The 55,026-nt window shown below is 71.3% G+C and carries 55 protein-coding genes and 5 pseudogenes (2 of these 60 only partly in view); 25 read left to right on the forward strand and 35 right to left on the reverse strand.

Translation table 11 applies throughout. The annotated features are described in order from the left end of the window. From KVT44_RS19805 to KVT44_RS19815, 3 genes are all read left to right on the forward strand, one after another. On the forward strand, positions 1-1,618 hold the 3' portion of the coding sequence (locus KVT44_RS19805; protein ID WP_217567969.1) for a trypsin-like peptidase domain-containing protein. Its footprint begins 602 nt before the window's first position; the window shows 1,618 of its 2,220 coding nt (coding positions 603-2,220); its start codon lies off the left edge, out of view; its stop codon occupies positions 1,616-1,618. Continuing rightward, positions 1,615-2,571: a MoxR family ATPase gene (locus tag KVT44_RS19810; RefSeq protein WP_217567970.1), complete on the forward strand. Its 957-nt coding sequence runs from the start codon at positions 1,615-1,617 to the stop codon at positions 2,569-2,571. Before KVT44_RS19805 ends, KVT44_RS19810 begins: the two co-directional genes overlap by 4 nt. Positions 2,572-2,671: 100 nt before the next feature. Then, a complete protein-coding gene (locus tag KVT44_RS19815) occupies positions 2,672-6,043 on the forward strand; it encodes an SAV_2336 N-terminal domain-related protein (protein ID WP_190168039.1) in 3,372 nt (1,123 codons plus the stop codon). Positions 6,044-6,145: 102 nt separating this feature from the next. Here the strand turns inward: KVT44_RS19815 and KVT44_RS19820 are convergent, their stop codons facing one another. From KVT44_RS19820 to KVT44_RS19835, 4 genes and pseudogenes are all read right to left on the reverse strand, one after another. After that, positions 6,146-6,547, reverse strand: coding sequence for a MerR family transcriptional regulator (locus KVT44_RS19820; RefSeq protein WP_217567971.1), 402 nt, complete (start codon positions 6,545-6,547; stop codon positions 6,146-6,148). A 48-nt stretch (positions 6,548-6,595) separates the two neighbouring features. Continuing rightward, positions 6,596-7,633, reverse strand: a complete 1,038-nt coding sequence (locus tag KVT44_RS19825) for an NADP-dependent oxidoreductase (RefSeq protein WP_217567972.1) — start codon at positions 7,631-7,633, stop codon at positions 6,596-6,598. Positions 7,634-7,947: 314 nt separating this feature from the next. After that, positions 7,948-8,094: pseudogene (locus KVT44_RS19830) on the reverse strand (DUF4291 family protein); the annotation flags it as partial. Between the two features lie 476 nt (positions 8,095-8,570). Continuing rightward, entirely contained in the window at positions 8,571-9,083 is a 513-nt protein-coding gene (locus tag KVT44_RS19835; protein ID WP_217567973.1) for a hypothetical protein, read from the reverse strand. 25 nt (positions 9,084-9,108) lie between these two features. On the opposite strand from KVT44_RS19835, the gene KVT44_RS19840 reads away from it, so the two are divergent. Both KVT44_RS19840 and KVT44_RS58130 read left to right on the forward strand, forming a co-directional pair. After that, complete coding sequence (locus tag KVT44_RS19840) at positions 9,109-10,917, forward strand: S8 family serine peptidase (RefSeq protein WP_308314049.1); 1,809 nt, start codon at positions 9,109-9,111, stop codon at positions 10,915-10,917. Positions 10,918-11,109: 192 nt separating this feature from the next. After that, entirely contained in the window at positions 11,110-11,274 is a 165-nt protein-coding gene (locus KVT44_RS58130) for a DUF5958 family protein (protein WP_254649603.1), read from the forward strand. A gap of 188 nt (positions 11,275-11,462) precedes the next feature. On the opposite strand, the pseudogene KVT44_RS19845 reads toward KVT44_RS58130, so the two are convergent. After that, positions 11,463-11,887, reverse strand: a pseudogene (locus KVT44_RS19845) (DUF4291 domain-containing protein); the annotation flags it as partial. Positions 11,888-11,903: 16 nt separating this feature from the next. Here KVT44_RS19845 and KVT44_RS19850 point away from each other — a divergent pair. Together KVT44_RS19850 and KVT44_RS19855 are read left to right on the forward strand one after the other, a co-directional pair. Further along, a complete protein-coding gene (locus KVT44_RS19850) occupies positions 11,904-12,680 on the forward strand; it encodes a DinB family protein (RefSeq protein ID WP_217567974.1) in 777 nt (258 codons plus the stop codon). 4 nt (positions 12,681-12,684) lie between these two features. Further along, entirely contained in the window at positions 12,685-12,972 is a 288-nt protein-coding gene (locus KVT44_RS19855) for a DUF1905 domain-containing protein (protein WP_190168033.1), read from the forward strand. A 384-nt stretch (positions 12,973-13,356) separates the two neighbouring features. On the opposite strand, the gene KVT44_RS19860 is transcribed toward KVT44_RS19855, so the two are convergent. Beyond that, positions 13,357-14,490: a hypothetical protein gene (locus KVT44_RS19860; RefSeq protein ID WP_217567975.1), complete on the reverse strand. Its 1,134-nt coding sequence runs from the start codon at positions 14,488-14,490 to the stop codon at positions 13,357-13,359. A 128-nt stretch (positions 14,491-14,618) separates the two neighbouring features. Then, positions 14,619-14,774: pseudogene (locus KVT44_RS19865) on the reverse strand (DUF4291 family protein); the annotation flags it as partial. Positions 14,775-15,219: 445 nt separating this feature from the next. On the opposite strand from KVT44_RS19865, the gene KVT44_RS19870 reads away from it, so the two are divergent. Then, on the forward strand, positions 15,220-15,951 hold the full coding sequence (locus tag KVT44_RS19870; RefSeq protein ID WP_190168031.1) for a Sir2 family NAD-dependent protein deacetylase: 732 nt from the start codon (positions 15,220-15,222) through the stop codon (positions 15,949-15,951). Here KVT44_RS19870 and KVT44_RS19875 read toward each other — a convergent pair. From KVT44_RS19875 to KVT44_RS19905, 7 genes are read right to left on the reverse strand one after another with little or no spacing between them, the layout of a single operon-like run. Further along, positions 15,948-16,430 (reverse strand): methylated-DNA--[protein]-cysteine S-methyltransferase, encoded by a 483-nt coding sequence (locus tag KVT44_RS19875; protein ID WP_217567977.1) that lies wholly within the window; start codon positions 16,428-16,430, stop codon positions 15,948-15,950. The two genes, KVT44_RS19870 and KVT44_RS19875, sit on opposite strands and share 4 nt — an antisense overlap. A 50-nt stretch (positions 16,431-16,480) precedes the next feature. Further along, complete coding sequence (locus tag KVT44_RS19880) at positions 16,481-17,962, reverse strand: AlkA N-terminal domain-containing protein (protein WP_302832070.1); 1,482 nt, start codon at positions 17,960-17,962, stop codon at positions 16,481-16,483. 55 nt (positions 17,963-18,017) lie between these two features. Further along, complete coding sequence (locus KVT44_RS19885; RefSeq protein ID WP_217568057.1) at positions 18,018-18,272, reverse strand: hypothetical protein; 255 nt, start codon at positions 18,270-18,272, stop codon at positions 18,018-18,020. Then, positions 18,239-18,757, reverse strand: a complete 519-nt coding sequence (locus KVT44_RS19890) for an NAD(P)-binding domain-containing protein (RefSeq protein ID WP_217567978.1) — start codon at positions 18,755-18,757, stop codon at positions 18,239-18,241. The genes KVT44_RS19885 and KVT44_RS19890 overlap by 34 nt, the downstream gene beginning before the upstream one ends. Continuing rightward, positions 18,754-18,975, reverse strand: a complete 222-nt coding sequence (locus KVT44_RS60035) for a carboxymuconolactone decarboxylase family protein (protein WP_217567979.1) — start codon at positions 18,973-18,975, stop codon at positions 18,754-18,756. Before KVT44_RS60035 ends, KVT44_RS19890 begins: the two co-directional genes overlap by 4 nt. A 15-nt stretch (positions 18,976-18,990) precedes the next feature. Beyond that, positions 18,991-19,932 (reverse strand): M48 family metalloprotease, encoded by a 942-nt coding sequence (locus KVT44_RS19900; RefSeq protein WP_217567980.1) that lies wholly within the window; start codon positions 19,930-19,932, stop codon positions 18,991-18,993. Then, complete coding sequence (locus tag KVT44_RS19905; protein ID WP_075029680.1) at positions 19,932-20,318, reverse strand: BlaI/MecI/CopY family transcriptional regulator; 387 nt, start codon at positions 20,316-20,318, stop codon at positions 19,932-19,934. The genes KVT44_RS19900 and KVT44_RS19905 overlap by 1 nt, the downstream gene beginning before the upstream one ends. A 116-nt stretch (positions 20,319-20,434) precedes the next feature. On the opposite strand from KVT44_RS19905, the gene KVT44_RS19910 reads away from it, so the two are divergent. The 4 genes from KVT44_RS19910 (at position 20,435) to KVT44_RS19925 (ending at position 23,844) form a co-directional block, all read left to right on the forward strand. Further along, complete coding sequence (locus KVT44_RS19910; RefSeq protein ID WP_164331836.1) at positions 20,435-21,136, forward strand: DedA family protein; 702 nt, start codon at positions 20,435-20,437, stop codon at positions 21,134-21,136. Next, on the forward strand, positions 21,133-21,741 hold the full coding sequence (locus tag KVT44_RS19915; RefSeq protein WP_217567981.1) for a phosphatase PAP2 family protein: 609 nt from the start codon (positions 21,133-21,135) through the stop codon (positions 21,739-21,741). The genes KVT44_RS19910 and KVT44_RS19915 overlap by 4 nt, the downstream gene beginning before the upstream one ends. Positions 21,742-21,820: 79 nt before the next feature. Beyond that, entirely contained in the window at positions 21,821-22,483 is a 663-nt protein-coding gene (locus tag KVT44_RS19920) for a response regulator transcription factor (RefSeq protein ID WP_190168026.1), read from the forward strand. Next, positions 22,480-23,844 carry a sensor histidine kinase KdpD gene (locus KVT44_RS19925; RefSeq protein WP_217567982.1) on the forward strand — a complete coding sequence of 455 codons (1,365 nt, stop codon included), beginning with the start codon at positions 22,480-22,482 and terminating at the stop codon, positions 23,842-23,844. The genes KVT44_RS19920 and KVT44_RS19925 overlap by 4 nt, the downstream gene beginning before the upstream one ends. 37 nt (positions 23,845-23,881) lie before the next feature. Here the strand turns inward: KVT44_RS19925 and KVT44_RS19930 are convergent, their stop codons facing one another. Then, positions 23,882-24,709 (reverse strand): hypothetical protein, encoded by an 828-nt coding sequence (locus KVT44_RS19930; protein WP_217567983.1) that lies wholly within the window; start codon positions 24,707-24,709, stop codon positions 23,882-23,884. Positions 24,710-24,748: 39 nt separating this feature from the next. Next, complete coding sequence (locus KVT44_RS19935; RefSeq protein WP_217567984.1) at positions 24,749-25,207, reverse strand: ATP-binding protein; 459 nt, start codon at positions 25,205-25,207, stop codon at positions 24,749-24,751. Positions 25,208-25,363: 156 nt separating this feature from the next. Between KVT44_RS19935 and KVT44_RS19940 the strand changes: the two are divergent. Then, positions 25,364-25,504, forward strand: a pseudogene (locus KVT44_RS19940) (DNA-binding response regulator); the annotation flags it as partial. A 70-nt stretch (positions 25,505-25,574) separates the two neighbouring features. Here the strand turns inward: KVT44_RS19940 and KVT44_RS19945 are convergent. Together KVT44_RS19945 and KVT44_RS19950 are read right to left on the reverse strand one after the other, a co-directional pair. Then, positions 25,575-26,522, reverse strand: a complete 948-nt coding sequence (locus tag KVT44_RS19945) for a lysylphosphatidylglycerol synthase domain-containing protein (RefSeq protein WP_099919844.1) — start codon at positions 26,520-26,522, stop codon at positions 25,575-25,577. After that, entirely contained in the window at positions 26,519-28,024 is a 1,506-nt protein-coding gene (locus tag KVT44_RS19950; protein WP_217568049.1) for a hypothetical protein, read from the reverse strand. Before KVT44_RS19950 ends, KVT44_RS19945 begins: the two co-directional genes overlap by 4 nt. Before the next feature lie 198 nt (positions 28,025-28,222). Here KVT44_RS19950 and KVT44_RS19955 point away from each other — a divergent pair, with 198 nt between their 5' ends. Together KVT44_RS19955 and KVT44_RS19960 are read left to right on the forward strand one after the other, a co-directional pair. After that, positions 28,223-28,606, forward strand: coding sequence for a BlaI/MecI/CopY family transcriptional regulator (locus KVT44_RS19955; protein ID WP_075029673.1), 384 nt, complete (start codon positions 28,223-28,225; stop codon positions 28,604-28,606). Next, entirely contained in the window at positions 28,603-29,499 is an 897-nt protein-coding gene (locus KVT44_RS19960) for a M56 family metallopeptidase (RefSeq protein WP_217567985.1), read from the forward strand. The genes KVT44_RS19955 and KVT44_RS19960 overlap by 4 nt, the downstream gene beginning before the upstream one ends. 45 nt (positions 29,500-29,544) lie before the next feature. Here KVT44_RS19960 and KVT44_RS19965 read toward each other — a convergent pair whose 3' ends face one another. After that, entirely contained in the window at positions 29,545-30,396 is an 852-nt protein-coding gene (locus KVT44_RS19965) for a hypothetical protein (protein WP_229888688.1), read from the reverse strand. A gap of 208 nt (positions 30,397-30,604) precedes the next feature. Further along, positions 30,605-31,516 (reverse strand): polyprenyl synthetase family protein, encoded by a 912-nt coding sequence (locus tag KVT44_RS19970; protein WP_308314050.1) that lies wholly within the window; start codon positions 31,514-31,516, stop codon positions 30,605-30,607. 1,048 nt (positions 31,517-32,564) lie between these two features. Between KVT44_RS19970 and KVT44_RS19975 the strand changes: the two genes are divergently transcribed. Then, positions 32,565-33,185, forward strand: a complete 621-nt coding sequence (locus KVT44_RS19975) for a TetR/AcrR family transcriptional regulator (protein ID WP_217567986.1) — start codon at positions 32,565-32,567, stop codon at positions 33,183-33,185. A gap of 46 nt (positions 33,186-33,231) precedes the next feature. On the opposite strand, the gene KVT44_RS19980 is transcribed toward KVT44_RS19975, so the two are convergent. The 4 genes from KVT44_RS19980 to KVT44_RS19995 all read right to left on the reverse strand — a co-directional run bounded on the left by KVT44_RS19980 (position 33,232) and on the right by KVT44_RS19995 (position 36,663). Further along, positions 33,232-34,248, reverse strand: a complete 1,017-nt coding sequence (locus KVT44_RS19980; protein ID WP_217568051.1) for an alpha/beta fold hydrolase — start codon at positions 34,246-34,248, stop codon at positions 33,232-33,234. Between the two features lie 130 nt (positions 34,249-34,378). Further along, positions 34,379-34,993 carry a GPP34 family phosphoprotein gene (locus tag KVT44_RS19985; protein WP_190168021.1) on the reverse strand — a complete coding sequence of 205 codons (615 nt, stop codon included), beginning with the start codon at positions 34,991-34,993 and terminating at the stop codon, positions 34,379-34,381. Between the two features lie 19 nt (positions 34,994-35,012). Continuing rightward, complete coding sequence (locus tag KVT44_RS19990; protein ID WP_217568052.1) at positions 35,013-36,227, reverse strand: YbfB/YjiJ family MFS transporter; 1,215 nt, start codon at positions 36,225-36,227, stop codon at positions 35,013-35,015. Between the two features lie 133 nt (positions 36,228-36,360). Then, entirely contained in the window at positions 36,361-36,663 is a 303-nt protein-coding gene (locus KVT44_RS19995) for a muconolactone Delta-isomerase family protein (RefSeq protein WP_054230335.1), read from the reverse strand. A 216-nt stretch (positions 36,664-36,879) separates the two neighbouring features. Here KVT44_RS19995 and KVT44_RS20000 point away from each other — a divergent pair, with 216 nt between their 5' ends. The 3 genes from KVT44_RS20000 to KVT44_RS20010 all read left to right on the forward strand — a co-directional run bounded on the left by KVT44_RS20000 (position 36,880) and on the right by KVT44_RS20010 (position 39,138). Then, positions 36,880-37,800 carry a LysR family transcriptional regulator gene (locus tag KVT44_RS20000; protein WP_099919850.1) on the forward strand — a complete coding sequence of 307 codons (921 nt, stop codon included), beginning with the start codon at positions 36,880-36,882 and terminating at the stop codon, positions 37,798-37,800. Between the two features lie 220 nt (positions 37,801-38,020). Further along, a complete protein-coding gene (locus KVT44_RS20005) occupies positions 38,021-38,734 on the forward strand; it encodes an SDR family NAD(P)-dependent oxidoreductase (protein WP_075029666.1) in 714 nt (237 codons plus the stop codon). A gap of 26 nt (positions 38,735-38,760) precedes the next feature. Then, complete coding sequence (locus tag KVT44_RS20010; RefSeq protein ID WP_190168019.1) at positions 38,761-39,138, forward strand: hypothetical protein; 378 nt, start codon at positions 38,761-38,763, stop codon at positions 39,136-39,138. A 10-nt stretch (positions 39,139-39,148) separates the two neighbouring features. Here the strand turns inward: KVT44_RS20010 and KVT44_RS20015 are convergent, their stop codons facing one another. The 7 genes from KVT44_RS20015 to KVT44_RS20045 form a co-directional block, all read right to left on the reverse strand. Beyond that, entirely contained in the window at positions 39,149-39,667 is a 519-nt protein-coding gene (locus KVT44_RS20015; RefSeq protein WP_217567987.1) for an adenylate kinase, read from the reverse strand. 45 nt (positions 39,668-39,712) lie between these two features. Next, positions 39,713-40,222 carry an O-acetyl-ADP-ribose deacetylase gene (locus KVT44_RS20020; RefSeq protein ID WP_099925284.1) on the reverse strand — a complete coding sequence of 170 codons (510 nt, stop codon included), beginning with the start codon at positions 40,220-40,222 and terminating at the stop codon, positions 39,713-39,715. 76 nt (positions 40,223-40,298) lie between these two features. Continuing rightward, a complete protein-coding gene (locus tag KVT44_RS20025; protein ID WP_217568053.1) occupies positions 40,299-41,771 on the reverse strand; it encodes a beta-1,6-galactanase in 1,473 nt (490 codons plus the stop codon). A 157-nt stretch (positions 41,772-41,928) separates the two neighbouring features. Beyond that, positions 41,929-43,338, reverse strand: coding sequence for an NAD(P)/FAD-dependent oxidoreductase (locus KVT44_RS20030; RefSeq protein ID WP_217567988.1), 1,410 nt, complete (start codon positions 43,336-43,338; stop codon positions 41,929-41,931). Positions 43,339-44,008: 670 nt separating this feature from the next. Then, entirely contained in the window at positions 44,009-44,854 is an 846-nt protein-coding gene (locus KVT44_RS20035) for an inositol monophosphatase family protein (protein ID WP_217567989.1), read from the reverse strand. Positions 44,855-44,940: 86 nt separating this feature from the next. Continuing rightward, positions 44,941-46,764, reverse strand: coding sequence for a gamma-glutamyltransferase family protein (locus tag KVT44_RS20040; RefSeq protein WP_217567990.1), 1,824 nt, complete (start codon positions 46,762-46,764; stop codon positions 44,941-44,943). Between the two features lie 304 nt (positions 46,765-47,068). Next, a complete protein-coding gene (locus KVT44_RS20045; protein WP_143687748.1) occupies positions 47,069-47,482 on the reverse strand; it encodes a hypothetical protein in 414 nt (137 codons plus the stop codon). A 558-nt stretch (positions 47,483-48,040) separates the two neighbouring features. Between KVT44_RS20045 and KVT44_RS20050 the strand changes: the two genes are divergently transcribed. The 3 genes and pseudogenes from KVT44_RS20050 to KVT44_RS61065 form a co-directional block, all read left to right on the forward strand. Beyond that, positions 48,041-49,183, forward strand: coding sequence for a NucA/NucB deoxyribonuclease domain-containing protein (locus KVT44_RS20050; RefSeq protein ID WP_217567991.1), 1,143 nt, complete (start codon positions 48,041-48,043; stop codon positions 49,181-49,183). 82 nt (positions 49,184-49,265) lie between these two features. Then, positions 49,266-49,718, forward strand: a complete 453-nt coding sequence (locus tag KVT44_RS60040; protein WP_302832071.1) for a hypothetical protein — start codon at positions 49,266-49,268, stop codon at positions 49,716-49,718. Positions 49,719-49,738: 20 nt separating this feature from the next. Beyond that, positions 49,739-49,909, forward strand: a pseudogene (locus KVT44_RS61065) (VOC family protein); the annotation flags it as partial. Here the strand turns inward: KVT44_RS61065 and KVT44_RS20060 are convergent. From KVT44_RS20060 to KVT44_RS20070, 3 genes are read right to left on the reverse strand one after another with little or no spacing between them, the layout of a single operon-like run. Further along, entirely contained in the window at positions 49,867-50,535 is a 669-nt protein-coding gene (locus KVT44_RS20060) for a response regulator transcription factor (RefSeq protein ID WP_067362402.1), read from the reverse strand. The pseudogene KVT44_RS61065 and the gene KVT44_RS20060 overlap by 43 nt on opposite strands. Beyond that, positions 50,532-51,644, reverse strand: a complete 1,113-nt coding sequence (locus KVT44_RS20065) for a sensor histidine kinase (RefSeq protein ID WP_217567992.1) — start codon at positions 51,642-51,644, stop codon at positions 50,532-50,534. The genes KVT44_RS20060 and KVT44_RS20065 overlap by 4 nt, the downstream gene beginning before the upstream one ends. Positions 51,645-51,679: 35 nt before the next feature. Further along, on the reverse strand, positions 51,680-51,862 hold the full coding sequence (locus KVT44_RS20070; RefSeq protein ID WP_217567993.1) for a hypothetical protein: 183 nt from the start codon (positions 51,860-51,862) through the stop codon (positions 51,680-51,682). Here KVT44_RS20070 and KVT44_RS20075 point away from each other — a divergent pair. The 3 genes from KVT44_RS20075 to KVT44_RS20085 all read left to right on the forward strand — a co-directional run bounded on the left by KVT44_RS20075 (position 51,861) and on the right by KVT44_RS20085 (position 54,474). Further along, positions 51,861-52,862 carry a carboxymuconolactone decarboxylase family protein gene (locus KVT44_RS20075; protein WP_217567994.1) on the forward strand — a complete coding sequence of 334 codons (1,002 nt, stop codon included), beginning with the start codon at positions 51,861-51,863 and terminating at the stop codon, positions 52,860-52,862. The genes KVT44_RS20070 and KVT44_RS20075 overlap by 2 nt on opposite strands. After that, positions 52,859-53,692 (forward strand): class I SAM-dependent methyltransferase, encoded by an 834-nt coding sequence (locus KVT44_RS20080; RefSeq protein ID WP_217567995.1) that lies wholly within the window; start codon positions 52,859-52,861, stop codon positions 53,690-53,692. Before KVT44_RS20075 ends, KVT44_RS20080 begins: the two co-directional genes overlap by 4 nt. 122 nt (positions 53,693-53,814) lie before the next feature. Next, a complete protein-coding gene (locus KVT44_RS20085) occupies positions 53,815-54,474 on the forward strand; it encodes a hypothetical protein (protein ID WP_099925286.1) in 660 nt (219 codons plus the stop codon). A gap of 104 nt (positions 54,475-54,578) precedes the next feature. Here the strand turns inward: KVT44_RS20085 and KVT44_RS20090 are convergent, their stop codons facing one another. Continuing rightward, positions 54,579-55,026, reverse strand: the 3' end of a protein-coding gene (locus tag KVT44_RS20090) for an NCS1 family nucleobase:cation symporter-1 (protein ID WP_190168007.1). 1,079 nt of this gene lie beyond the right edge of the window; only the last 448 of its 1,527 coding nucleotides appear in the window; its start codon lies beyond the right edge, outside the window — the gene reads right to left on this strand; it ends in the stop codon at positions 54,579-54,581.

Below are 55,026 nucleotides of genomic sequence, written 5' to 3' on the forward strand. Positions count from 1 at the left end.
CGACGGGGTGTTCTCGGCCCAGCACACGCTGCGGCGCAGCTGGGGGCTCGGCTGGCAGTCGGTCCTGCGGGAGCTGGCCCGGGTCGGGGCGGCACCCGAGCAGGTGAACGGCAGCCGGGAGCGGTCGGCCGCGACCCTCGCCGAGGCCGAGTCGGTGCGCGACATGATGGTCGGCCCGCTGCACAGCCTGCTGGGCGACCCGCGGGCGCGCGCCGACCACGCCACCGTGCTCGCCGCCCAGCTCGCGCTGCGGGCCCCGGGCGACGGGAGCGCGCCGACCGTGGAGGAGCTCGCCCATCTGCTCAGCGGCACGGAGCGGGCGCTGCCCACGCTCGCCGAGTCGCTCGCGCCCAAGGTGGCGGACGATCCGCGCGGCCGGGCCGAGCTCGACCGGCTGCTCGCCCTGGGCCGGCTGACGGAGGCCGCGCGGCTGCTGTCGGTGGCCGAACACCGGGCGCTGGTGGTCAAGTTGGAGCATCTCACCGAGCACGATCCGGGCCTGCTGCCGCGGGCCGCGACCGCCGCGCTGCCCTACGTGGACCTGCCGCGCTCGCTGCAGGCGGCCCACCTGGCACCGTCGGCCGTGCCCGCGGTCGTCCACGAACTGGAGGGCTGGTACGGGGACGGGTCGCCCGTGCCCGACGAGTCGCCCCGGCTGCCCGCGCTGCTGCGCGTCGTCGAGTACGTGGCGGCGGAGACGACCGGCGAGCTGGCCCGGCAGGCGCTACGGGAGTGGAGCGCCCGGGTCGCCGCCCGCCTGGGCATTCACTCCTCGGCGCTGCAGGAGCGGCGCGGTGACGCGGACCGCTGGTCCCGGCGGTCCGCGCCGGCCGGTGTACGGGTCCTGGTGGAGCTGGACCGGTACGCCAAGGACCCGGCGGACCACTACCGCTGCTCGGTGTGGCGGCTGCGCCCCGACGGCACCCCGGCGCGCGCCGCCTCGGAGTCCGACCGGCCGCGCACCGGACGGGAGATCGCCCGGCTGATCCGGGAGGTGGCCGGGGGCGCGGAGGGCGCCGGGGACGGGGTCGCGCTGGTCGCCGTGTCGGTACCGCCGGACGCGCTGGAGCTCTCACTCGACGAGTGGGACGGAGCGGGCGCCGAGGAGTACATCTCCGCGCGGCTCGGTGAGGACTTCCACCTCGTGCTGCGCTGCCCGAAGATCCGGCGGCGCTCGCGCACCGGACCCGCCGATCTCAAGCGGCGCTGGAACGCCCGTCACCAGAGCGACACCCTCCTCGCGGACCACAGGATCGGCGGCCGGGCGGGACTCATCGGGCTGCTGAAGACAACCCATCGGGACACCGCGCGCGTCCTTGTGCACGGAAGCACCGAGCACCGCGGCGAGTTGCTGCCCGTGTGCCTGGTGATGGGGGTGCCGGTCGTGCTCTGGGACCGGGCCGCCCCCGGTCCGGAAGACTGCGCCCCGCTCGACGCCCTGGCACCGCACGGTCCCGTGGACGGACTCCCGGAGCGCGTACGGCACTTCAGGGTCCGCGCCTACGCGGACCGGGCGGTGCCCACGCGTCCCGCCCTGGTGTGGGAGGACATCGAGCTGCCGCTGCCCGACGAACTCCAGCTCGCCGACCCCTCGGAAGGAACGGAGCGGACAGGATGACCCAGCAGACGCAGGACGGGTGGCGGCTGTTCCGCGGTGACCGCGTGGCCCGTGAGGTGGAGTTCCCCGAGGCGCCGCCCTGGCGGCAGTTCGGCGACGGGCCGGGGGGCCGCCCGCGGCACCGTCCCTATCTGATCGGGCGCACGGAGGCGGACGTGGTCAGCGCCGCCCTCCATCTGCGCCGCCCGCTGCTCGTCACCGGGCACCCCGGCACCGGCAAGTCCTCGCTGGCGCACGCCATCGCGCACGAGCTGTCTCTCGGACCGGTGCTCCAGTGGCCCGTCAACAGCCGTTCCGTCCTCAAGGACGCCCTGTACGGCTACGACGCGATCGGCAGGCTGCGCGAGACGCATCTGCGCCAGGAGCGCGGGGACCCCGAGCCCGACATCGGCACCTATGTGCGGCTCGGGCCGCTCGGTACCGCCCTGGTGCCGCGCGACCGGCCGCGGCTGCTGCTCGTGGACGAGCTCGACAAGGGTGACGTCGACCTCCCGAACGATCTGCTGACCGTGTTCGAGGAGGGCGAGTTCGAGATACCCGAGCTGTCCCGGCTGCCGGAGACCCAGTCCGAGGTGCCGGCACTGACCCATGGCTCGGGCGGCGAGCGGGTCACCGTGACGCGCGGGGTGGTGCGCTGCCGGGAGTTCCCGGTCGTGGTGATCACCAGCAACGGCGAACGGGACTTCCCGCCGGCCTTCATGCGCCGCTGCGTACGGCTCGATCTGCCGGACCCGGACGAGGCCCGGCTGCGGGACATCGTCGCCGCGCACCTCGGTGAGGACGCGCTGTCCGACGTGGACGACCTGCTGCACGCCTTCCTCAACCGCCGGGCACCGGGCGAACTCGCCACCGACCAGCTGCTCAACGCCGTGTTCCTGCGCAAGGGCGGAGTCGATCTGGACGCCGAAGGGCTGCTGGACGCCGTACTCCACCGCCTGGGCGGGATGGTCTAGCGTGCGCGGGGGCGACGGGGGCGACGGGAGGAACCCGCGTGACGCCGGTGGCGGGTCGGGCGGCTCGCACGTCACGGGTGCCCCGCCGATCCTGCCCCCGTTGAGCAAACTCGGCCGGCTGGCCGGTCACGAGCTGTCGATCCATGAACTGCTCGACACCCTGTGGCTGGCGACGCGGCTTCCGCCGGGAGCCGCGGCGCCGCTCGCGAGCGCGCTGGCCGCGGACGCCGTGCCGCCGCCGGGCGCCGGCGCGGGAGACACCGAGCGCTCCACGGCCGGCCCCGCCCCGGCCGAGCTCGACTCTCCCGCGCCCGCCACACCGACCCAACCACCGCCTCCCGCCCAGCTGTTGGGTGCGCTGCACGCGGCGGCAGCGGCGCGCAGCGCACCCGAGTTCGCGGACCTCGCCGCGCCGGGGCTGCGTGGCGCGCCCGGCGAGGGCGCGCTGCCCGTACGGGTCCCCGAGGAGAAGGCGCTCGGGTCGGACGAGCTGCGCCTCAGCCGTGCGCTCCGGCTGCTGAAACAGCCCCAGCCCGGGCCGCTGAAGCGGGAGTTCGACGAAGAGGCGACGGCGGCGGCCATGGCCGAGACGGGGCTGCCCGATGTGGTGACCCGCCCCGCCCGGCAGCGCTGGCTCGACCTCACCCTCCTCATCGACGACGGCATCTCGATGCTGCTGTGGCGGCGGCTGGCGATGGAACTGCGCGCCCTGCTGGAACGCCTCGGCGCCTTCCGCGACATCCGTGTGCACGGCCTGGACACCCGGTCGGCGGGGGCGCCGCTGCTGCGCTCCCGCCCCTTCGACCCGCACGCCCCGCTGCTCTCCCCCGCGTCGGTCGCCGACCCCTCGGGCGGCACGCTGGTGCTGGTCATCAGCGACGGCGTCGGCGCCTGCTGGCGGGACGGGCGACTGCACGCGGCGCTGGAACGCTGGGCGCACCAGGGGCCGACGGCGATCATGCACGCGCTGCCCTCCCACATGTGGGACGGGTCGGGCATCCGCTCGGAGCCGTGGCTGGTGACGACCCGGCGGCGCGGCGCGGCGAACGACACCTGGGAGGTCGCCGACCCGCTGCTGCCGCCGGGACTCGGTGACGAATTCCCCGGGGTCCCCGTCCCCGTACTGGAGCCGTATCCCCCGGCGGTCGCCGCGTGGGCGCGGCTGGTGGCCTCGCCGGGCGGCAGCGCGGAGCTCCCCCTGCTGGCGCCGCTGCAGGCGAAGGCGCCACGGGCCGGGGCCGACACCCGGGGCGGTGGCGCGGCGGACGCCGTGCTCAGGTTCCGGGACGCCGCGTCCCCGGGGGCCTACCGGCTGGCCGCTCATCTCGCGGCGGTGTCCCCGCTCACGGTGCCCGTGATGCGGCTGGTGCAGGCGGCCGTGCCGTGGCGGGCCGACACCGCGCATCTGGCCGAGGTGTTCCTGGGCGGTCTGATGCGCCAGGTGGAGCCGGTCGACGAGCGGCTGCCGGCCCAGCACCGCCGGTTCGGTTTCGCCGGGGAGGCCCAGGAGATCCTGCTCGACACCGCGTCCCCGATCGATCTGCTGCGCACCACCCGGGCGGTCACCGCGCGGCTGCGCACTCTGGTGGGCCGCTCCCCCGACTTCCCCGCCTGGCTCGCCCATCCCTCCGGTACGGGTGAACTCCTGCCCGGGACCCGGCCGTTCGCCTGGCTGGAGGACCGTCTCCTCACCCACCTGGGTGCCAAACCGATGGCGGCGACGCCGCCGCGCACCACCGAGTACGAGGAGGTGCGGCTGCCGTCGGGCCTGGAGGCGGCCCCGTCGTGGCTGCCGCTGCGGCTGCAGGACCTGCACACCCTGGGCCCGTACTCGCTGCTGCAACGCGACGGCACGGGCGGCAAGCCCACCGCGTACATCGGGGAGGACGAGGACGGGCAGCGGGTGCTGCTGCGGGTGTCGCACTCCTTCGACTCTCCCGTGGCGCGGGAGTTGCTCGACGTGGAACGCCGGGCGCTGCGCCGTATGGACGGGATGTACGCGCCCGCCGTGGTGCGCAGTGACCTGGAGGGCCCCACGCCGTGGCTGGCGCTGCGTCTGGACACGCTGAGCGGTGGTCCGCCCGCGCCCACGCTGCGTGCCGTGCTCGACGCGGCCGGGGCGCTGCCCGGGACCCCGCTGTTCACCTGGCTGGGCTGGAACCTGGCGCGGGCGCTGACGCGCTGCCACCACAAGGGCATCGTGCACGGCGCGCTGACCCCGGGCACCGTGCTGGTCACCGAGTCGACGCTGCACCTCATCGGCTGGACGTCGGCGCGCATCGACGGCGCGTGGAGCGCGTCGACACCGTCCACGCCGGCCAACTCCCCCTACCGGGCGCCCGAGGTGACGTACTGGGGCGAGTCCCGGATCACGGCGGGCGACGTGTACGCCCTCGGTTCCATCCTGTTGCAGGCCGCGACCGGCCGGCCGTGGCGCTGGTACGAGAACGACGCGCTGCGCAGAAGCCCGCAGCTCGCGCAACTCGACGAGACCATCGCGGAGTTGCTGCTGCGCTGTGTCGAACCCGAACCCGCGGGGCGGCCTACCGCCAGGGAGGTGGCGGACGCCTTCGGGGCGCTGCTGCCGGGCGGGGTGGAGTGGGAGGACGTGGAGGGCGGCACGGGCGGGGACGACGACAGCCCCGCCGTCGAGCCGGAGACGGCGAGCGACGAGGAGGACGACCACGAGCAGTGGATGCGCACCATCCGCACCCCCTTGCCCGAGCCCCTGCGGATCGCGCTCGTGGGCGTGAAGGACGGGGTCGGCTGCACCACGACCACGATGGTGCTGGGGGCCGTACTGGCCGACCAGCGGCAGGAGCGGGTGCTCGCCATCGACGCCGACCGGCACACGGGCAGCCAGGTCCGGATCGGCGGGCGGGTCTTCCGCAACACCCTGGCCAGCCTGTCGGACCTGGCCGAGTCGCTGCACGAGGTGCGGCACTTCGAGGATCTCCAGCTGTTCCTGTCCCCGCACCGCTCGGGGCTCCAGGTTCTCGCCAACGACTCCGTCTCGCGCATCGCGTCGGTCGGCCAGTTCACGGACTACGACTTCCACCGGGTGACCCGCACCACCCGGGAGTACTTCGACCTCACCCTGGTCGACTCGGACAAGTTCATGCCCACGGTGCTCAGGGCGGCCGACCGCGTGGTCATCGTCTCGCGGGCCGACCCCGCCGGTCTGACCCAGGCGCAGCAGGCCATGGACCGTCTTGTCACCCTCGACCTGCCGGACCTGGTCCGCGAGGCCGTCGTCGTCCTCAACCACAGCCGCCCCGCGGCCGGCTGGACGCTCGACGCCGCCAGTATCCGCGGCCTGAGCTCCCGCTGCCGCGGCGTCGTCATGGTCCCCCGCGACGGCCACCTCACCATGGGCAGCACGGTCGAACTCTCCTGGCTGACCCCCGAGGCCTACAAGGCTTACCTACGCCTCGCCGCCCTCCTGTTGGGCCCCCGCCCGATCTTCCCCTGACCCCGGCCGGCACCCGGTTGAAGGCGTTGTGACGGGCGTTGGTGCGTTCGATGTGCCGACGCGGATTGCCTGTCCGGCCGAAAAGGCCGCGGCACTTCACGATCAAGCGGCCTGCTCGTCCGCGGTGCCGCCGGGTGCCGCCGAGTGCGCCAGCCATGGCATCCGGTGGACGAGGCTGTCGCGCAGCTCGGTGAGGATCGCGATGCGCTCCTCCAGCTGAGCCACCCGCTGTACGCCGACGCCGTAGCCGTCGGCGCACAGCGGTGAGTAGGAGAGCACCTCGGGTAGGTCGGCGTCGAGGTAGGCCAGGAGGGACTTCACATCCTCCACGGTGAGCCCGCAGGACAGCAGCTCACGGATGTTCCGGACCCTGCGTACCGCACCAGGCTCATACAGGCGATAGCCCGCCGCCGTACGGTCGGACTCCAGCAGGCCCTGCTCCTCGTAGTAACGCAGGGCACGGGTCGTGGTCCCGGCCTGCGCGGCCAGTTCACCGATCAGCATTGCAGCCACCTCCGAGTCCGACCATAAAGCTTCACCCGTACGTCAAGGTCAACTCCCGAGCCGGACCACCGTCTTCCCGGTGTACGCGCCGTTCACCAGATCGAGGAGAGCCTGCGGTGCGTTGGCCAGCCCATCGATCACCGTCTCGTCATGGACGATCGCGCCCTCGCGCAGCCACGTACGGAATTGCGCGCCGAACTCCGGCGCACGCTCAAGGTGATCGCCCACGGTGAAGCCGCGGATGGTGAGCCGCTTGCCGAGGACACTGAGCAGGTCGCCGGGACTGGCTTCGCTCTGCCGGCCGAGGGCTCCGCACACGGCGACGCGGCCATGCGGGTTCATGATCTCGATCGCGGCGCGCAGCTGTTCGCCACCCACGTTGTCGAAGTAGACGTCGATGCCTTCGGGTGCGGCCTCGCGCAGCCGGTCGACGATCGGTCCGTCGTGATAGTCGAAGGCCGCATCGAACCCGAGACTCCCGGTCAGATGGGCGACCTTGTCCCGTGATCCGGCGCTGCCGATCACCCGGGCCGCTCCCTTGAGCCGGGCGATCTGGCCGGCCATGCTCCCGGTCGCCCCCGCCGCACTGGAGACGAAAACGGTGTCGCCGGGCCGTAGTTCCGCCGCGTCCAGGAGCCCGACGTAGGCGACCAGTCCGAAGCTCAGGTAAGTGGAGGGCGTCGGGTAGGCGTCCGGGGCGACGCGGCGGAACAGCCCGGCCTGCGCCACGGCATACTCGCGCCAGCCGAGCCGGTGCATCACCAGGTCGCCCTCGTCAAGTGATGGATCCGCGGAGGCGATCACTTCGCCGATGGCATCGCCGTGCATCACCTCACCGACCTCATAGCGGGGCATCGGCAGGCTGGACTCGCCCGCGATCAGCATGAGCATGCCGGGATCGAGCGACATGAACAGGTTGCGTACCAGCACCTGTCCCGATGCGGGTTGGGGAACAGCGACCTCGGTGATCTCGAAGTCCCCGGGAGCGGGCAGGCCCTCAGGCCGTGCGAACAGCCGGGCTTCCAGCCCGGTACGGGAGATGCCGGAGCGGCTGGAGAACGTTGTGCTCTTCGAAGATGTGTCCATGCCGACGACGCTAGGGATTGACCCATGCGTCAAGGTCAAGCCGTCCGGCCGGTGGTGGCCTCGAGACGTACCTGGAGGCCGAGCGGGGTGTTGGCCCGCACGGAGTGCACACGACTCGATGACCTCGGGGCCCGGCCCCGTGTTGCTTCCCGCCCGGCGACACCGCCTAGCCGCGCGACCTCTGAATTCCCTGGGGCACCGCGCCGACGACCCACACACCCGTGACGCTCAACCCTGCCTCCCGCCGCTGCTCCAACCCCAGCAACCTGATCATGCACGACTCCGTGCGCCTCGATTTCGTTGGACTGTGAACGCGGCTTGGTGACCCACGTTGTGCGGTCCCGCTTCCACGCAGCGGGAAAGCGGTCCTGGCGAACCGCGGGCATGCCGATTTCCGGGGAGTACGCCTGGTAGACGGTGATCGTGGATGCCGTGGCACCGCGCGAACGACTCGCCTTCACGAGGCACCTCGCGCCGTGACCGCGGACCGAGGAAGAGCAGGCCGGCGGCCGAGAGGACGATCGCTGCCGCAGGTGCGGCCGCTTTGCTGATCGATGTGGCGATCGGTAGTACGCCGACCAGAGGGCGTAACGCCGTGTGAGTTGCCAGTGCCACGGCCGCCCTCTTCGGGCGAGGGGCTTGCGTCATCAGGCGAGGGGGCTTGCGTCATCGCCAACTTGTCCGTTGCCTCCGGCGCTGGGGCGATGCCGGTCGGGCACGACGCCCCCGGTACGTCTCGGTCGGCGGCGCGCGATCCGGGTCGGCGGTCGATCGGGATGCCTCCCCGGGAGGCAGTCGTCGGATTGCGGTGGGGCCGCACTCCCCTTAATTTCAGGTCGTCGGGTATGCCGACAAAGCGGCATAAAATCTTTATGTCTGCTTTCCTGTGGTGACATCGAACGGAGCATTCATGTCGGTGATGACCGGTACTCAACCCCTACAGCAGTTCGGCCAGCAGATGGGCGGCTCGCAGCAGATCGCCCAGGTGGTCCAGCAAGCGATCCAGCAGGCGTGTCAGCAGGCGAGCCAGCAGGTCGCGCAGCAACTGCAGCAGACGTTCCAGCAGATCCAGCAGGTCCAGCAGCAGCTCCAGCAGCAGGGATTGGCCCAGCAGGCGCACCCGTACCTGGCTCTCGCGCTGCACCGCTCGCTGCACACAGGCATTCAGCACGCTGTGGAACAGTCCGTGCAGCAGGCGCTGCCGACCGCGATCGTGGCGCTGCTCCAGCAGAGCCAGCAGGGCCACCAAGGCCACCAGGGCCAGCAAGGCCAGCAGGGCCAGCAGGGCCAGCAGCAGTGGGGTGGCGGGTTCGGCCAGCAGTCGTTCGGTCAGCCGTTCCAGCAGTACCAGCAGCCTGGCTTCGGCTTCGGTCAGATGGGCCAGCCGTACGGCATCGGCTGACCCTTGGGCGGCGTGATGCGGTGTGCCCGGAGCAGTCTCCGGGCACACCGCATCACCGTGGAAGCGCGAGATCGTGGAAGCGCGAGCCGCCCCGCCGCCGGATCAGGAGCACAACGACGACGTAGACGTGGTGAAGGTGGACGCGATGGTCAAGGAAAGGCCCGGAAACGGCAGCGAGAGCGGGGCCGAGGGTGCGGGGGTGGGCGGGCCCGGACCCGAGGCTAGGCAAGCGGGGCCAAGCAAGAAGGGCGCGCAGTCACCGCTCCCGGTGCAGCCGCGCCGGGAGCGGTACATGGTGACACCGCTGCCGCAGCATCTGCTCCCGCCGGGAGTGCCCGAACTCGGCATGGACGCAATGTGTGACCGACTGGACCGGATGCCCGAGGTCAAAGTGGTGCGCAGACTCCGGCCGTCGGAGAAGACGCAATCGGGCGAACTGCCCCCCTCCTGCCCGGAAATCGCGGTCGTCGAGGCAGCCGAGGCTCAAGTACCGGCGATGCGGTCGCTGCACGTGCACATCGAGCCGGACCTGCCGCTCTCCGGAACCGGCCCCGCCGCCGGGCCGACCACGGGGGTCCTGCCGCTCCGTGATCCGGGGCTGGTCGCCCCGCTGGAAGAACCGGTGGCGATCTCGCTGCGCATCTGTGGCCCGGAGGGCGAACCGCTGGCCGGCGCCGCGGTGTTCCTGATCGGGGCGTCATGGCCGGGCCAGGGCCTCACCGGGGCCGACGGGACGACCACCGTCCTGATGGCCACGGAGACCCCGCAGTCCATTCAGTCCCTGTACGTCCGGCCCGCGGGCGGTTACGCGGACCGCTGGATCCATCGCCCGGACCTGTCGGTGACCCGAGAGAACCTGGTCACCCTCACCCCGCTGGCCAAGGTTTACCCAGGGCTGGAAGAAAGACAGCAGTACGGCTGGGGTCAGCAGGCCATGCGGTTGGACCGGCTGCCTCCCACATTCCGTGCCTTCGGGATCAAGATCGCGGTCATCGGTTCGGGTGTCGCCGCCGAGCACCCCGATCTCAAACAACGGGTGCGCTCCGGGGCCGATCTCGTACGCGGCACGGAAGAGGGCTGGGCCCACGACACGGTGGGCACCGGTACCCACGCAGCGGGCATCATCGCCGGGGCGGACACCGGCACGGGCGTCATCGGCATCGCGGTCGACGCGGAGATCGATGTCTGTCAGGTCGTGCCCGACGGCTGCTTCAGCGACGTGATCGCCGCTCTGGACCACTGCATCGAACACGAGGTCGACATCGCCCATATCGCGGTGGCGACCCCGTACTCGTCGGCGCTGGTCTCACGCAAACTTGCCGATGCCAACGCGGCGGGTATCGCCTGCGTCGCCCCGGCGGGCGACACGGCTGGACCGGTCGCCTTCCCGGGGTCGTTGCCCACCGTGTTCACCGTGGGCGCCCTGGGAGTCTTCGGGTCCTATCCACCGGACACATCCCAAGCCACCCATTCGGGCCCGCAGCTGACACCGGAAGGGCTGTTCGCCGCGCCGTTCAGCTGCTACGGCCCCGGGGTCGACGCGGCTGCCCCCGGCGTGGCAGTTCTGTCGTGCGCGCCGCTCGGCGGATACACGGCTCTCGACGGCACCGGCACGGCGTCGGCCCACGTCGCCGGTCTTGCCGCCCTCGTTCTCGCCCACCACGAGGACTTCCACGGCCAACTGCTGCCACGCGGACCTGGCCGGGTGCAGCACCTGTTCGACATCATCGCCGGCAGCTGCCGGCCGCTGGCTGCCCCTGGCACGGTGGAGGCGGCCCGCGTCGGACGCGGCCTCCCCGACGCCCTCGTCGCCCTCGGCCTGGCCGTCCAAGTGCAACTCGCTCCGGCCTTGTCCCCGTACGCCTCGTCCATGGCCGGTTAGGCCCACGCCCACAACAGCAAGCGCACGCAACGGCGCCCGCCTTGAGGGGACGGGCGCCGATGCACTTGCCACGCGTCCCAGCAGACCCGCAGTACCGGGCCGGAATCCTGCTGATGTCGAGGCACTGCCGACCACTGGGTCGGGGGGCGCGAGATTCAGTCCTCAGCGGACGCGACGCGATGGCGGCTGAACATGGCCGATCTGCCGTCCTACGACCGTGCCAGGGCGTTTCGTCTGCTGGTCGCACTGTTCGCCATCGCGGACACCCGTCGGCGCGAGCGCTACTGCGTCGGCGGGTGCAGCCATGAGTGGCACCAGCCGGCCGCTAGCGAGGATGCCGGGCCGGCCCCTACATGAGCATCCTTCGGTGGGAGCCACACCGACGGGATTCGCGGCCGTCCTCAGCGCTCGACGAAGCAGGGCTCCCACCATGTGCTGATCGGCTCGCTGGAGGCAGAGTAGATCTCCAGGAGCGAGAGGTACCCGTCCTTCGTGAAGACCATCACTCCGGCATCCTCCGGTTCGGCGTACCAGGCGTCCTCTGTGCTGCGGATCTCTCGGGCGAGCGGAGTCACGTCGCTGATGGCCACCGTCCACTCGTCCGCGTAACGCCCAACGGCCTCGCCGGAGAGGCCGAGTTGGAGTGAGCGGTACGTCGGGGGCGCAGGTGCAGATCACGCTCGGGGTCCCACTGGACACGGGTCGGTGCGCGCTTGAGTTGACCTTGCCAGGTGCTGCGGTCGGGGTGCAGCCCGCGCACGTAGCTCGACAGGCAGGCGTGGCGCAGTGCCCACTCGAAGCCGTCGCGGGTGATCTCGATGGCCAGGACAGTCTCCTGCCCGGCCTTCGTCGCCCAGCCGCAGCGGTACATCATCCACAGAAAGGACGGCTTGATCCACGTCAAGCCTCGTGCACAGCCCTTACAGCCCTTACAGCCCTTGGAGTCCTCCTCCGGTGGGCAACACCTCAGCCCTATTCTGAGCTCCATGAGCGATCGTGACTTCACCGGCTTCCGCGGCACGGAGTTCGAGCGCGCGGACATGACGGGGGCGCGGTTCACCACGGTGAGCCTGAACGGGGCGACGTTCCGGGCATGTGAGTTCAACCGAGTCGTGATGCGCGGTGTCGAGATGGTCGACGTCACCATCGACGGCGAGATCCACAACCTCGTCGTCAACGGGGTCGACGTCGCGCCGTTGGTGGAGGCCGAGCTGGACCGCCGCTACCCCGACCGCCTCAGGTTCCGGCCTGCCACCCCCGAGGGGTTCCGGAAGGGCTGGGATCTCAACGAGCGGCTATGGGAGTCCACCGTCGCGCGGGCGCGCCGGCTGCCTCCGGAGAGGCTGCACGAGTCGGTCGACGGCGAGTGGTCGTTCATCCAGACCCTGCGACACCTGGCGTTCGCGACCGAGTCGTGGGTCGGCCGCTGCGTCCTGGGCGATCCCAGCCCTTGGCACCCACTGTCCCTGCCGTGGGACCAGATGGGTCCCCGGCCGGGAGTGCCGTGCGACCGTGACGCGCGACCGTCTCTCGACGAGGCGCTCGACCTGAGGCTGGAAGCGATGGCGATGATGCGGCAGGTGGTTGAGAGCCTGACCGACGAGCAGTTGGACAGCCGGACCGAGCCGCTCGTGGGTCCCGGCTGGCCGGACGAGGGCGAGACCTTCCCCGTCCGCGAATGCCTGCTGGTCGTCTTTGACGAGGAGTGGTGGCACCGCATGTACGCCGAGCGTGACTTGGCCGTTCTCGAGGAACGGGGCTGACGCCGTGAAGCTCGTTTTCACCGGCCGGATGATCGAATGGCGCGGGCCGTCACCGTACTACTTCGTCCCCGTGCCGGACGAGGAGTCCGCCGACATCCGCGAGGTGGCCGCGCTGGCAACGTACGGCTGGGGCGTGATCCCGGTCGAGGCCCGGGTCGGAGAGGTCGCCTTCAGAACGTCGCTCTTCCCCAGGGGCGGCGGCTACCTACTGCCGCTCAAGAACGCCGTGCGTAAGCCTCAGAGCCTCTCGACAGGCGACGACGTGACCGTGGAGTTGACCGTCTGTCTGTAGCTCCGGGCAGTCGGTGCGGCGTATGCCAGGTCCGTTCTTCAGCCACGCGAAAGAGGTTGTGAAGGCGGCTTGATGACCTACGTCAAGCCTCGCTCACAAACCCTCGCCAAGCGGAGGCAGACGCGGGCTGACCCGCTCTGGAAGCGGCGCTCACGACAGGATTGGTCCAGCCCGGTGAGGTCTCGGCGCTGCTTCCTCGGCTCTGGTCCGTGCTGCGTGTCCACGGAGACAAATGACTGCCTGTCGCGACAGCAAGAGTCTGCCCGGCGGGCGGGAACCCGAATGCTCGAAGCTCCGGAGTGGTGGGAGTGGAAGTTGCGCCACCCCGGCCCCGTCTCGCACTGGAGGGGGCCAGGGTGGCCGGCAAGGGCGGCCGCGGCCTTGTCAGAGCCCCGCGAGCGCTTTGTCTATGCGCCGGAATGTTCCTTCGTGCGTGACCCATCTGCTCAGGGTCTCCAGCTCCGTCCGTGCTGTCCGGTCCCCGATCAGGGCCAGGGCGACGATGCCCGCCTCGGCCACTTGAGGCGAGCGGGGAGCGTTTCCGGACCGATGATCCAGGGAGGTCTCGACGAGGCCGACGAGGGTATGGGCGGTGTCCGGCCGAGGCGGAAGGAGGGAAAGCATCCAGGCGAGTCCACGCAGCACGTGGGAGTTGTAGGGGTCGAAATACGCGTTCACATCGAACAGGAGGTGCGGATGGCCGAGAAGCGGGATGGTTCGATCAAGATGAGCCAACTCCAACCACCTGTGCACTGCTCGTCGCGCCTCCTCCGGGCCAACGGCGTCCAGAAGGGCTGATCCGGTCCTTCTCCACTTCGCCGATGGTGCGGCGGCCGTCGCCGGGGCCGCATGCTCCAGCAGCCGCTGCCACGGCTCCCCTCCGGCAGATGCTTCCCGGAGAGCAGTGTCGGCCCACGGCTCACCAGGGTTGAGCGCCGGACCAGGGAAATGGGACAGCAAGTTCTGCATTCCGGGTTCCTTGCCGTTCGCGGCCGCATGCGTGCGACGGAAACCCGGCAGGTGCGCCGCCGCACTGGTGCGCCGGAAGGCAGCCAGGACGGCCGGGTCGGGAGTACGCCCGGCTGCGAGTTCCGCCTCGGCCAGTTCCCAGATCCGGTGGAACGACCAGATGAGGTACTGGTCCCTCAACCCGGAGAGGAGTTCCTGGCGTTCGGCGGCCAGCAGGTCCCCGTCAAGGCCGCGGACGACTCCCGAGGCGGCCATGAGCAGTTCGGCGCGGAGGTAACCCGGATCCCGCCTGAACTCCCCGGCCGACCAGATGTCTTCCACGTGGGCGTACCAACGGGCCCATGTGCCGGCGAGCTCCAGCCGGTCCTGGTCGGGCAGTGCCCGCAGGAGCTCCATGTTCTCCACTCCCACACCCGTCATGGCGCCGTTGTTGCAAGCGGCCCGCATGATGGCGCGGGACAGCTCTGGTAGATCGCCGTGCTCGGCCAGAATCCGGTACTGAGCGGCCTGTTCTGCCAGAACCTGGGTGTTCCCCATCCATCTGCTCATGGCCGGCAGAGTAGAAGGGGGCACTGACACCGACTCGTCGCCCACGGCTGGAGGGACTCAGGCGCTCTCCCGTGTACGAAAGGCGTCCATGCCCCCCGGACGCAGGCGACGACAGGAGTCTGTCAACGCGGCTTGATGATCCACGTCATGCGGTCCCGCTTCCACCCGGCGGGGAAACGACCTTGGCGCACCGCGGGCAGGCCGATCTTCGGGGAGTACGCCTGGTAGACGGTGATCGTGGACTCTGCGTAAGCCGCTCGGATCCCGCGCTGTGGTTCTTGCATGGCGTACAGCGTGGGGTTGGCAGGTTCAGGTGGCCATGGATTTTTGCGTATGTCGTGGTGGCGTCCCCTGCCTCAGCGGGCGTGAGGCCAGGTAGGGACCTCGCCGGCAGCACGGCCAGCACGTTCGTGGCCGCTGCCGCGCATCGGTGGTTCGGCCTCTTCGGTGAGGCAGTTCGGCCGTGGCATCGCGCGAACGGCGATCGACGCCACGCCCGATCGAGCCGGACCCAGGCCGGTCCGGCCCGCAGTACCCGTCCGTCTTACTGCTTGAATGATGCTGCTGGTGGTACGGCTCAGCCCGGTAGGAGTCGCTCCCCTCCCACAGCCAGGAGGCAAGGGCTGTGTGCGCGGGACATGCCCCTTGGACGACCGGCACAGCCGACGCGCGAGGGGCACGCCCCGATATCCACTCGCTCTGACCAGGCAGGCGTCCTACTCTCGGCCCATGGGCAGCCCTCTAGTAGCCATCCTCAGTGGCGCAGGTATTTCCACCGATTCCGGAATCCCCGATTATCGCGGGCCGAACGGACTGTGGCGGCGCAATCCCGAGGCCGAGAAGCTCGTCACGTACGAGTACTACATGGGCGATCCGGAGATCCGGCGGCGGTCCTGGCAGATGCGACGCAAGAACCGCGCCCTCCAAGCCGAGCCGAACGCCGCGCACCGGGCCGTGGCGGACCTGGAGCGCGCCGGCGTGCCTGTACGGGTGATCACCCAGAACGTGGACGGACTGCACCAGCTCGCCGGCATGCCCGCACGCAAGATCCTCGAGCTGCATGGGACCGCGCGGAGTTTCGTCTGCACCAAGTGCCACAAGCGGGGCCCGATGGAGGACGCGATCGCCCGCGTCGAGGCCGGTGAGGACGATCCGCTGTGCCTGGAGTGCGGCGGCATCCTCAAGTCGGCGACCGTGATGTTCGGCGAGCGGCTCGACCCTGTGGTCCTCGGCGAGGCGGTCGCCATCACCAAGGCGTGCCAGGTGTTCATCGCCGTCGGGAGCAGTCTGCAGGTGCAGCCCGCCGCCGGGCTCGCCGGTGTCGCCGCCGATCACGGAGCCCGGCTGATCATCGTCAACGCCGAGCCGACGCCGTACGACGACCGGGCCGACGAGGTCGTACGGGAGCCGATCGGGACCGCCCTGCCGAAGCTGCTGCGCACCCTGGGCGAAGAGAGCTAGAAGAGTGCCGTGCCGCTCTCGAAGTCCAGCAGGCGCTGCTTGCGGTCCAGGCCGCCGCCGTATCCGGTGAGGCTTCCGTTCGCGCCGACCACGCGGTGGCAGGGCACGATGATGCCGATGGGGTTCTTGCCGTTGGCGAGGCCGACCGCGCGGGAGGCGCCCGCGTTGCCCAGGGCTTCGGCCAATTCGCCGTACGAGCGGGTCTCGCCGTAGGGGATCCGGCGCAGCTGACCCCAGACGCTGCGCTGGAAGGGGGTGCCGGACATCCGCAGTTCGAGGGTGAACTCCTTCAACTCGCCCTCGAAATAGGCCGTCAGCTGGTCGGTGACCTCGCCGAAGGGCGTGTCGTCGCGTTCGCCGAAGGTCTCCTCCGGCGGGCGGTGGCGTTGGCCGACCATGTAGAGGCCGCACAGGACGCCGTCGTCGGCGACGAGGGTGAGGGGGCCGTACGGGCTGTCGATGACCGCGTGCTGTTTCACAGTTCGTACCTTCGAGTCGCTTGAAGCCATCTGCATGTGCTTGAAGTCGCTTATACGGGGAGGAAGTTGATCGGGTGGCTGTCCGTCGCCCACAGGTACTGGACCGCGTACGCCCGCCACGGGCGCCACGCCGCCGCGCGCGCCGTCAGGGCGGCGGGGGTCGACGGCAGGCCCAGCTCCTGGGCCGCGCGCCGGATCCCGAGGTCGGTGGGGAGGAACGCGTCGGGGTCGCCCAGGGCGCGCATGCCGATGACGTCGACCGTCCAGGGGCCGAAGCCGGGGAGGTCGAGAAGGCGGGCGCGGGCCTCGGCCCAGTCGCTCTCCACTCCCAAGTGGAGGGAGCCGTCAGCGAGTTGGCGTACGAGCGTGGTGAAGGTGGTGCGGCGGGTGCTCGGCATCGCGAGCGACGACGGGTCCAGGGCCGCGAGCGCCTGAGGGGAGGGGAAGAGGTGGGTGAGGCCGCCCTCGGGGTCCTCGACGGGTTCGCCGTGCGCGGTGACCAGGCGGGCCGCGTGGGTACGGGCGGCGGCGGTGGAGACCTGCTGGCCCAGGACGGCCCGTACGGCGAACTCCGCCTCGTCGACCGTGCGCGGCACCCGGCGGCCGGGGGCCTTCGCCACCAGGGGCGCCAGCACCGGATCCGTCCGCAGCTGGTCGTCGACGGCGACCGGGTCGGCGTCCAGGTCGAGCATGCGGCGGCAGCGGCTGATCGCGACGGGCAGGTCGCGCAGGTCGCTGAGGGTGAGGCGGCAGGCGATGTGGTCGACGTGCGGGGTGAGCCCGACGATCCCGTGGCCGTAGGGCAGGCGCAGGGTGCGCCGGTAGGCGCCGTCGCGCCACTCCTCGACACCGGGTACGGCGGTCGCCGCGAGGTGGCCGAAGAGGTTGTCGGGGTTGAGCGGGGCGCGGAAGGGCAGCCGCAGGCTCAGGACGCCCGGTGTGGCCGGGGCGCGCTTCTTCGGCACCCGGTCGCGCAGCTCGCTCGGGGCGAGGGCGAAGACCTCGCGCACGGTGTCGTTGAAGGTGCGGATGGAGGAGAACCCGGCCGCGAAGGCGATCTCCGCCATCGGGAGCGTGGTGGTCTCGATGAGCAGCCGGGCGGTCTGGGCGCGCTGGGCCCGGGCGAGCGCGAGCGGTCCCGCGCCCAGCTCGGCCAGTAGCTGCCGCTCGACCTGGCGGATGCTGTAGCCGAGCCGGCCGGCCAGCCCCGGAACGCCCTCGCGGTCCACGACCCCGTCGCCGATCAGGCGCATCGCGCGGGCGACGAGGTCGGCTCGCTGGTTCCACTCGGGCGAGCCGGGGCTGGTGTCCGGACGGCAGCGCTTGCAGGCCCGGAACCCGGCCTGCTGGCAGGCCGCCGCGCTCGGGTAGAACGTCATGTTCTCGGGTTTCGGCGGCACCACGGGGCAGCTCGGCCGGCAGTAGATTCGCGTGGTCAGGACCGCTGTGAAGAACCATCCGTCGAAGCGCGCGTCCTTCGACTGGACAGCGCGCACACAGCGCTCCATGTCGGTGTGCATCCCATTCCGCATGCCTCAAGCATCGGGCACCCGCGAGGCCGGGGCTGGCGAGAATCCGACATCAACCTCACAGCGTCCGAGGTCGGCCTCCGTCCGGCCGACGCCATGCGGACTCCCGCAGCAGCCGCAGCCCGTTCAGCCCGACCAGCACCGTGGAGCCCTCGTGGCCCGCGACGCCGAGCGGCAGCGGGAGGTGTCCGAGCAGGTCCCACAGGACGAGGACCGTGATGAACGTACCCGCGCTGGTCGCGGCAAGTGTGGTGGCCGCGAGGAAGTTGTTCGCCGGCTTCAGGGCCTGGGCGAGCCCCGGGCGGTCGCCCACCCGGGTGGCGGCGGTCGCTCAGGGCGGCGAGGACCGGGCTCGACACGGGCGCAGGCCTCGTCGCTTCCGGCGTACATCACGGCGAGGGTGCGGGCCCGGGCGCCCGCCACACCCCCGGACACCGGGGCATCGACGTGGGCGACCCCGCTCGCGGCGAGCAGCGCGGCGACGGACCGGGCGGCGCTCACCCCGATCGTCGAGGTGTCGACGACGTGGGTGGTACGGCGGCCGGGGGCGGCGACGATCTCGCGCGCCACCGCCTCGGACGCCGTGCCGTCGGGAAGGCTGAGCACCACCACGTCCGCCCGGCGGGCGACGTGGGCCACGTCGGCGGCGTGGACGGCACCCGGTGGGGTGCGCCGCGGGCCCGCGGCGTCGTGGGCCACCAGGTCGAGGCCGGCCCCGAGCACGTTCGCCGTCAGCGCCCCGCCCATGTTGCCGAGGCCCACGAAGCCGACCGTCACCGGTGCCTCCCCGGCCGTCACGCTCCCTCACGCTCCGCCCGTACGGCCTTGACGCCGTGCCGGGCGGCGACCGCGGCGGGCACGCCGCAGTAGGCGGAGATCTGGAACAGCATCTCGTCGATCTCCTCGTCGGTGCCGCCGGTGCGCGGTGAACTGCTCGCGTGCGCGTAAATGAAGATTCCGCGAGGAAACAGAGGGGCGTCGGGGAAACAAACGGGCGTCAGGCCCTGCCCCGGCAACCCGACCCGGAAGGGTCAGCGGGTCTCCTCGCCCTGGGCGATCTCCACCTCGTGGTGGAAGGTGAGGACGCCGGTCGCCGCCGCGGAGGCCGAGACGGTCGCGCAGGCGACGAGGAGAACGGCGATCCAGGAGGCGGCGCGGGGGCGGCGCCCGGGAGCCGCGAGAAGGGCCGCGACCCGCTGGGGTACGGGTCCGGTGGTCGCGGCGGCGGCGAAGTCGGGGCGGGTGGAGCGGGCGGCCGTGGTGGCGAGGGCGGCGCGGGCGATGGCGCGCGCGGTCAGCCGCCGGTCCCCCACCGCCGTGGCGGCGGCCTCGTCCGCGGCGCGCTCGGCGGCCAGCGCGATGCTGTCGCGGACCGCGCGCAGCCCGGGGTGGCAGTGTGCGGCAATCTCGGCCGCGACGAGGAAGCGGTGGTGGTTGCCCGCGTTGTGGGCCCGCTCGTGGGCGAAGAGCACCTCGCGCTCTTCGGGACAGAGGCTGCGGAGCATCCCGGTGGTCACGACGATGCGGTGCGGACGGCCCGGCAGCGCGTACGCGTCCGGGTGGGGCGATTCGATCACGCACAGGTCGCCCGCGGCGGGTCGGCGGTCGGCCTGGCTGCGGGCGCTGCGGAAGGCGCGCAACTGGCGCAGGGCGGAGCGTACGAGGGTCGCGGCGCCGACGGTCAGGAGGCCGGTGGCCGCCGCCGCCAGCGGCAGGACGATCAGGTTCGACGGGGTGCGCAGGGGGTGAACGAGGTCACCGAGGCCCGCCAGGACCGGCAGCTTGAGCAGACCGGTGAGGAGCAGCGCGCCGAGCGCGGCCACGGAGGCGCCGGCCAGCACGAGGACCGTGAGGGTCAGTGCCCACAGGGCGGCGACCGGAGCGAGGCGGTCGAGGCAGCGGCGGGCCAGCCCCGGCAGCGCGAAGGGCAGCAGAAGCGGGATGAGCAGCGGAATGATCAGCAGAGTGGTCATTACTCACCCGATTCTAGTGGCTCACCCGATTCCAGAAGATCACGCAGGAGGCGCTCGTCGTCGGGGCTGAGCTGGGCGACGAACCGGGCGAGCGCCGTCTCCCTGTCCTCGTCCCGGTCGAGCTCGGTGTGCATGCGGCGGGCGGTGAGGCCGTGCGGGTCCTGGACGGGGAAGTAGGCGAAGCCGCGGCCCTGCCGCTCCCGGCCGACGATCCCCTTCTCGTGCAGCCTCGACAGGATCGTCGTCACCGTCGTACGGGCCAGCCCCGAGCCGAGCTCCGTCTGGACGCGGCCCGGAGTCAGGGGTGCGCCGGCGGCCCAGAGGGCGGCCATGACGGAGGCCTCGAGCTCACCCGCCGGTCGGCGTTCGTCCTTCGCGCTGGTCATGGGAACGATCCTCACCCCGGTATCGTCTACAGTTCAGTAGACCGTCTACAGGATTGTAGTCACTCGGGTGCCGTCACGACTGCGCCCGCCCGTCCAGTATGAGAGGGCTCCCGGCGATGGCCGCACCTTTGTTCGCAGCGTCACAGCTCGGATCACAGCTCGGGTCGGAGCTGGCGGTGAACATCCTCAGCGCCCAGTCACTGCTCGCCGCCTTCGGTGTGCTGGGTGTCGGCGTGGTGATGTTCGCGGAGACAGGGCTGCTGATCGGCTTCTTCCTGCCCGGTGACTCGCTGCTGTTCACGGCGGGCCTGCTGTGCACGGGGTCGGGCCACGGCGGACTGAAGCTCTCCCTGGGGCCGCTCCTGGTCTGCGCCGCCGTGGGCGCGCTGGCCGGCTCCCAGTGCGGCTATCTCATCGGACGCAAGGCGGGCGGCGCGCTGCTCGCCCGCAGCGGCTCGCCCCGGCTGCACGAGGGGGCCAAGCGCGCCGAGGAACTGCTGGAGCGGTACGGCCACGCGAAGGCGATCGTGCTGGCCCGCTTCGTCCCGGTCGTGCGCACGGTGCTGAACCCGATGGCGGGCGCCCTCCAGGTCCCCGCCCGCACGTTCACCGTGTGGCAGGTCGTCGGCGGTCTCGTCTGGAGCATCGGCCTCACCCTCGCGGGCTACGCACTGGGCTCGTCGATTCCGAACGTCGACCGCTATCTGCTCCCGATCATCGCCGTGATCGTCATCGTGTCGCTGATCCCGCTGGCCGCCGAGTTCCGCCGCTCCCGCAAGGCCGCGGCCACGACCGCGGAGAAGGGTGCCGAGGGATGATCCTCGCGTTCAACGGGTCGTCGATCGACGGCTCCACCTACACCTACGTGGTGAATCTCGCCCATGACTCCCCGTCCTGGCTGGACAGCCTGGTGTCCGCCTGGTCGACGTACGGGCTGGCGCTGTTCGCCGTTCTCATGCTCGTGGGCTGGTGGCAGGCGCGTCGCAGCAGCGCCCAAGCGGCGATGGTCGCGCTCGCGGTGCCGGTGATCGTCGTCGTGGCGTTCGGGGTGAACTCCCTACTCAAGATGGTCGTACGCGAGGACCGCCCCTGCCAGAGCCTGCACGTGAAAACGCTGGAGGCGTGTCCTGCGCCGGGCGACTGGTCCTTCCCCAGCAATCACACGGTCATCGCCGCCGCGGCCGCCGTGGCCCTGCTCTACGTCTCCCGTCGCCTCGGCACCATAGCCCTGCTGGGCGCCTGTCTGATGGCCGTCTCCCGGGTCTGGGTCGGCGCGCACTATCCGCACGACGTGGTCGCCGGTGTCCTGGTAGGCACGCTGATCGCGATGCTGCTGACGACTCTCCTGCGCAGACTCTCCGACCCGCTGGCGGGCCGGCTGACGGACTCGCGGCTGCTGCGGCCGTTGCTGGTCTCGGCGTAGGCCTACGGCTACGGCTACGGCTACGGCTACGGCTACGGGGAACAGGCAAGCACCCTTCCGGAGCGGCTGAAGGAGGACCATGCGGCACACGATCCTGGTTGTCGAGGACGATCACGCCCTGCGTGACGTCCTGCTGCGCGGGCTGCGCGAGGAGGGCTTCGACACCGTGCCCGCCCCGGACGGGGCGACCGCGCTGCGGCTGGCCGGGGACGACGTCGACGCGGCCGTGCTGGACGTCGGGCTGCCCGACGCGGACGGGCGGGACGTGTGCCAGGCGATCAGAGCCAATGGCTTCCTCTCGCCCGTCATCTTCCTGACCGCCCATCACCACCTCACGGACCGGCTGGCGGGCTTCTCGGCCGGCGGCGACGACTATCTGCCCAAGCCGTTCCACCTGACGGAGCTGGCCGCCCGGCTGCGGGCGGCGCTAAAGCGCAGCGGACCGCTCCCGGCCACCACGGCCGGGGACCTGGTCCTGGACCCGGTCGGGCACAGCCTCACCGTCGACGGCACCCGGGTCGGCCTCACCCCGACGGAGTTCCGGCTGCTGGCGGCGCTGATGGCGGGGTCCGGGGACATCGTCCGCAGGCGGGAGCTGATCAGGGCCGGCTGGCCGGAAGGCGCCCAGGTCAGCGACAACACGCTGGACCAGTATCTGACCCGGCTGCGCCGCAAGCTCCGGGACGGCGGCAGCGCACTGGCCATCACCACGGCGCGCGGCATCGGCCACCGGCTGTCATGAGGGCGTTCGCCTCACGATGGTGGCCGCGCACCCTGCGAGGCCGGCTCTCCCTGGTCGCGCTCACCACGGCGACGATCCTGATGGTGATCCTCACGGTCGCGTTCAACACGGTCGTGCGCCGTCACCTTCAGCACCAGGCGGACGACGAGCTGCGCACCCGGGCCGCCGCCGTCGCCGCGACCGTCGTCACCGACGGCTCCCGGGTGCGGGTCCTGGAGACCCCGGGCGAGGAACTCCTCGACACGAACGTGTGGATCTACTCGGGCGGCCGGCTGCTCGAGAAGCCCTCGTCCGCCACCGCCACCAGCCCGCTGACCCGCGCCGCCGGCCGGCTCGTGGCGCGCGGTGCCCGGCACTGCGTCACCGTGCACAGTCACGGCGAGGTACGGCTGTGCTCGCGCCCGGTGCCCGGTGGCAAGGGCGCCGCCGCCGTCGTCACCGCACTGGACCTCTCCCCGTACCGCGGCTCGGCCGACACGATGCTCTTCGCGTCCCTCGCCCTCGACGCCGCGATGCTCGCCTGCACCTACGCGCTGACGCGGCTGGCGGTGGGCCGCGCCCTGCGTCCCGTGCGTTCGATGACCGAGCACGCCACCCAGTGGAGCGCGATAGCCTCCCAGGAGCGCTTCGGCGCCGTGACCCGTCCCACCGAACTCGCCCAGCTGGGCGGTTCGCTGGACGCCCTCCTCGACCGCATCCGCGCGCTGCTACGGCACGAGCAGCAGCTCACCCGGGAGCTGTCGCACGAGCTGCGCAACCCGCTCGCCCGGATCATCGCCGAGCTCGACTGGTGGGGAGCCCGTCCCCGCTCCGACGCCGACACCAAGGCCACCCACGCGGCGATCGCCGACGCGGCCCAGTCCATGCGCACGATCTGCGACACCCTGCTCGACGAGGCCCGCGACAGCGCCGCGACCGCGCCCGGCACCGCCGACGTGCTGCCGGTGCTGCACCGCCTGGTGGACCGCCTCGGCCCCACGAAGGTGGGCGTGGAGGTCGTCGTCACCGCCTGCGACGCGCGGTTGTCTGCCGGGGTGCCGGACGCCCTTCTGGAGCGCATCGTCAGCCCGCTGCTCGACAACGCCCTACGGCACGCGCGCACCCGGGTCGAGATCCTGGCCCGCGCTCGGCCCGGCGGCGTACGCGTCGAGGTCGGGGACGACGGTCCCGGCGTACCGGCGTCGTTCGCGGCGCAGCTCTTCCAGCCCGGCCGGCGCGCCGATCCCGAGGACGGACACGGCGGGGCGGGCCTCGGGCTGCCGCTGGCGCGACGCCTGGCCCGCTCCGCCGGCGGGGAGGTGGACCACGACGGTCGGCGATCCTCCGGCGCGACGTTCGTGGTCACGCTTCCCGCGGGTTGAGCACGTCGTCCCGTCTGAAGACCTCTGCTCGCGGCCCCTACTGGAGGCTGAGCTCCCGCTCGGACGCGGTGACGTCCTTGCGGGTCATGGACAGGTACACCACCAGAGCGAGGATGACCGCGAGGAACAGCACGCTGGTGACCGTGGTGCCCAGGCCCAGGCCACCGTCGCCGGTCGGCTGCGAGAGGTAGTCGCCCATCGAGGCACCCAGCGGGCGGGTCAGGATGTACGCGGTCCAGAAGCTCAGCACGGCGTTCAGGCCGAGCGCGAAGTGCGCGACCGCCACCGCGGCGATGGCAAGGCCGAAGAGGATCGCGGAGACCCAGTATCCGAGGGCCATCTTCTCCGCGACGAGGTCGCCGGCCGAGGTGCCCAGCGCGAAGGTGAACAGCACGGCCAGCCAGTAGTAGGCCTCGCGGGACACGGTGTCGATGCTGTGGATGGACAGCGTTCCCTCGCGGCGGTACCAGATGGCGAAGACGACGGCGAGGGCGACGGCGAACACGGTGGTGCAGGTCGTCAGCGACACGCCCAGGTTGTCGGTGAGGTTGTCGCTGATCAGCGTGCCGACGACGCTGATCAGGGCCACGGCGAACCAGTACACGCCGGGCCGGTAGGCCTTCGTGCGGAACTGGACGACGAGGACCCCTATCAGCAGCGCGCTCATCAGCAGCGACACGCCGGTCAGGCCCATGCCCAGGTTCGAGTTCAGGAAGTCCGCCGCGGTCTCGCCGACCGTGGTGCACAGCACCTTGATGATCCAGAAGTACGCGGTGACCTCGGGAACCTTGTTCCAGCGGAGGCGGTGGCCGGGGGCCGCCCCACTGCGGACATAAGCCCCGGGCGTCTCAGAAGTCTCAGTCATGAGGCCGACCCTGCCAGCGGGACCCTGAACACATCCTGACTACCGGGTGGCGGGGGCGACAGGAACGACAGGGACGAGCAGTGTGAACGTCGTGGGGTCGCCGCCCGGCAGGAAGAGTCTGCCGCCGAGCGACACGGCCAGGTCGCGGGCGAGGGCGAGACCGATGCCCGTACCGCCGTTGCCGCCGCCGGTCCGTCCGCGCGCGAACAGTCCTTCCGGCTCGGCGGTGACCGTTCCCTCGTCGGCGACGTCGAAGGCGAGGGCGTCGTCGAGGGCGTCGTCGAGGGCGCGGACCGTGACGCGGACGCTGCCGCGGCCGTGCGTACGGGCGTTGTCCAGGAGGACCCCGAGGATCTCGGCGACGGGCCCGCCGGGCACCAGGACGTCCGCCGGGGCGTCCTGGACGCCGCAGTCCAGGCGCCTGCCGTCCTGGGCGAAGAGACCGTGCCACCGGGCGTCGGTCTCCGCCAGGAGGTGGACCACGGACCGGTCGCGCACGACGGCACCCGGCGGGCCGGGCGAGCCCGCGAGCCCGCGAGCCGCAGCACCTCCTCCACCGTGTCGTGCAGCCGCCGGGTGGCGTCCAGCGCCTCCTCCAGTGCGGGGCGCAGCCGGGCGTCGTCCTGCGCGAGCCCCGCCTCCAGGGTGAGCTGCAACTGGTTCGGCTCGACGAAGACGCTCGACGTCACCATGGCGGGACTGCGCCGCCGGCTGACGGACACGGCGTCCCGTCCGTTCCGGACACCGCGCATCACGACCCTGCTGGGGCACGGCTACCGGCTTGAACCGCCCTGAGGCGCCACGGCATTCGGCGAGCGCTGGCAGCGGGGCGGCGCCGGAGTCCCGGAGGGACCTTGCGGCGGGCTCAGAGGACCTTGCGGCGGGCCAGTACGGCCAGTGACAGGAGCCCGGGGATCAGGGGCAGCCACACCGTCAGCAGCCGGTAGCCGAGGACCACCGACGCCGCCGCGCTGCCCGGGACTCCGGCCAGCGTGAGGGCCACGGCGAGCGCCGCGTCCAGGGAGCCGATCCCTCCGGGCGTGGGCAGGAGTACGGCGGCGCTGCTCGCGGCGAGGTACGCCAGCGCCACCTGGGCCGGGGGCAGCGGCAGTTCGAGGGCCTGGGCCACGGCGACGACCACGGTGGCGTGCAGCGCGGCGAAGGCCAGCGAGCCGCCCCACAGCGCGGCCGCGCGCGCCGGGACCTCGTGCACGGCGCGGACGTCGGCCAGCACGGCCCGCAGCGCGCGCCGCAACGGCCCGCGCAGCAGTACGGCGGCGGTGACCACCACGGCGAGCGCGATCGCGACCGCCGTCGCCGAGATGTGCGGCAGACGGAGCAGGCCGGGGCAGGCCAGCGCGAGCACGGCGATCAGGAAGCCGCGCGAGACGGCCCCGGCGGTGGCCTTCACACCGAGCGCGGTCGCCGACCGGACGACCGGCAGACCGCACCGGGTCAGGAAGCGGAGGTTGACCGCGCCCGCGCCGAGGCCCGCGGGCAGCACATGGTTGGCGGCGGAGGCCGCGAACTGGACGGCCACCAGCTGCCCGGCGGGCAACGGCCGGGTCACCGCCCCTTGTTGGGCGAGCGCCGAACACACCCAGGTCGCCACGGTGGCGACGGCCGCCACGAGCAGCCAGCCGCGGTCGGCGACGGCCAGCCGACCGGCGCCGGTCGCGATCACCGGCCAGTGGCGCCGGCCGAGACAGACCGCGCCCACCACGACGGCGAGGGTCACCGCGGCATGCAGGGAGACCCGCCTGCTCGCGGCTGTCACGGCTGTCGCCGGGGCGCCGGGCGGAAGGAGGGTCATGTCGCTCCGCCTGCCTGGACGGCGGGTGCGACGTACACCATCAGATGGCCGACGCGGTGCGCTTCCCACGTGCGGGCGTACGCGGGTGGCTTTTCGCCCGGTGTGGTCAGCACGCCGACCGGGATCCGCTGTCCGGCCCGCACTATGGCGTCGGCGGTGGTGTTGGCGTTGTGGCCGCCGGTGTCGACGGAGGAGCACCCGGTGTAGAAGGCGATCGGGACGTCCTCGTAGCCAGTCAGCATGCAGGGCGGCTTCACCCCCATCCGGTGCAGCTGCGTCGCGGTGTCGGCCCAGTCCTGGTGGGAGACGGTGGTGCCGTGCACGGTGTGCTCCAGCACCGCGAACTGCACCGCGAGATGCCCGGCCAGGCCGAGCGCCACCAGGGTGGCGGCCACCGGTCGCCGACCGCCGCCGGGCGCGGTCGCCAGGTGGATCAGGGCGTCGGCGGCCGGGATGGCCAGCAGGATGTAGACAGGCAGCAGGAAGCGCGGCGCCGCGTATCCGATCATGAAGAGGTACGGGAAACCCACCACCGCGGCGCAGGCCAGGAGCAGCAGGCTGTTCACCCCGCGCCGGGCCTTGACGGCGATCACCGCTCCGAGGACGGCCACGACGGGCAGTGCGAACCACCACAGCATCACCGGCGGGGCGGGCATCGCCCCGGTGCAGGGACGGCACAGGACGCGCCCGCCGAGGCTGCGCAACTGGTCGCCGAAGGCTATGTTCCAGCCCAGGCCGCCCTGGATCCTGGAGCCGTCGGAGAGCCGCTGGGCCAGGCCGCCGTAGCTGACATACGCCTCGACGACCCACTCGCCCGCGCCGGCGACCAGGCCCGCGACGAGCGCCACCAGCAGCCTCGGGCGCCACCAGCGGCGTACGCACACGACGAGGAAGAGCAGCGGCAGGGTCACATAGACCGCGTCGGTGGGCCGCATCCACGCCATCAGCGCGGCGCTCAGGCCCACGCCCCACAGCGCCGCCCGGTCGAAGCGGTCGGCCTGGGCGCGCAGGAAGCAGCCGACGCAGGCCAGGGCGCCGATCGCGACCCAGTAGTTGGGCATGGCCTGCGGGCCGTAGAAGAGGGTCACCCAGAGCGTGGCGAACAGGGCGCCCGCCGCCGCCAGTACCCGCACGGGGAACAGTCCGCGCCAGACGCGCAGCGCCACGAACAGGCCGAGTCCGGAGAGCACCGCCAGATAGACACGCAGCAGGGCGGTGGACGAGGACCAGGACGCGATCGGTGCCACCAGCAGCGACACTCCGCGGGCGCGCGGGGCACTGAAGAAGGCGGCGGGGGCATGTGAGCCGACCTGGCTGACGTAGACGGTCTCGTCCCAGCCGAGCCCCATGCCCGGCCGTACGAGGATCAGTTGGGCCAGGGTGAAGGCGCCCGCGACCAGGGCCAGCCACTGCTGACCGTGCGGCCGTCCAAAGATGCGCCCCGTCGAGGGCGGACTGTGGCGATGGGCGCCGATGAGCGGAAGGTTCACGGTCTTGGCCATCATCCACCCTTCGCCCTACATTCTGTAGGGTTCTTCACCCTACAAGACGTAGGGTGAAGGAGGAAGTTGCGCAAAACACGGTCAAGTTACCGTGGATCGAGCGGGGATGCAGTCCGGGGACACACCCTCGTTCGCCCCTGGGCGCACTCGTACGCCCTCACCACCCCCCGCGCCCCTACGCGCTGTAAGGTGACGGACATGGCTCGCACAGGCCCCCACGGCAGAGCGGAACGACGCAGCGCCGGTGAGCTGGAGAGCGAGGTCCTCGCCGCCCTCTGGGCCACCGAGGAGGCCCTCACCCCCGCCGACATCCAGGGTGAGATCGGCGGCAACCTCGCCTACAACACCGTTCACACCATCCTCAAACGCCTGTACGACAAGGGTCTGGTCCTGCGTGACGTCGACGGTCGACGCGGCGCGTACCGGCCCGCGAAGAACGCCGCCGAACTGACCGCCGAGGCCATGCACGAGGCGCTCGACCGGGGACCCGACCCGATCGCGGCCCTCCAGCAGTTCGTCACCGGCCTGAGCCCCCAGGAGGAAGAGGCCCTGCGGGATCTCCTCGGGGGGAGCGGGATGTGAGGATCGACGTCTACATCCCCCTCGTCCTGCCGCTGCTGCTGACGGCAATCGCACCGCAAGTGGGCCTCAAGGTCTCCCCCGCGCTGGCCGCCCGGGTCCTCACCATCGCCGCCGTGCTGGCCGCCACCGCCTCCACCTGGGCGCTGCTCCTGCTCGCCGCCACCCTGGTCAACGAGGCGCCGCACGTGGCCACGGAGGCCGGTGAGGACGGGCGGCGGCTGCCCGAACCGGTCCCGGTGGCGATCGCCGTCGTCGCGATCATGCTCCTGTGGCTGATCGGCTTCCGGCTCGTTCGCGCCCTGCGCGCCCACTACGCGACCCGCCGCGTCCTCGATCGGCTGTGCGAGGGGCATCCGCCCGACAGTGAACTCATCGTCGCCGCCTCCTCGACGCCCCGGGCCTTCGCGATCCCCGGCACACCGGGCCGGATCCTGGTCACGGCCGCCATGCTCGGCGCGCTGGAACCGGCGGAGCGGCGCGTACTGCTGGCCCACGAGCGCGCCCATCTCACCCATCGCCACTCGGTGCTGTCGACCGCGGTGACCCTGGCCGCCGCCGCCAACCCGGTGCTCGCACCCGTGCGCACCACCGTCGCCTTCCTGGTGGAGCGCTGGGCCGACGAGGAGGCCGCGCGGCGCGTCGGAGACCGCCGTACCACCGCCCGCGCCCTCGCCCGGGCCGCCCTTGTCGCCCAACGCGCCCGGCCGGGCTGCGCCCTGAGCTTCTCCGAACACGCGGTCACCCGCCGGATCGCCGCCCTGCAGACGGCCCCGCCGCCGAACCTGTGGTCCATCGGCGTGGCCGTCCTCGCCCTCGGCGCCCTGCCCGCGTTCGGCGCGCTGGACGCCACCGGCGATCTGCTGCGCATGCTCGGCGAGAGCCTGCCGGGGTAGGGGCTGTCGGGGCGTGCCTTTCGGATCAGGCCTGGCTCGCCGGTCTCAGGTGGCGAGCGTCCTGCGCTCCCGCAGGTGGGCGTAGCCCATGAGACCGACGAGCACCGCGAACAGCACGGCCGACGAACCCGCCGTACCGAGGTCGAGCCCGCCCTTGGCGGTCGGCTTGGTGAGGAAGTCGCCCGCGGTCGCGCCGAGCGGGCGGGTGAGGACGAAGGCGATCCAGAACAGCAGCACGTTCGGCACCGCGGGGACGCCCATCAGCGCGACGAGGACCGCGAGCAGCCCGGTGACGAGCAGCGCGCCGCCCGCGTAACCGAGCCCGGAACTGTCCGACAGGAAGTCGCCCATCGAGGTGCCGAGGGTGTTCGACACGAGGATCGCCGACCAGAAGAGGGCCTCGGCCCGGAAGGTCACGATGTCGCGGATGACGAACGTCATCCCGGTGAACTTCCAGACGGTGAAGATCACGACCAGCAGCGAGATCAGGATCGCGGCGCCCGCGGGGTACCCGAGACCCAGGCCCTGCGGACCCCAACCCAGCGAGGTGGCCCCGCCGGAGAGGTACTTGGCGCTGGCGTCACGGTTCATGAAGTCGGACATCGTGGTGCCCGCCATGCTGGTGGAAAGGATCACCGTCCAGTAGAAGAAGGGGTTGTACCGGCGCGACCTGAGCTGCACGACCAGCGTGACCACGAAGATCAGGAACAGCAGGATCGTGGTGAGGAAGTAGCCCAGCTTGAGGGTCTGTGCGAAGAGGTCGCCCGCGGTCTCGCCGAGTGTCGTCGCGGCGATCTTCATGATCCAGAAGGCCAGGGTCACCTCCGGCAGCTTCTTCATCACGGAGGCGCCTGGGTCGGCGACTTGGGGGTCGGCGACGCGTTCCGTCTTGTCCAACGTTCGCTCCTGGGGGGTGCATCGACGTCCCCCCAGGGCCACGGCCGCAGGAGGCCGCGTGTCCATCGGCTCAGTGTTGCGCATGCCTGCGCGCCACGCCGATCGACGTGGCGGTCGCAGCCTGAACGCATCCTGAACGCGCGATCATGCCTCCGGGAGGCCGTCCCGCGCAGGCACCCCTCTCAGGCTCCTGGTGATCCATTACGGCTCAGTGCGCCGGCCAGGTGAGGAGCGCCAGGGCGCGGACGTGGGCCACGTGGGCGGTGGCGGGCAGTCGGGTGAGGAGTTCGCGGGCCCTGCGGGCGTAGTCGTCGGCCATCGCGTGCGCGGTGTCCAGGGCTCCGGTCCGCTCCAGCACGGCGCGGATCCGGCACAGGGCGAGCTCCGGTTCGGTCTCGTCCAGCAGGGCATGGCGCAGCGCCGCGCGGCTCTTGGGGTCCGCGCGGCGGTGGGCGATCAGCACGGGCAGGGTGGGGCGGCGGTTGCGGACGTCGCTGTCGGAGGGCTTGCCCATGGCGCGTGCGGCGATCGGGTCGTACGGCAGCACGTCGTCGCGGATCTGGAAGCAGATCCCGAGGTGGTCGCCGAAGTCGCCGAGCAGTTCCGTCGTCGGGGCGTCACCACCGCCGAGAACGGCGCCCACGCGGCAGGCGGCCGCCAGCAGCACGGCGGTCTTCGCCCGGGCCATCGCCACGTACGCGCCCACGCCCAGTTCCAGGTCGCCGCGCATCGCCAGTTCGTCGAAGGCGCCCCGGCAGATCGCCACCCCGGCCTCGGCCTGCACGGCCATGGCGCGTTCGACACGGTCGGCGGGCACCCCCAGGCGACGGCACTCGGAGAGCGCCGCGAACCAGGAGAAGAACAGGGCGTTGCCCGCGACGACGGCCTGGGCGGGTCCGAACTCCGTGTGGAGGGCCGCGCGGCCGCGCCGCTGGGTGTCGCGGTCGATGATGTCGTCGTGCAGGAGGCTGCCGACGTGCGCCCCCTCGATACCGACGGCGGCGGGCAGCACCGCCCCCAACTCCCCACCCACCGCGAGCGCCGCGTGCAGCATCAGCGAGGGCCGCAGGAGCTTGCCCGGCGGGACCATCGCGTACCGGTGCACGGCATCCAGCCCCACCGAACGCCCCGGCCACCGCCGAACAAACTCCGCCTCCAGAAGCTCCGCGAACTCGACGCGGGGCGAGGGGGGATCGGGTGGGGATCCGGACGGACGTTGAAGCCCGGGGACAGGCGCGGGCACGGGCACGGGGCTGGGGCCGGGGCTGGGGCAGGGGTTGGACGCAGGGTTGGGGCTGGGGTGGGGGTTGGGGTTGGGCGCAGGGTCGGGGCTGGGGTTGGGGCTGGGGTGCGGGTTGGGGTTGGGCGCAGGGTCGGGGCTGGGGTTGGGGCTGGGGTGCGGGTTGGGGACAGGGCCGAGGCTGGGGCTGGGTCGGGGGTCGGGCGGGGGGTCGGGCACAGGCCCGCAGTGGGGCTCAGGCCCGGGCTGGAGCCGGGGGCCAGGGTGGGGGTCGGTCACAGGCTCGCGGTGGGGCCCGCGCTGGGGCTGGGGGCCAGGGTGGGGAGTGGGCTGAGCCCCGGGGCCGCGTCGAGGCTTCGGCTGAGCCCCGGGACCGGGATGGGAACTGGGCTGAGTCCCGGAGCCGGGTTGAGGCTTGGCATGACGCTGGGGTCCGCGTCGGGTATTTGGGCTGGCCCTCGGGTCGGGCCTCGGGCCGGGCCTGGGGTTGAACTTCGGGCCGTGCCTTGGACCAGACCTCCGGCCGGATCTGGGGCCGCACCTCAGACCGCACCTCAGGCCGGGCGTCAGGCCGCACCTCGGACCGGACCTGGGGCCGGATCTCGGACCGGGCCTCCGGCCGGGCGTCGGGCCGGGCCTCGGGCCGGGGTCCGGTGTCGGGGTCCGGTGTCGGGGTCCGGTGTCGGGTGGGGCGTCCTCGTTGGGCGGTTCGGTCATGGAGGCTCCCCCGCCACCCGCTTGCGTGAGCGTGGCGATGTGCCCACCCCAACACACCCGCCACCCCGCCGGAACGGCTCACGCGCACCCCGTGGCGGCACGCCCTCGCCCCTCTGCCGTAGCTCGCCGCTCCCACACCACCCGATCAGACGGTTTCACCGCACGGACGCGACCACAGTCAGAGATAGTCGACCGGTCGTACAATTGCGTCATGGGACGAACCAGCGACGCCAGGGAAAAGATCCTCAGCGCCGCGCAGTCACTCATCGAGCTGCGCGGTTACTCGGCGCTGGGGGTGGCCGAGATCTGCAAGGCGGCCGGCGTGCCCAAGGGCAGCTTCTACTACTTCTTCGAGTCCAAGGAAGCCCTCGCCCTGGCCGTGCTCGACGAACACTGGGACGCCCAGAAAAGCGCCTGGGCACGCGTCCTGAACAGCGACGAGGAACCCCTGCGGCGGCTGTACCGGCTGTTCGAGGAGACGGAGGCCGGCCAGCGCGCCGGCCAGCAGAGCTGCGGCACCGTGTCCGGCTGCCTGTTCGGAAACCTCAGCCTGGAGATGAGCAACCACACCGAGCCCATCCGCACCCGCCTGCAGGAGATCTTCGACGCGCAGGTCGAGATGGTCGAGTCGGTCATCACCGAGGCTCGTGAGCGCGAGGAGGTCACCGCCCCCGACAGCCGGGAAGCGGCACGGGCGGTGGTCGCCCAGTTGGAGGGCCAGGTCCTGTTCGCCAAGCTCTACAACAACACCCGTCGGCTCAGCCCCCTGTGGGCGAACTGCCTGGCCCTGCTCGGCGCCCGAGCCCCGCAGGAGGCCGTGGCGGGCGCCTGACGCCCACCACGACACCGTTCAGAGGGCCCAGAGGGCTCAGAGAATTTCAGAGGGCGTTGACGTCGACGACCGCCGCAGCGAATGCCTCGGGTGCTTCCTGCGGCACGTTGTGACCGATGCCCTTCAGCGTCCGGTGGTCGTACGCGCCAGTGAAATGACTGCGATAAGAGGCGCCGTTCCCCGGCGGCGTGAAGGGATCCAGTTCGCCGTCAAGGGTGATCGTCGGCTGCGAGATGGCGGGACTCTGGGCAAGTCGCTTTTCCAGACGATCGAATCGCGGGTCGCCCTTGGCCAGACTCAGTCGCCACCGGTAGTTGTGGATCACGATGGGAACCCAGTCCGGATTGTCGAAGGCGGTCGCGGTCCGATCGAATGTAGCGTCATTGAAGTGCCATGTCGGGGAGACGTTCTTCCAGATGAGTTTCGCGAAATCGTGCTTGTACTGTGCGAGGCCGAGCCGTCCCCTTTCGGTGGCGAAATAGTATTGATACCACCACGCCCATTCGGCCTTTGGCGGCAGCGGCGCCTTTTGGGTTTCACGGTTGGTGATGAGATAACCGCTCACGGAGACCAGGGCCTTGCAGCGCTCCGGCCAGAGCACCGCGATGATGTCGGCCGTCCGCGCTCCCCAGTCGAAGCCGGCGAGGATCGCCTTCTCGATCTTCAGCGCGTCCATGAGCGCGATGATGTCGAGCGCGATCACCGACTGCTGGGCGTTGCGGAACGTCTTGTCCGAACGGAACCGTGTGGTGCCGTGACCGCGCAGGTACGGCACGATCACCCGGTAGCCCGCCGCGGCGAGCCTGGGAGCCACATCGACATAGCTGTGAATGTCGTAGGGCCAGCCGTGCAGCAGAACGACCGCGGGGCCGTGCGCGGGGCCGGCCTCCGCATATCCCATGTTCAGCTCACCGGCACGGATCTGCTTCAGCGGGCCGAAAGAGGTGTGTATTCCGGGCCCGGACGCGCCGGCCGACGGAGAAGCCGAGGCGGAGACCGATATCGCCGGGAGCGTCGGCAGCGAGGCTCCGGCTGTTCCGATGGTGAGAATCCGGGAAAACATGCGCCTGTCTATGACATTCACCTTTCTTGACCGGTGCGTGGAGAGCGGGGAAATCGACAAGGCCGACGCGTCATGGATGACTTCGTGAATGACGTCACGTATGACGTGATGCATGACGTGATGCATGACGTCATGTGCCGTCGCCGCCTCGCCAGATGTTGTCGAAGGCCGCGTCTTCGATGCTTCGCCGTTGCCGTACCGCTTCCAGTTCCGTCACCGCGCCGTTGACGGCGGCCAGTACGGCCAGGACCGAGTCGTCGACGAGACCCGCGGCCTCCTCGGTCGACTCGTCGTGGATGCCCACGGCGGCCGCGAGAACGGTGAGAATGGGCTCACCTGAGGTCCAGCGTTCGTCCGCGTGGCTGCGGTCCGGCGAGTCGGCCGCTTCCGTACGGCCGCCACCGAAGGGAATCCAGCGGTGGCGCGGCCGGGCGAGCCGTCCCTCCGCCTCCAGGTCCGCGCGATAGGCCGCGGACAGCCCGCGGCCGCGGCGCCACAGCCAGTCGTCCACGGACTCGTACGGCCTCTGCCGGACCAGCGACGCCACGGCCCCGTCCAACAGACGGTCGCCCATGGTCCACTGCGCGCCGGGCACGATGCGGTCGTCCTCCAGCGTGATGGCCTGGGCCTCGATGAGGTCGACCAGTTCGGCTCCCGCGAGGGCCAGCGACAGGTCGCCCTGTTCGACGGGCCGGCTGGACGGGACGTCCATGGCGATCATCAACAGGTCCCGCGGTGTGGTCATGACGGACTCCACGTCTGAGTCATCGGTGGCTGCCCGCGTCCGCGGCGGATTCCGTCGGTGCGGGCTGTCGTACCGGGGCGGTAGCTCGCACTACCACCATGTGGTGCGGGAAGCCGATGCGCAGCACGGCGGCGGCCGCGGCCGCCACGAGAACCACGGAAGCGGCCAGGACCAGGGCCTGCTGATAGCCGTGGTGAAGCAGGGGCGCGACCGCCAGCGGGCCGAGGATCTGGCCGACGGAGTATCCGGCGGTCAGGAGCGCGACGGAACGGGGGAACTCCAGGTGGGCCCCGGTGGCGAGGGCGAGGGTGCTGACCCCGATGAACGTCGCGCCGAACAGCACCGCGGAGACCAGGGCGGCCGGTGCTCCGCCGATCAGGGCGGGCAGGGCGATGCCCACCGCCTGGACGACGAGCGCGGCGAGCAGCAGGTCGGGGCGGGACCAACGGCGCCCGAGCCGGGCCCACAGCGCAGAGGAGGGCACGGCGGCCAGACCGACCAGCACCCAGGCGCCGCCGCCGAGCGGTCCCGGGGAGCTCTGCTCGATCGCGGCGACCAGGAACGTGCCCGCGATGATGTAGCCGATGCCTTCCAGCGTGTAGGAGGCGAACAGGGCGGTGAACCAGCGGTGTGTGCGCGGCCCGCGGCTGTCATCCACGGTGGCCGCAGTGACTGCGGTGGCCACAGTGGCCTGGATGGCCTGCGGGGCCTGCGGGGCCTGTGTTGTCGTAGGAGGCACTTCGGGACGGAGGTTCCACGAGGCGACGGCGAGGACCGCGGCGAGTGCGGCCGAGGCCCACCAGGCGGCCCGCCAGTCGGCGACGGGGCGCAGTACCAGCACGAGCAGACCCGACAGGGCGATGCCGGCGCCGACCCCGCCGAACGCCCATCCGGGCAGATGAGCCGGGTACTCCCGTAGGTGACTGAGGAGCGAGCTGACCGCGATGACGAAGATCAGAGCGCTGGCAACCCCGGCCAGCAGCCGTAGCGCGAACCACACGGCGGTGTCGTGGGTGCCGGGCATCGCGGCCAGCGTGCCGGTCAGCACGACGAGGGAGATGCGCAGCAGGGCCCGCGAACGGACCACCGCGGGGGCCAGGATGCCGACGAGCGCGCCGAGGAGATAGCCGATGTAGTTGGCGGTGGCCAGGTTCGCGCCGGCACCCGCGGACAGCCCCGCCCCGGCGTGCATCAGCGGAAGGATCGGGGTGTAGACGAACCGGCCCACCCCCATGCCCGCGGCGAGTGCCGCGGCGGCCTGGGCCACGTGGCGCCAGGGCGAGTGCGGCGCGCCGGCACTTCCGGCCGGGGAGGCGCGCAGGGCTCGTACGCTCATGACGAGGTCCATGTCGCACCGGTCCCCGCCGTCACCGCGCGGCGTCGGTCCGGCCCGGGTCGTTGGGGTGGGACTCGAGCGCGGTGACGGTGAGGCTCATCCACGGGCGCAGCGGCAGCGTGCCGAGCACCTTCTCGTGGAGCTCGTCCTCGTCACCGGCACACCAGATGCCGATGCTGCGCAGCTCGCCGACCGGGCGCCACAGCCGCGCCAGGTTGCCGGTGGCGGCCAGTTCCCGGGCACGGACGGCCTCGGCGGCGCGCCGCCGGTCGACCTCGTCCTGAGTGGTGCCCTCGGGGATCGTGGTGGTGATCTCGACCAGGAACTCTCGCATGGTCCTGCTCCGCTCGATGGGACGTCCGGCGGGCACCGGAACGCCGCGTGGGGTGATGGTGGCCGGGCGGAGGACCGCTGAGGTCGTCCGCCGTCAGGTGTCCGGCCGGGCCGCCCTCGGTCGGGCTTCCATGGGCTCCATCGTCCGCCTGCCACCGGGGCGATGCCACGACAGACTTCCTCCCTGCTGAGAGGCGCGGCCTCGCACCGACGTAGCATGACCAGCGTGGAGTTGCGCCAACTGCGGTATTTCGTCGCTGTCGCCGAGGAGCTGAACTTCGGCCGGGCCGCCGAGCGCCTGCTGATCGCGGGCCCCTCTCTGTCGCAGCAGATCAAGGCGCTCGAACGCGACCTGGGCGTGCGGTTGTTCGATCGCGATCGTCGCTCGGTGTCCCTCACCGCGGCCGGTTCGGCCCTGCTCCCCCACACCCGCGCCCTGCTCGAGCGGGCCGACGACCTCCAGCGGCGGGCCGGTCGGCTGTCCGGATCGGAACCGGTACGGCTCGGCTACGTCAACTGGCTCCCGTCGGACCTCACCGCCCGCACCGCCACCGTGGCCCAACTCCACCTCGACGCATGGGTCGCGCCCTCGCACACCCAGGCCGCCCGGGTCGCCGCGGGCGGTCTGGACCTCGCGGTGTGCTGGGTGCGGACCGAGGACCTGGAAGAACGCGGCCTGCGTGCCCGGCTCATCGGCGCCGACCGGCTCTACGCCGTCGCAGGCGGTGACGACACGAGCGACGTGGCCGCCCGGGACACCACCGTCCTCCTCGACGACGACACCACCTCCTGGTCGTCCTGGAACGTCTACGCCGAAGAGCTGGCCCAGGACACCGGGGCCCGCGCGGTACGCATCTCCAACGGCGGCATCACCGGACCGGCGTTCTTCGATCACGTCCGCCGCTGCAGTCGCCCGGTGGTCAACTCCCCCAAGGGTCAGACCACCCCGCTGCCGCCCGATCTGGTCCAGCGCCCGGTCACCGCACCGGAGATCTACTGGACCTGGTCGCTGGTCTGGCGCGAGAACGAGGACCGCCCGGCCGTCCTCGCCGTCGTCGACGCCCTCTGCGACGGCGTGGGCGACCTCGGCATCCGCGCCCCGGGCGCCTGGCTGCCGGACGGGGATCCGCACCGGTAGGGCCACCGGCCCACTGACCTGGACTGGGAGGCCGCGCCTACCAGCAGGGAGGAAGTCGGTCCTGGTCAGGACCCTGTTGACCTTTGACTTCTCCACTCCACCCCGCCTAAGTTCCAAATAGTCGACCGGTCGGCTAGTAGCTAGCGGGATCGGCGACCAGTCAAGAAGCCCCCCGCTTCATCGCGGAATCACGGAATCACGGAACTCGGAGAAGATCACCATGAGCTCTCAGAACCAGAAGGTCGCCGTCGTCACCGGAGCCTCGCAGGGCCTCGGCGCGGGCATCGCCGAGGCCTACCGCAAGCTCGGGTACGCCGTCGTCGCCACCTCGCGCACGATCGCTCCCGCCGACGACGCGGGCATCGTGACCGTTCAGGGTGACATCGCCGACCCCGCCACCGCCGAACGCGTCATCGCCACCGCGGTCGAGCGGTTCGGCCGTGTCGACACCCTGGTCAACAACGCGGGCATCTTCCTCGCCAAGCCCTTCCACGAGTACACCCAGGACGACTACGCCGCGGCGACCGGCGTGAACCTCACCGGCTTCTTCCGCATCACCCAGCTGGCCGTCGAGCACATGCTCGCCCAGGGCGGCGGCCACATCGTCAACATCACCACCAGCCTGGTCGACAACGCCGACTCCAACGTGCCGTCCGTACTCGCCTCGTTGACCAAGGGCGGCCTCCAGTCCGCCACCAAGTCCCTCGCCATCGAGTACGCCACGCGCGGCATCCGCGCCAACGCCGTTTCGCCGGGCACCATAAAGACCCCGATGCACGCCGAGGAGACCCACGAGGCCCTCGCCGGGCTGCACCCGGTCGGCCGGATGGGCGAGACGAGCGACATCGTCGACGCCGTGATCTACCTGGAGAACGCCCCGTTCGTCACCGGCGAGATCCTCCACGTCGACGGCGGCATGAGCGCCGGTCACTGACGGAACACGACAAGGGGAGAATCCTGATGAACAGCACGAAGGACAGCGACACGGAAGCGATCCTGCGCGGCGTCCTCGACCAGTGGAAGGCCGCCGTCGACGGGCACGAGCCGGAGCAGGTCGCCGCCCGGTTCACCGAGGACGCGATCTTCCAGGGGCTGCACCCCTACAGTGTCGGAAGGCCGGGCGTCGCGGCCTACTACGCCTCCCAGCCCGTCGGCATGGCCGCCGCGTACCGGATTCTCGAGACCAGACGCCTCACCGACGACCTCGTACTCGGTTATCTGAGCGTCGACTTCTCCTTCACCGACCGCCCCACCCTCAACGTCAAACTCGGCGTACTGGTGCGACGCGTGGGGGAGACCTGGTACATCAGCCACTACCAGGTGTCACGGCTCGAGTAGTCCGGCCCCCTTACAGGGACTTCACCCAGGCCGCGGTGTCGCCGGGGCGGCCGAAGCGAAGGGTGTCGAGGGGAGCGAAGCGCGGGTCGCCGGTGCGGCGGGTGATCTCGCGGCGCCGGTTCGCGTGCTGGGACCAGGCCCACCAGAGGGGGTGTTCCCGGCTCAGCCAGCCGGTCCAGGTCTCCCTGTTGCCACCGAACAACGGCTCGCGTGTGAGGGTGCGGCGGACGGAACGGCGCAGGACGCGGGGCAGGACGACCCGTTTGCGATAGTCCAGCCATATCACCGTGTCGGCCCGGTCCCACATCAGGTCACGGACCTCGGGATAGCCGAGGGAGTCGATGACCCAGCGGGGTTCGGCAGTGATCCGCAGTACGTCCTCGCTCAGCTTCTCGTTCACGGCCCACCCGGTGCCGGTGAAGTACAGCGCGTCCATCTCGTGGTAGGGCAGGCCGAGGCGACCGCTCAGGCCCCGGGCGAGCGTGGACTTACCCGCACCGGTACTGCCCACCACCAAGATCCGCCGCATCCCCGCACCCTAACCGAGCCGGACCCGTCCGCGAGAAGGGGGGAGTCAGCGGACCTGCGCGGCGAACGCCTCGTACGCCGGCTCGTCGAAGAGGACGAACGTGACCTCCTCGACGGCCGTGCGCGTGGCCCGTACCGTCTCCACCGCGATCCGGGCGGCGTCGTCCATCGGCCACCCGTAGATGCCGGCGGAGACGGCCGGGAAGGCGACCGTGCGGGCGCCGAGTTCGTCGGCCACCTTCAGCGACTCCCGGTAGCAGGAGGCGAGGAGTTCCGAGCGGTCCTCCTCACGACTGAAGACCGGGCCGACCGTGTGGATCACCCACCGCGCGTCCAGCTCGCCCGCGGTGGTGGCGACCGCCCGGCCCGTGGGCAGCCCCTTGCCGTAGTGCGAGGCGCGGAGCCTGCGGCAGTCGGCGAGGATGGCGGGGCCGCCACGTCGGTGGATGGCCCCGTCCACGCCTCCCCCGCCGAGCAGCGACGAGTTCGCCGCGTTGACGATCGCGTCGGCGCTCTGACGGGTGATGTCTCCCTGGACCAGGGTGATGGCGGTCATGACGGCCTCGGCCTCCTCGTATGCGGTCTTCGATCCTCGCCGCATCGCGCTCCGGCCGCCACGCGACAACCGACTGTCAGACGACCACTCCGTCGATCTCGAAGGTCTGCACGGACGCGGCGGAGAAGGCCGCCGTCAGCGTCTTGCCGCTCAGATAGGTGTCCGAGTGGGCGGTGTAGAGGTCGCCGCTGCCGGAGGTGACGGTGTTCCAGCGTCGTACGAGTCCGCCGCTGCCCCCGGTGACCTGGCTGAACTTGGACAGGTCGAAGGTGAGGTTCTGCGCGGCGCCGGAGTTGACGGCCACGATGACCAGGCGCTTCGCGCTCGCGTCGTACGCTGCCGCCGCGTATCCGACACCGGTGTCGATGATGGTCATGCCGGGGCGGATGTGCCGGCTGAACTGGGCCATCACGTAGTACTTGGTCTGGACGGTCGTCGGCTGGAGGGTGCTCTGGTCGTAGGCGATCATCGCCCAGCCGGTGCTGGGGTCCATCACCTGCCAGTACACCCACGCGGTCGGGTGCAGCCAGCGGAAGTCCAGACAGAGGTTGCTCGCCAGGGTGAGGCCGGTGGCGTCGGAGTCGCCCGTCTCGGAGTTCCACAGCCGCTTGCCCGCCGTGGTGACGACGTCGGTGTAGAGGAGGTCACGGCGACCGCCGGAGCCCTGATACCCGTGCACGTTGACCCGGTTGACCTGGGCTTTCGTGGTCGAGCTGAAGGAGTTCCAGGTCGTGCGGGCCAGGTCGTAGCTCGTCTCGTCGGACGCGGAGACCAGGGTGCCGGTCAGACCGCGCTTGTCGAGTTCGCTGCGCAGATACGGGAGGACGGCCGCCTGGACGGTGGCGTCCATGTGGCAGCCCTCCTGGGTGCCCGTCGCCGTCCACCAGCTGGAGGAGGGCTCATTGAACGCGTCGACGGAGCTGAAGCTCACACCCCAGTTGTTCTTCGCGTAGAGCGCCACCGCGGCGAGGTGGGAGGCGTGCTGACGGTAGTTCCAGGACTGGAGGTTGTTGCCGCCGCCGGACGCGCCGGACGGGTTGTGGTTGAGGCACATCCACCACATCGGCGAGTTGGCGAACAGCTCGCTGACGGCGCCGCGTTGGGTCGCCTTGACCAGGGCCGCCCGCTGGTTGGCGTCGGCCGTCCAGTCCCAGGCGGAGGAGGTGGGATCCTCGTTGTTCCAGTCCTGCCAGTACCCCTCGATCTGCTTGAACGCCGGGATGTTGGCGGAGGCGACCATGCTCGCACCGCTCACGGTGTTCCAGCTGGACGCGCCCAGGTTGTAGCGGGCGATGTTGAGGCCGAGGCCCGGCAGCGTCTTGCCGCCGTACGCCACGGACTTGGTGGTGAAGAAGATGTCGGCGAAGTCGTCCCGGGCGCCGAACACATTGGCCCACCAGGCGAGGGAGGTGCCCCAGCCCTCCCAACTGCCGTACGTCGTACCTGGGTTGACCCCGATGGTCGCATCGGCCCGAGCGGTGCCCGTGGCCAGCGCGCTGCCGAGCAGCGCACCACCCGCCGCGGCCAGCACCGATCTGCGCTTGATCATGTGGAAGTCTCCTGTCACGGTCATGCCACGGCCCCATCGCATGATCGGGCCGGGGCGGGACGTTGTCGAGACGCGTGACAGCGCTTTCTTCCTGTGAAACGAGGGACAGGTGTGACGGCTTACGCCGTCCCTGGTCAGGACTGGCGGCCGCCCCTGGTCAGGACTCGCGCAGGCGCCGCCACACGGCCTTCGCCGCGTTGTGCCCCGACATGCCGTGCACACCGGGGCCCGGCGGGGTGGCCGAGGAGCAGATGAAGACGGCCGGGTGCGGCGTGCTGTACGGGAACAGGGAGAGCCTGGGGCGCAACAGGAGCTGGAGTCCGGAGGCGGCGCCGCAGCCGATGTCGCCGCCCACGTAGTTGGCGTTGCGCGCGGCGAGTTCGGGCGGGCCTGCGGTGGCGCGGGCCAGTACGCGGTCACGGAAGCCGGGTGCGAACCGCTCCAACTGCCGCTCGATCGCGTCCGTGAGGTCACCCGTCCAGCCGTTCGGAACGTGTCCGTACGCCCAGAAGACCTGCTTGCCCTCCGGGGCCCGGGAGGGATCGACGACGCTGGGCTGCACCGTGATCAGGAAGGGGGCGTCCGGCGCCCGGCCCTCGCGCGAGGCGGCGCGCAGGGCGGTGGCGATCTCGGCGCGGCTCGCGCCCACCTGCACCGTCCCGGCGGTGCGTGCCTCCTCGGCCGTCCAGGGGACGGGGCCGTCCAGGGCGTAGTCGATCTTGAAGACGGACGCCCCGTAGCGATAGTCCTCGTAGTACCGCCCGAAGCCCGCGATGCGGGACAACGCGGCGGGTGAGGTGTCGAAGACGTAGGCGCGGGCGGGCGGCAGGTCGTCGAGACGCTTCACCTCGTAGTCAGTGTGGACGGTGCCGCCGAGGTCCTTGAGGTACGCGGTGAGCGCGTCGGAGAGGGACTGGGAGCCACCGCGCGCGACGGGCCAGCCGCGGGCGTGCGCGGCCAGCGCGAAGACCAGGCCGACGGCGCCGGTGGCGATGCCGTCGAGCGGGGCCATGACGTGTGCGACGAGACCGGCGAACAGCGCCTGGGCCCGCTCGTCGCGGAAGCGCCGCATGAGCCAGGTCGAGGGCGGCAGCCCGGCCAGGCCGAAACGGGCGAGCGTCACAGGGTCGCGGGGCAGGGCAGTCAGTGGCAGGGACATGAAGTCGTGGGCCAGCGTGTCCCACTTGGGCAGGAAGGGGGCGACCAGTCTGCGGTACGCACCGGCGTCGCGCGGGCCGAACGAGGCCGCCGTCTCGGCCACGGAGCGGGCGAGCACCGCCGCGGTGCCGTCGGGGAACGGGTGCGCCATCGGGAGCTTCGCGTGCAGCCACTCCAGGCCGTACCGCTCCAGGGGCATCGCTCGGAAGGCGGGTGAGTTGATGCCGAGGGGGTGGGCAGCGGAACAGGGGTCGTGCCGGAAGCCGGGGAGTGTCAGCTCTTCGGTGCGGGCGCCGCCGCCCACGGTGTCCCGCGCCTCGAACACGGCCACGGAGAAGCCGCGGCGGGCCAGCTCCACGGCAGCCGTCAGTCCGTTCGGCCCCGCACCCACCACGACCGCATCGAGCATCGACGGCACCTTCGGACTCCTTTGTCAGCCGACGGCCACTGGACATCAGGATATGCCGGGGGACTGACAGCCTTGATGGCGCGGGGGGGTTGGGAGACGGGGAGTCGTCCGGCGAACGGGGGCCTGGGGCCGCCGGGTCAGGGGCCGCCTGGGTCGGGGGCCCGCCGGACCTCAGGTCGCCGGGGTCCGGGACCCGCCGGGGGCCAAGAAGCCATCCGCTTTCACCTTGCGCCGACGAGGCCACTGGTGTGAGACAGGTGCTCGCCCGGACGGATCCCGAGATGCTCGCCCGGACGGATCCTGGACTTGCTCGGCGCTCGCCTGCTCACTCGTGCCGGCGCTGCCCACCCCTGCTGCCGGATGCCCCGCTGTTCTCCGTCCAGGGGTTCGGCCGGTGGACAGGGGCAGTCGGAGTCAGGCCTGCGCGCCTCGGTGATCATGTCATCGAGACGGTTGCGCACGCTCCGGAGGTCTGCCATCTGCCGCTCGATGCGGTCGCGCTCGGCGGCCGGCAGGTCCAGGAGCGCCGGGGACGCCTCACCTGAGTCGGGGTGCGTGTGCGGTGCCGGACGGGCGCAGCGCAACCCCTCGACCTTCGCCGGGACCGCCCCCAGCCCCAGGGGCCACGGCCGGCTGTCGACGCCGCCATGCCCTCGGCGCGTCGGTGGCGTCAGAGGCCGGCGGTCAGCAAGCCCCGTACCCGTCGGGCCGTGGTCTCGTCGCGGGCCGCCGTGAAGGGGAGGGTGTTGCCTCCCGTGATGCGGAAGGGTTCGCCCGTGAGGGTCAGGTGGGCGCCGCCCGCCTCCTCGACGAGGAGCAGGCCCGCCGCGTGATCCCAGGCCGCCTCCCAGGAGAAGGCCGTCGCATCCAGCTCACCGCGGGCGACGGCCAGATACTCCAGCCCCGCCGAACCGCAGGGACGCGGCCGCACGCCCTCGATGCGCAGGCCGAGGAGAGCGCGCTTCTGCTCGTCGGTGGTGTAGTCGGGGTGGGAGGTGGCTATCTCGAGGTCACGGCCGGGCGTGGGCGCACCCGGGCGCAGCAGCTCGCCGTCGAGGCGGGCACCCCGGCCGCGCACGGCGACGGCGAGCTGGTCGCGGGCCGGGGCATAGGTCCAGGACGCCTGGACGACCCCGCCCACGGCGAGCGCGACGAGCGTGCAGAAACCGGTGTCGCCGTGGACGAACTGGCGGGTGCCATCGACCGGGTCCACGATCCACACCGGAGCCTGCCCCTGGATCGCCCCGTACGTCGCCGGATTGGCGTGGACCGCCTCCTCGCCGACCACGACCGAGCCGGGCAGCAGCTTGGCGAGCGCCTCGGTGAGGTACTCCTCGGCCTTGCGGTCGGCGTCCGTGACCAGGTCGTGCGGGCCGCTCTTCTCGTCGATCTCGTCCGCGGTCAGCTGCCTGAAGCGCGGCATGATCTCGGCGGCGGCCGCCTGCCGGATCGCTTCTTCGACGTCGGACGTGCGGTGCGCGAGAAACTCGTCGATGGTTTCGATGTCTTCGATCATGGCTCCATGACAACACGCGCCACTGACAATCCCCACCCCTCCGGTGCACTGTGGGTGGAATCACCGTGAATTCCCGGAGTTGCTGATCAGCGACCCACCGCGTACCCCTGCATCCCCCGCGGGTTCGCCGCCGCCGACAGCACACCCGTCTCCGGATCCCGGGCGACCGCGCACAGCCGGCCCTCGGACCAGGCCTCCGCGACCTGGACGTCATGGCCGCGACGGCGCAGCTCCTCGACGACCGCCTCGTCCGTGCGGCACTCGACGGTGAGGCTGCCGGGGCGCATGCCGCGCGGGTAGAACGAGCTCGGGAAGCTGTCGTTGTGCCAGTTCGGGGCGTCGATCGCGCCCTGGAGGTCGAGCCCGCCGCGTACCTCGGCGCGCAGCGCCACGGCCAGGAAGAAGTGGGTCTGCCACTGGTCCTGCTGGTCGCCGCCCGGGGTTCCGAACGCCATGACCGGGACTCCGTCGCGCAGCGCCAGCGAGGGTGTCAGCGTCGTACGGGGGCGGCGGCCGGGTGTGAGGGAGTTGGACAGCCCCTCGTCCAGCCAGGCCATCTGGAGCCGGGTGCCGAGCGGGAAGCCCAGCTCGGGGACGACGGGGTTGGACTGAAGCCAGCCGCCGCTGGGGGTGGCGGCGACCATGTTGCCCCAGCGGTCGACGACGTCGAGGTGGCAGGTGTCGCCCCGGGTGCCGCCGTCCCGGGCCACCTCGGGTTCCCCCGCGGCCCTGGCCACGGTGGGTTCGCCCGCGCCCGGTACCGCCGGCGCGTCGAAGCCCGGCTCACCGTCGGCGACCTCGCGCGCGTGGCCACTGATCGTCGGGGTGCGCCCTCCGGGACTGCCGGGACGCAGCTCGCGGGAGGCCTTGTGGCCGATGAGGGCGCGCCGCTCGGCGTTGTACTCCTGCGACAACAGCTCGTCGAGGGGCACCTCGGCCGCGTCCCCGTACCAGGCCTCCCGGTCGGCCATGGCGAGCTTGCAGCCCTCGACGAGCAGGTGGACGTACTCCGCGGAGCCGTACCGCGGCAGCTGGGGCGGGAGCAGGGCGAGCTGCTGGAGGAGGACCGGGCCCTGGCTCCAGGGGCCCGCCTTGCACAGGGTCCAGCCGCGCCAGTCGTACGTCGCGGGCGCCTCGTAGCTCGCGGACCAGGAGGCCAGGTCGGTGGCTGTCAGGGTGCCGGTGTGGCGGTTTCCGCTGGTGTCCATGGTGGGCCGCCGGGCCTGCCGTACCAGGGCCTCGGCGATGAAGCCCGAGCGCCAGACGCGGCGCGCGGCCTCGATCTGCGCCACGCGGCCGGTCTCCCCGGAGACCTCGGCGAGCAGTCGGCGCCAGGTCGCGGCGAGGGCGGGATTGCGGAACAGTTCGCCGGGACGCGGCGCCTTCCCGCCGGGCAGGTACACCTCGGCCGACGAGGTCCACTCCGTCTCGAAGAGTGCGCGCACCGACTCCACGGTCTCGCCGACCCGCTCCACGGGCGGGTGCCCGTCCTCCGCGTATCCGATGGCGTACTTCATGACGTCGGCGAGGGACCTCGTGCCGTGGTCGCGCAGGAGCAGCATCCACGCGTCGAAGGCGCCGGGCACGGCGGCCGCGAGCGGCCCGGTGCCGGGTACGAGATCCAAACCGAGTCCCCTGTAGTGGGCGATCGTCGCCCCGGCTGGCGCGACACCCTGACCGCACAGCACACGCACCTCGCCGCCCGCCGGGGCGAGGATGATCGGGACCTCACCGGCGGGTCCGTTGAGGTGCGGCTCGACCACGTGCAGCACGAAGCCCGCGGCGACGGCGGCGTCGTACGCGTTGCCGCCGTCCTCCAGGACGGCCATCGCCGACTGCGAGGCGAGCCAGTGCGTGGAGGACACCATGCCGAAGGATCCCTGAAGCGTGGGTCGAGTAGTGAAGGACATCTCTCACCTCGGTGTTTGCGCGCGTCGGCCGGTACCAATCAGTCCTCCGGACGCGCTGTGGGAGGAATCCGGGGAGTTCCGGCTCGGCTCCGGTCGCCCTGATCAGGCAGCAGACTACCGATCGGCCGCGCTCTCACTTCGGCACCCACCGGCCGGCGACTGTCGCCCACCGGTGTGGCGCTGAAACAGCTGGGAGCCGCTGGAGCCTTCGATGTGACTCTCACGCCCTGACGCCCCGTCCGCGCGTCGAGGCGCCGTCCGGGACGGCACCTCGACGCGGTTCTCGCCGGGCGGAGACTCTCGGTCAGACGACCGGCAGCTTGCCCTTGTCGGTCATCACCGTGCCGAGGTAGGTCGCCGTCTTGCCCTTGACCCAGTACACCTTGACGCGGACCTTGTGGCCCTTGGCGATCCGGGGCGAGATCTCGCAGTCCTTGACGGAACTGGTCTCGCAGGTGTTCCGCCGCTTGCCCGTGGTCGCGTCATAGGTGACCGCTCGGATCGAGTGCCCGTCCTTGGCCGAGTCGATCACGTCGGTGAACTGAGGTCCCCCGGAGGAGTTCCGCGGCTCGAACACCACGGTCGCGACGGACTTGCCGTTCTTCTTGAACGAGCCGACGTAGTTGCCGCCGGCGAAGGAGGTTCCCGTGCCCAGTGCCAGTGCCAGACCGGTGGCGGTGACGGCTATGCCGACGCGGGCCATGATGTGCCGATTCATTACTCTCCCGTTGACGTGCGGTGCCGCTGAGTACGCGGCTCGCGGACTTTAGCTCATACCTCTTTGTGAGTCAGAAGTTCAACTTGAGCCACGTCGAGCCGACGGCGACACCAGGAGACAGACCGTCAGACGTCGTCGGGGGCCGGGGCGGGGACGAGCAACCGGGGTTCGATGTCGGTCACGCTGTCGGCGTGGTTCAGCCGGGCGGCCGCCGACAGAGCCGGTCGTGCTCGCCCTGACGTAGCGTGAGCCGGAACGAGTTGACCGTGTTGATCGAGTGCCGTTGCGGCACCGGATGGCGTGTCAGCCAGGGCTTTTGCACGCCGTGGTCCGTGCTCTCAGTCAAGGCCCCGCCGTCCGGCGCGCATGGCGCACGGCGGCCCGATTGTCCGACATCGACCGTCGGTACGTGACGCCCGCTCACCTGTGGCCGAAATGGATCAAATTGCGATGCGATCTGTGCGTCACCTGTGTTTGCATGGCGCCAACGCGACGGGGGGTCACGTGAGTTGAGCTTGTGCACCCCCTGTTGCTGACGACCAACACCGGGGGTACAACTTGACATCGACCAGCAGCAAGCTGCTCGCTACGACCGCGACCTTGATACTCGCCGCCACCGGCACCATCGCCGCCTCCGCCCCCCACAGCGGAGCCAGTGGAGCCAGTGGAGCCGGCGGAAACAACGAGATCACCGTCACCACCAGCGCGGCGAAGTCCGACTTCACCGCCGGCAACTCAAAGACCCAGGCGGTCACGCCGCAGGCGGGCGCACCCGCCGGGTACTGCAAGCAGCCCAACCCCATGACCACTGCGGTCAACCGCACCATGGACTGCTACCACATGCCCATCAAGATCGACGTGAAGAGGAACGGCCGCACCGTCGGGACCGCCTCGTTCACCGTGTGGCATGAGATCCACCTGAACCTGAAGAGCGTCAAGTGGTCCGAGAAGATCACCGTCAGCAAGGCCGCTCTCACCGGCAGCGCCGGCGGCATCATCACCACCTTCCACCCCTCCTGCGGCTCCGGCTGTCAGGTCCGCGCCGGTGGCGGCCTTGCCTCCCCGTTCACTCTGAACGGCTCCGCCCACACCGGATCGGCGAACCACACCTTCACCGTCAGCGCCGGTCACCCGCGCTCCAGCCACACCCGCTACGAGTTCGACTTCAAGAAGCCGGGCTACTCCAGCGGTGAAACCGCCTACCTCGGATCCACCTACCGCTGCGACGACGAGGACCGCCAGTACGGCGCGGGCTGCGTCTATCCGACCCGCATATCGGTCGAGAAGGACTGGACGAAGCTGTCCGACATGGCGAACCTGCCCGGGATCGGCGACAACATCCGCAAGGTCCAGCACGCCGGACTCCACATCGGTTACCCCGGCTCCACGGTTCCGCTCACCCGAGCCACGAAGGCCCAGGCCGACCAGAACCGCAGGGAAGTCTGCGGCCCCGGCGTCCACCCCCAGCCGGGCGACATCTGGTGGACCGTCGACCCCAATGACGACGGCACCAAGCCCTCCTGCGACGAGTACCCGTTTGCCGAGACCACTCAGGGCGGCAACACTTACAACCCGCCCAACCGGTCCATCAAGTGGGTGCCGCTGAAGGAGAACCGCCAGCAGGGCGGCATCATCCGAACCTTCTTCGGCCGCTACCACGTCCTGCCCGGAGACAAGTTCTACGTGCAGGCCGGCGCGTAAATCCGCCCACCCAACACCGGCAGGCCCCTCACGCCCCATGGCGCGAGGGGCCTTCCCCCTGTGACGGAGGAAAGAGAGACGTATGACAGAGATCCGGCCGGTGGACGAGTACACCGGAATGGCCACCCTGAACCACGCCTTCTACGTCATCGGAATGGGAGAACCCGAGGGCATCGCCCTGCCCTCCATGACCTCCCACACCCGCATCACCGCCACCGACGGCAAGAGCTGCCTCACCGTCACCGCAGGGTCCAGCGAATGGGAGCCGGTCAAGATCAGCTTCCTCATCTACGACCAGGAACCCGAGCCGCTGCCGGGAGAGTGGACCCACACCGAAACCTTCGCCTGCACCGCCACCGACGCCCCGGCCGGCTTCACCACCGGCACCGACTCCGACGACATGTTCCAAGACCCCATGCCGCCGGAGCACCTGTTCAACCGGCCCGGGCTCGAGCCCCCCTACCACTGGAAGGGCCGCCTCCTCATGGCTGCGTACGAGGTGGAGGAACACGTCCTCCAGTTCTGGCCCGCATAGAGGGTTGTTCAACCTGAGGCGAAGGCGTCTCCATCACCATGCCGCTGCGTGAAGAGCCGTGGGGTGAGCGCCTCTTCCAGGTCACCGACCCGAACGGGGTCATCCTCCAGCTTGTCGCCTGGGCCACACGGCGAGCGCCACGCACCCCTCAGTTCGCACTCCCCCGGGCCGTCACCAAGCCCGACTCGTAGGCGAACACGACCAGTTGGGCCCGGTCGCGGGCGCCCAGTTTCGTCATCGCCCGGCTGATGTGGGTCTTGGCGGTGAACGGGCTGATGACCATGTGCGCGGCGATCTCCTCGTTGGTCAGACCGCGCGCGGCGAGTGCCGTGACCTCGCGTTCGCGGCGGGTGAGGCACTCCAGGCCGGGCGCGGTGGCCCGGTCCGGGGGCCGGGCGACGAACTCGCCGATCAGGGTGCGGGTCACGGACGGGGACAGCAGCGCCTCTCCGCGCGCGACGACCTCGATGGCCTGGAGCAGGTCGGCGGGCTCGGTGTCCTTGAGCAGGAAGCCGCTGGCCCCGGCCCGCAACGCCTCGAAGACGTACTCGTCCAGGCCGTAGTTGGTGAGCATGACGACACGCACGGCGGACAGCTCCGGGTCGGCGGCGATACGGCGGGTGGCCTCGATGCCCGACATCACCGGCATCTGTACGTCGACGAGGGCGATGTCCGGCAAGGAAGCGCGCACCAGCGCGAGGCCCTGCTTGCCATCGGCGGCCTCGCCCACGACCTCGATGCCGTCCTCGGCGTCGAGCAGGGCGCGGAAGCCGGCGCGCATCAGCGCCTGGTCGTCGACGAGCGCGACCCTGATCACGGCACCTCCTCCGGTAGGCCCAGCGGCAGTTCGGCGCGCACCGAGAAGCCGCCCTCCGTGCGCGGTGCGGCGTGCAGGGTGCCGCCGAGGGCCGTGACGCGTTCGCGCATGCCGGTGAGGCCGATGCCGGGGGTGGGCGGACGGGACGGGTCGGCACCGCCGTCGTCGTCGACGGATATCGTCAAGTCATCTGTGCTGTAGTCGAGTTGGACGGCCACCTTGGCGGGGCCCGCGTGGCGCGCGGCGTTCGTCAGGGCCTCCTGGACGATGCGGTACGCGGCACGGTCCACCGTCGCCGTGAGCGGACGCTCGTCGCCGCACACCGTCAGCTCCACGGCGAGACCGGCCGCGCGGGCCCGCTCCACGAGCAGCGCGGGGGTGCCGGTCGGCTCGTCGGTGCGCAACACCTCCAGCGTCGCCCGCAGTTCGCGCATCGCCTCGCCGCCCGCCTCCTGGATGGCGAGCAGCGCGGGCGGGACCTCCTCACCGCGTTTGCGGGCGAGGTGGACGGCGACGCCCGCCTGGAGCTTGACGATCGAGATGCTGTGCGTGAGCGAGTCGTGCAACTCGCGGGCGATCCGCAGCCGCTCCTCGCCCGCCCGGCGTAGGGCCGCCTCCTCACGGGTGCGTTCCGCTTCCATCGCGCGCTGTTCCGTCTGGCGCAGATACGCCTGCCAGTTGCGGTCGGCGAGGCCTGTCACCAGGGCGCACAGGAACCAGCCGGCGAGCAGGAGAGTGCGCTCGGCGCTTCCGCGTGCCGTGAGGTCCGTGGTCACGAATGCCGCCAGGAACAGGGCACTCGCGAGCGCCGCCACTCCTCGGTGACCCGCTCGGGCCGCCGTGTGGACGGCGCCCAGTACAGGGAGGGCGGCGAGGGTGCCGGGGTGTGCGTGCAGGACGTACGCCGTCGTGGTGACCGTACTGACCGCGAGTACCCGGCGCGGGGCGCGGCGGTAGGCCGCGAGGGCGAGGGAGCCCACGGTGATCAGCGCGTAGTCGGCGGGGGTCGCGCCGTCGTCGACCGCGGCCGCGGTCATGACGAGGGCACCGACCACGACCGCGAGGGCCGCGTCGGTCAGGTGCCTGCGCGTGCCCTGGTCCAACGCCATGTTCCGCACGATAGACGGCCGTTCGGACAGTGGCGTCAGACCTGTGGAGGGGGCTCGGCGTACTCCGGCTGGAGTAGATCACGGCGCGCGCGGGGCGGGTGGAGGTAGCTCGGGATGCCTTCGGGCGGACGACGACCGGGGACGGCTCCCTGAAGGAGGGTGGCGACGGCGGCCGAGCCGGCGGCCCCGCGCTCATTCCCCACCAGGAGGCGTCCCATGTCCAGTCCCTTCCGCTACACCACCCCGTCTCCACCCAGGTCCGCCACCGGCCGTGTCGCGGGCGTCTATGCCCAGCTCGCCGACGACTTCGGCATCGAGCGCGCGGTGACCTTCGTCGTGCTCTCGCCCGCCCCCGGTCTCATGGCCTCCGCCTGGGCGTTGATGCGCGAGTCGCTGATCGCGGGCGAGGGCAGCCGGACGGGGAAGGAACTCGCGGCGCTCGGGGTGTCCGTCGCCAACCGGTGCCCGTTCTGCGTGGACGCGCACACGATGTTGCTGCACGCGACCGGGGACCACCGGCTCGCGGAGACGGTGGCGCGCGGGGACACCCCCGCCGACGAGGAGCACGCGCGTGTGCTGGCATGGGGCGGGGCGACCCGGACCCCGGGGGCGCCCGAGTTGGCACCGTACCCCTTCCCCGTCGCGCACGCCCCCGCTTACATCGGCACCGCCCTGTCCTTCCACTTCATCAACCGCGTGGTGTCGGCGCTGCTCACCGAGAGTCTGCTGCCCGGCAGCGCGCAACGGTTCCGGGCGGTGCGAAGTCTGGCCGGGCGATCCGTCGCCCGGACGGTGCGCCGGCGACCCGCGCCGGGTGCGGGCCTGGAACTCCTCGACGACTCCGGGCCCGGTCCGGACTGGGCGCGCGGGACCACCGTCGGCCCGGCCTACGCCGCGCTGCGGGCCGCCGCCACCGAAGGGGAGGGTCTTCTCGACGAGGCCGACCGAATCCTCGTACGGGAGACGCTCCGGGACTGGGACGGCTCGCACCCGCCGCTCGCGTGGGACGCACTGCCCGACCGTTCGCGGCCCGGGGCGCGGCTCGCGCTGCTGGCCGCGCTGGCCCCGTACCGGATCACGGACGAGGACGTGACGGCCTGGCGTAAACCCATCCATACCGACCACTGTCTGGTGCATCTGGTGGCGTACGGCGCGTTCGCCGCCGTCGACCGGATCGAGAGCGCGCTTCCCGTCCGCACGGCCGAGGAGACCTCATGACGCAGATCGCCGACTCCGCTCAGGCGCGGGCCTGGAACGGCAGCCTCGGCCATCACTGGGCGAGCCACCACGAGCGCTATGACACGCTCGTGTCGGGCCTGAACACCGCGCTCTTCGACGCGGCGGCGATCGCTTCGGGCGACCGCGTCCTGGACGTCGGCTGCGGGGCCGGTGCGACGACCCGGATCGCGGGCCGGCTGGCGGCGCACGGGCACGCCGTCGGGGTCGACATCTCGGCACCCCTGCTCGACCGGGCCCGGGCGACGACCGCCGCGGAGGGAGTCACCAACGTCGCGTACGAGCTCGCCGACGCCCAGATCCACCCCTTCCCGCCCGCCGGATACGACGTCCTGATCAGCCGGGGCGGGGTGATGTTCTTCGCGGACCACGCGGCGGCGTTCCGGAACCTGGCGCGCTCGCTGCGGCCGGGAGGGCGGCTCGCCTTCGTCTGTCCGCAGCCCGCCGGTCCCGAGGCGGAGGAGTCACGCGCCCTGAGCCTTTTCGGAGAACTCCTGGACGAACCGGACGCCGCAACGGTCGCCGTCCAGGCCGCCATGGCCTCCCTGTCCGACCCCGCGCACATCCGCGAGGTTCTGCGCGGGTGGGACGACGTGATGGTGACTCCGGTCGCGACGGAGACGACCTGGGGGCGCGACGCCGCGGACGCCGTCGGCTTCGTCCTCTCCCGCACGCCCGGCCGGACGGTCGACGCCGACACGCGCGCGGCCCTGCGGGACACCTTGCGCCCTTATGAGACGGATCGCGGTGTTCGACTCCGGGCGGCGGTGTGGCTGGTGACGGCGAAGTGGCGGACAGACGATTCCCAGTGAGTCACTGTCACCACACAGGCACGGAGTGAGTTGGCACTTCCGCCCCACAGGGAGTCATGTGAGACTGGCGTTCCGTCCGCAGTGTGGACTCCCTCCGCACCGTCCCCCACGAGAAGTGCGCCGTGCTTCCTCTGCCACTCGCCCTCACCGCGCGCCTGCTGCCGGTCGCGGTCCTCGCCTGCACAGGCTGGGTCATGTCGTCCGGCACGTCGACGACGACTCCGGCCGCCACCGACCACAAGTCGCCCCAGACGACGCAGTCCCCGTCGGGCCCCGCGGCGACGGCGGTCGCGAAGACGTACACCGCGGCCCCCGCGCCCTGCACCGGCGTGACGGAGAAGACGATCAAGGCCCTTGTCCCGGGCGCCAAGACGGCCGGCCAGGAGATTCCGTCGACCGACAAGTCGGTGCGCCGCACCTGTTCCTGGAACGCGCTCAAGGGCTTCGACTACCACTGGCTGGACGTCTCGTACGAGATCAAGGATTCGGACGAAGCGGCGCAGAAGTCCTATACGGGGCGCGTCGCGGACAAGAGCGGCGGCGGGGCGGTTCCCGGCCTCGGCGACTCGGCCTACTCGGTCGTGAACCTCACCACCACGGACAAGCAGCAGACCCGTGAGGGAGTGGTGATCGTCCGCGCGTCCAACGCGCTGGTGGTCGTCACGTACAACGGCAGCAACTTCGAGACGAAGAAGGCGCCCAGCACGGACGAGATCAACAAGGGGGCCATCAAGGCCGCCAAGGACGTGGTGGCGACGCTGGAGAACGGCCAGAAGGGCTGACCGTTCTCCAACCGCCGCACTGATCCGACAGCTGTTCTCCATCAGCCGTTCTCCGACGGCTGTTCTCCCTCAGCCGTTCTCCGACAGCTGTCCTCCCTCACGCGTCAGACGGCGGTCTTCTCCTTGCCCCGCAGCAGCATCAGCGCCAGGTACAGCACCATCGACGTACCGAGTCCGACCGCCCAGCCGTAGTCGGCCAGGGACTTCAGCGCCGGGATGGGCCGTCCGTCGATGAGCGGATGGAAGTCGGCACCGCCGACGGCCAGGACGCCTCCGGTGAGGAAGGCGACGACGGCCCGCCAGTTCCAGCCGCCGTCGTACCAGTAGCGGCCGCCCGTGCGGTACAGGTCGGCGAGGTCGAGCTTGGTGCGGCGCAGGATCCAGTAGTCGGCGATGAGGATGCCGGCGACGGTGCCGAGCAGACCGCCGACGAGGCCGAGCCAGGTGAAGATGTAGCCCTGTGGGTCGGAGTACAGCTTCCAGGGGAAGATCAGCACGCCGAGGACACAGGTGGCGAGTGCGCCGGTACGGAAGGTGATCTTCCGCGGTGCG

Source organism: Streptomyces sp. GbtcB7, from assembly GCF_019091445.1.
Classification (GTDB): domain Bacteria; phylum Actinomycetota; class Actinomycetes; order Streptomycetales; family Streptomycetaceae; genus Streptomyces; species Streptomyces mirabilis.

What these genes read in the sequence shown, in the direction of transcription:
- KVT44_RS20075 (WP_217567994.1), top strand. Translation starts at nt 51,861, where the DNA reads ATGTCCAGTCCCTTCCGCTACACCACCCCGTCTCCACCCAGGTCCGCC.
- KVT44_RS19990 (WP_217568052.1), bottom strand. Translation starts at nt 36,227, where the DNA reads ATGGGGGTGGGCCGGTTCGTCTACACCCCGATCCTTCCGCTGATGCAC.
- KVT44_RS20040 (WP_217567990.1), bottom strand. Translation starts at nt 46,764, where the DNA reads ATGTCCTTCACTACTCGACCCACGCTTCAGGGATCCTTCGGCATGGTG.
- KVT44_RS19985 (WP_190168021.1), bottom strand. Translation starts at nt 34,993, where the DNA reads ATGACCACACCGCGGGACCTGTTGATGATCGCCATGGACGTCCCGTCC.
- KVT44_RS20030 (WP_217567988.1), bottom strand. Translation starts at nt 43,338, where the DNA reads ATGCTCGATGCGGTCGTGGTGGGTGCGGGGCCGAACGGACTGACGGCT.
- KVT44_RS19950 (WP_217568049.1), bottom strand. Translation starts at nt 28,024, where the DNA reads ATGGCCAAGACCGTGAACCTTCCGCTCATCGGCGCCCATCGCCACAGT.
- KVT44_RS20045 (WP_143687748.1), bottom strand. Translation starts at nt 47,482, where the DNA reads ATGAATCGGCACATCATGGCCCGCGTCGGCATAGCCGTCACCGCCACC.
- KVT44_RS19975 (WP_217567986.1), top strand. Translation starts at nt 32,565, where the DNA reads ATGGGACGAACCAGCGACGCCAGGGAAAAGATCCTCAGCGCCGCGCAG.
- KVT44_RS19850 (WP_217567974.1), top strand. Translation starts at nt 11,904, where the DNA reads ATGAGCGATCGTGACTTCACCGGCTTCCGCGGCACGGAGTTCGAGCGC.
- KVT44_RS19810 (WP_217567970.1), top strand. Translation starts at nt 1,615, where the DNA reads ATGACCCAGCAGACGCAGGACGGGTGGCGGCTGTTCCGCGGTGACCGC.
- KVT44_RS20015 (WP_217567987.1), bottom strand. Translation starts at nt 39,667, where the DNA reads ATGCGGCGGATCTTGGTGGTGGGCAGTACCGGTGCGGGTAAGTCCACG.
- KVT44_RS20080 (WP_217567995.1), top strand. Translation starts at nt 52,859, where the DNA reads ATGACGCAGATCGCCGACTCCGCTCAGGCGCGGGCCTGGAACGGCAGC.
- KVT44_RS19995 (WP_054230335.1), bottom strand. Translation starts at nt 36,663, where the DNA reads ATGCGAGAGTTCCTGGTCGAGATCACCACCACGATCCCCGAGGGCACC.
- KVT44_RS19945 (WP_099919844.1), bottom strand. Translation starts at nt 26,522, where the DNA reads ATGACCCTCCTTCCGCCCGGCGCCCCGGCGACAGCCGTGACAGCCGCG.
- KVT44_RS19980 (WP_217568051.1), bottom strand. Translation starts at nt 34,248, where the DNA reads ATGTTTTCCCGGATTCTCACCATCGGAACAGCCGGAGCCTCGCTGCCG.
- KVT44_RS19880 (WP_302832070.1), bottom strand. Translation starts at nt 17,962, where the DNA reads ATGCGGAATGGGATGCACACCGACATGGAGCGCTGTGTGCGCGCTGTC.
- KVT44_RS19825 (WP_217567972.1), bottom strand. Translation starts at nt 7,633, where the DNA reads ATGGACACATCTTCGAAGAGCACAACGTTCTCCAGCCGCTCCGGCATC.
- KVT44_RS58130 (WP_254649603.1), top strand. Translation starts at nt 11,110, where the DNA reads ATGGCCGATCTGCCGTCCTACGACCGTGCCAGGGCGTTTCGTCTGCTG.
- KVT44_RS19915 (WP_217567981.1), top strand. Translation starts at nt 21,133, where the DNA reads ATGATCCTCGCGTTCAACGGGTCGTCGATCGACGGCTCCACCTACACC.
- KVT44_RS19870 (WP_190168031.1), top strand. Translation starts at nt 15,220, where the DNA reads ATGGGCAGCCCTCTAGTAGCCATCCTCAGTGGCGCAGGTATTTCCACC.
- KVT44_RS19820 (WP_217567971.1), bottom strand. Translation starts at nt 6,547, where the DNA reads ATGCTGATCGGTGAACTGGCCGCGCAGGCCGGGACCACGACCCGTGCC.
- KVT44_RS19900 (WP_217567980.1), bottom strand. Translation starts at nt 19,932, where the DNA reads ATGACCACTCTGCTGATCATTCCGCTGCTCATCCCGCTTCTGCTGCCC.
- KVT44_RS19930 (WP_217567983.1), bottom strand. Translation starts at nt 24,709, where the DNA reads ATGACTGAGACTTCTGAGACGCCCGGGGCTTATGTCCGCAGTGGGGCG.
- KVT44_RS19905 (WP_075029680.1), bottom strand. Translation starts at nt 20,318, where the DNA reads ATGACCAGCGCGAAGGACGAACGCCGACCGGCGGGTGAGCTCGAGGCC.
- KVT44_RS20025 (WP_217568053.1), bottom strand. Translation starts at nt 41,771, where the DNA reads ATGATCAAGCGCAGATCGGTGCTGGCCGCGGCGGGTGGTGCGCTGCTC.
- KVT44_RS20065 (WP_217567992.1), bottom strand. Translation starts at nt 51,644, where the DNA reads ATGGCGTTGGACCAGGGCACGCGCAGGCACCTGACCGACGCGGCCCTC.
- KVT44_RS20020 (WP_099925284.1), bottom strand. Translation starts at nt 40,222, where the DNA reads ATGACCGCCATCACCCTGGTCCAGGGAGACATCACCCGTCAGAGCGCC.
- KVT44_RS20000 (WP_099919850.1), top strand. Translation starts at nt 36,880, where the DNA reads ATGACCAGCGTGGAGTTGCGCCAACTGCGGTATTTCGTCGCTGTCGCC.
- KVT44_RS19920 (WP_190168026.1), top strand. Translation starts at nt 21,821, where the DNA reads ATGCGGCACACGATCCTGGTTGTCGAGGACGATCACGCCCTGCGTGAC.
- KVT44_RS19925 (WP_217567982.1), top strand. Translation starts at nt 22,480, where the DNA reads ATGAGGGCGTTCGCCTCACGATGGTGGCCGCGCACCCTGCGAGGCCGG.
- KVT44_RS19910 (WP_164331836.1), top strand. Translation starts at nt 20,435, where the DNA reads ATGGCCGCACCTTTGTTCGCAGCGTCACAGCTCGGATCACAGCTCGGG.
- KVT44_RS19955 (WP_075029673.1), top strand. Translation starts at nt 28,223, where the DNA reads ATGGCTCGCACAGGCCCCCACGGCAGAGCGGAACGACGCAGCGCCGGT.
- KVT44_RS19860 (WP_217567975.1), bottom strand. Translation starts at nt 14,490, where the DNA reads ATGAGCAGATGGATGGGGAACACCCAGGTTCTGGCAGAACAGGCCGCT.
- KVT44_RS20010 (WP_190168019.1), top strand. Translation starts at nt 38,761, where the DNA reads ATGAACAGCACGAAGGACAGCGACACGGAAGCGATCCTGCGCGGCGTC.
- KVT44_RS20070 (WP_217567993.1), bottom strand. Translation starts at nt 51,862, where the DNA reads ATGGGACGCCTCCTGGTGGGGAATGAGCGCGGGGCCGCCGGCTCGGCC.
- KVT44_RS60040 (WP_302832071.1), top strand. Translation starts at nt 49,266, where the DNA reads ATGACAGAGATCCGGCCGGTGGACGAGTACACCGGAATGGCCACCCTG.
- KVT44_RS20035 (WP_217567989.1), bottom strand. Translation starts at nt 44,854, where the DNA reads ATGATCGAAGACATCGAAACCATCGACGAGTTTCTCGCGCACCGCACG.
- KVT44_RS20005 (WP_075029666.1), top strand. Translation starts at nt 38,021, where the DNA reads ATGAGCTCTCAGAACCAGAAGGTCGCCGTCGTCACCGGAGCCTCGCAG.